Origin of the sequence: Vibrio sp. MED222, assembly GCF_000153005.1 — a bacterium.
Taxonomy (GTDB): domain Bacteria; phylum Pseudomonadota; class Gammaproteobacteria; order Enterobacterales; family Vibrionaceae; genus Vibrio; species Vibrio tasmaniensis_A.
Genome location: NZ_CH902607.1, coordinates 469997 through 525524, shown reverse-complemented (window position 1 = coordinate 525524; position 55528 = coordinate 469997). Strand labels below are relative to the sequence as shown.

The following is a 55528-nucleotide window of genomic DNA, read 5'->3' as shown; positions in this document are numbered from 1 at the left end:
TGGTTTTACCACAGTCACGTCCTACTTAATGAGATAGCGATTTAAAGAGATAAGAAGTTAACAAGAGGGTCTAACGCCGATCTTGTTCATCGATTCTTTAACTCATGCTTAAAGCAAATCTTATTCCAAAATAACGGGTATTCAGGAAAACATGAAGCATTTGATTAAAATAGCGCAAAATATGGGAGTTCACCGAGTGGAGTTGTCTGAAATAACCAGTATCGACTAACGTTAAGTGACAACTTGATGACGAACATTGTAGATGCGCTATTGAAGTTAACCTGTATTGGCGTGTTTATTGCTTTATAGCGCTTATAGGATTGAGCTAAGTACAAAATGTCCTAAGCACATTCAGGCCAAAGAAAATCAATTGGGTGAAGTATGTCTGAGATAAAAGAATTCAAAGAACAATACGAAAAAACAGAAGCAGCTTGGCCAATAGGTGTCCAAAGAATAGAGAAAGAGATCAAAACAGGTATCTGGGTAACCACTCAATGGGAATTGAAGGGGTTTGAATTGTCACCAGAAGATGACGCCCCAGACGTTTGTTTACTTCAATTACATAAAGATGAACGTACAGACTATCGATTCAACCTAAGCTCTCAGCAACCTAAGCTTTTCTTAGTAATGGATAATGTCGATTCTGATGTTAAGCCCGTCATTCAGTTACTTACTGCCTCACAAACCGTTGCAGGGCAATACATGGACGGTGACAACCAAGTACTTTCCTACGACATTCCTTTGCCCGTACAGGCTTGGATGGAAGCATTCATCGGTCGTCATGGCGAGTTATTAGAAACAAGACGTAAGAAACGCAAAGGCGCGGGAAGATCAAATGGCAACTAACTTCTTTAGCCGTTGGTCTCAACGAAAGCTTGATGAATCCACTGACGAACCTTTGGAAGTAGAGCAAACATTGGAAGTACCAGCACTCACTCCCTCTGATTCTTCAGCTTCTGAGATTTCGCCTGCTGATCTTTCGTCTGAAATGGAAGCAGCAGCGCCTCAGTCTTTAGAGAGTGAAACTATAGAAATCAATGAAGAAGTTCATGTTGCTGACGTTCAAGATCCCGCACCAGAAGCCACTGAAGATTTGTCTGTTGCCCAATTATTGGTATCAGAAGCCTCTGAAAGCGTAAAAAAAGCCGCATTGCGTAAACTATTCCTCTCAGAAGAGTTCAACGTTCGTGATGGTTTAGATGATTACGACGACGATTACAGCAATTTGAAGTCTCTGTCTGAAGGAGTTGCAGAAACTCTTCGCGATTGGGTAAAAGACAAGACAGAAGAAGACACAGTAAACGAACCTGAACAAGTCGCTGATAATGAAGAAGAAACTTTGATTGATGAGGTTGATGACTCTATTAATGAAGCTGAAGAGACCGAGTCAGAACTCAGTGAAAGTGACGAAATTGCGGGTGAAGAAAAAGGACTGTATAAAAACACAGTGACTAATAATAAAGCTACAATGTCAGACGAAGCTGACCTGACAGAGATGGGACAAAATATACCACACAAATAATAGGTACATTTTGACTAAACACTCAATGAACCGCTTGCGACAAAATGTCCCAAGCGGTTTTTTTATACGTACAATAAACGCCACAAAGCATTAAAGCACTGATATATAAGAATTATTAAATTGGCATGGCATTTGCTAAATAACGTTCATTATCAACTTTTTTGTAGATAGACGAGTTCAGGGTCTAACGAATGGCACACTAGCTAAAGAGTTAGTTGTTAACGGATTACTCAGCAAGTTCTCTATCGCTTACTACAATGAAGGTTGAACAGATTATCCATGTCCATAGATGGAACTGAGCAATGCTTAAACAATTATTAGAACAAGCAACTTCAAATAACGCTAAAGCAAGACTGTATGCATTTGAAAATACAGTAGAGTTAACAAATCTGATTCCACCTACTGTTAGCTACGAAAGCGGCGGTAATACACTTGTTATTGGTCCAACTGCGATCATTGAAAGTGCTGCGGCGCAATTACCTCAATTAACGAGCTTAACCTTGTTGTCAACAGACGGCGAAAAGGGCACAAACCCAGAACTGTACTTCGCGAATTCGGTTCAAGTATCGGGTTTCCTCGGCACGTTTGAAGTCGTGATTGAGAGTAAAGGCACATCAAGCAACCTAGCGAAAGTCGCCATTAATCACGATTGTTTCGATGTTGTTCTAGACCTATGTCTGAACAGCTGCATGACAGAAGAAGTACCTGTTCCTGGTTATTACCCAGTAGGGCGAGGCTATCCAAAACTGGCGGAAGCACTGGAAGAGATTCCAACGCTAATGGGTACTTTTGATAAGCCTAAGTTTTTCCGTCTAGACACTGACCTTTGTGCACACAGTTCTCGTGGCGTAAAAGGCTGTGAGCGTTGTGTTGATGCTTGTCCTGCTGGCGCACTATCAAGTGAAGGCTCAGATAAGACAGGTCACAAGATCGAGATTAACCCTTACCTATGTCAGGGCGTTGGGACTTGTGCAACAAGCTGTCCTACAGAAGCGATTACCTATGCGCTTCCAAATCCTGACGATACGCAAAAGTTCATTGAACGTACGCTAGCCAATTATGAACATGCGGGCGGTCTGGATCCAATCGTACTTATCTGTAGCTCACGTCATGAAACTTACAACGTGATGGCTCTTAAAGCGCTACCAGATAACGTGATTCCAATCGTTGTTGAAGAATTGCCTTCTATTGGTATTGATACTTGGTTTGCAGCGTTAGTGAATGGCGCAACTCAGGTTCTGTTTGCTGCTTCTCGCTTTATGCCAGAAACCATCATTCGTGTCCTAAATAACGAAGTAGGGATCGCTCAAGAGTTACTAGACCAAATCGGTGTTCCAAAAGAAACCATCGATATCCTGTATTTAGAATCTCTACGTGAAGGGCCTCCAACACTGTGTGTTGATTCGTTCGATCTTGCACTTGGCGATCTTCAAGGCAATAAACGTCAACGCCTATTCACAGCACTTGATGCGATGTCTTCATCTCGTATTCCTGTTGAAAACATTGTAGAGCTCCCTTCGAATGCGCCATACGGCACGGTTTCTTGTGAAAGCAAAGATTGTACTTTGTGTATGAGCTGTGTGGCTGTGTGTCCAACACGTGCGCTGCATACCGATGGTGCCTCTCCATCACTTAAGTTTGTAGAGCAAGACTGTATTCAATGTGGTCTGTGTGAAAAGGCATGTCCTGAGAATGTTCTTACTCTGACTCCTCGTATGAATTGGGTGAAAGAAGAACGTCAGAAGGCTGTTGTGATTCATGAAGAGAAAGCAGCGGAATGTTTACGTTGCCATAAGCCATTCGCTCCACAGTCTATGATTGACATGTTACAGAACAAGTTACGCGGTCACTCTCATTTTTCAGATGAAACTGCGATTAATCGTATTGCGATGTGTGAAGACTGTCGTGTGGTGGACATGTTCGATTCAATGGCTCAAGACCCATTGAAACAATTGAAATACTAGGAGTTGGCCTTGGATACTAATTTGGATCAGGCACAAGAGCCTGAGCTCGTAAAAGAATTAAAGCAAGAACAGACACTAAGAACTGAAATCTATCTGGTTCTTTCTGCATTGTTTCGTAGCGCACCTTCTGAAGAGGTGATCAACTTTCTCAAGACGCTAGACATTGAAGCGTCTGAGAGTGCGATGCAAAAGGCTTGGATTGCGATTCAACAAGCCGCAACCGAATCAAACCGCGAAGCACTAGAAGATGAATATCAGAATCTTTTCATTGGCATTGGCCGCGGAGAGATTGTTCCATTTGGCTCTTGGCATAGAACTGGCGCCATGATGGAAAAACCCTTAGCAGAGATTCGTCATGACCTAGAGCTTTTAGGCATTGAACGTGATGATCAAGTGAAAGAACCAGAAGATCATATTGCTGCATTGTGTGAAGTAATGGCGATGCTAACCAATGAAGAAGACGCGCTTCAACAAGCCGTTTTCAATAAGCATCTTGGTCCTTGGTTTAACTCTTTTACGCGTCAGCTTGAAAGTGCAGAAAGTGCGAACTTCTACAAATCAGCAGCACAGCTGTGTGAAGCATTCCTAACGTTAGAGCAAGTGCGTTTTAGCGTTAATACAAAAAGCAGTAAACATAAATTAAAGATTGATGTGAAAAACGTCACTGATTACGAGTAATCGAGCAGTACGCGATTATATCGATAGAGGGGCATTAAGCCTCCAAAAAGATCTACCGCAAGGTAAGGAAGCAATGATGAAAGATAATAAAGAAATAAACACAAGCCGTAGGGACTTACTCAAAGGCTTAACGACTGCAGCCGTTGCTGGTGCCGTTGTCGCTGGTACAACGAAAGTGGCAACTGCTTCAGAAACGGTTGAAATGCCGAAAGAAGACATGAAGAAGACGGGCTATCGTGAAACGCAACACATTCGCGATTACTACGACACACTTTAGGAGATAACGGATGAAACTTGTCAAACGCTCCGATAGTGTGAGCAAAGAAACCAATCAACTGGGTGTGTCTCGACGTGCCTTCATGAAAAACACCTCATTAGCAGCTGGTGGCGCGGTAGTAGGCGCAAGTCTATTCGCTCCAGGCATGATGAAAAAGGCGCAAGCTAAATCAGTCGACCCAGAAGCGAAAACAGAAGTGAAACGCACTATCTGTTCTCACTGTTCTGTGGGTTGTGGTATCTACGCTGAAGTTCAAAATGGCGTATGGACAGGTCAAGAACCTGCATTCGATCACCCATTTAATGCTGGTGGACACTGCGCGAAAGGTGCAGCACTGCGTGAGCACGGCCACGGTGAACGTCGTCTTAAGTACCCAATGAAATTGGAAGGCGGTAAGTGGAAGAAGCTTTCTTGGGAACAAGCGATTGAAGAGATCGGTAACAAGGCGCTAGAACTTCGTAAAGAGTCTGGCCCTGATTCGGTTTACTTCCTAGGTAGTGCAAAACACAGTAACGAGCAAGCTTATGCATTCCGTAAGATGGCGTCTTTGTGGGGAACAAACAACGTTGACCACCAAGCACGTATTTGTCACTCAACCACAGTAGCCGGTGTTGCGAACACTTGGGGTTACGGTGCAATGACAAACTCGTTCAATGACATGCACAACTGTAAATCAATGCTGTTCATTGGTTCAAACCCTGCAGAAGCTCACCCAGTAGCAATGCAGCACATCCTAATCGCGAAAGAGAAGAACAACTGTAAGATCGTTGTTGCGGACCCTCGTCGTACGCGTACGGCTGCGAAATCTGATCACTATGTTTCTCTACGCCCGGGATCAGACGTTGCGTTTATCTGGGGTGTGCTATGGCATGTCTTTGCTAATAAATGGGAAGACAAAGAATTCATCCGCCAACGTGTATTTGGCATGGACGAGATCCGTGAAGAAGTCGCGAAGTGGAGCCCAGCAGAAGTTGAACGCGTGACAGGCGTAAGCGAAGAAGACGTTTACCACACAGCAAAACTGCTTTCTGAGAACCGTCCAGGTTGTATTGTTTGGTGTATGGGTGGTACTCAACACACGACGGGTAACAACAATACACGAGCTTACTGTGTACTTGAGCTCGCACTAGGTAACATCGGTAAATCAGGCGGCGGTGCAAACATCTTCCGTGGTCACGATAATGTACAAGGCGCAACTGACCTTGGCGTACTGTCTGACACACTTCCAGGTTACTACGGCTTGTCTGAAGGTTCTTGGCGCCACTGGTCTAAAGTTTGGGACATCGACTTTGACTGGGTGAAAGGACGTTTCGACGACAACGCATACGGCGGTCAAAAACCAATGAACAGTGCAGGTATTCCTGTATCTCGTTGGGTTGATGGCGTACTTGAAGACAAAGACAAGATCCGTCAGCGCGAAAACATCCGCGCGATGTTCTACTGGGGTCACGCGGTGAACTCTCAGACTCGTGGTCCAGAGATGAAGAAGGCGATGCAGAAGCTGGATATGATGGTTATCGTTGACCCATATCCAACAGTTGCAGCAGTAATGAACGATCGCACAGATGGCGTTTACTTGCTTCCAGCAACCACTCAATTTGAAACCTACGGCAGTGTAACGGCATCAAACCGTTCTCTACAGTGGCGCGACAAGGTTGTTGATCCTCTGTTCGAATCTAAGCCTGATCACGAAATCATGTACCTTCTTTCTAAGAAGCTTGGTTTCTCTGATCAACTATTCAAAAACATCCGTGTTGAGAACAACCAACCATTGATTGAAGACATCACTCGTGAATTCAACAAAGGTATGTGGACGATCGGCTATACAGGTCAAAGCCCAGAACGTTTGAAAGAACACCAACAAAACTGGCACACGTTCCACAAAACAACGCTTGCTGCAGAAGGCGGCCCAGCGAATGGCGAGACTTACGGTCTTCCTTGGCCATGCTGGGGCAACCCAGAGATGAAACACCCAGGTACGCATATCCTTTACGATACGTCTAAACCGGTTGCTGAGGGCGGCGGTAACTTCCGTACTCGTTTCGGCGTCGAATTTGAAGGTCAAAGTCTATTGGCTGAAGACAGCTACTCAAAAGGCAGCGAAATCAAAGACGGTTACCCAGAATTCAGTGACAAACTGCTGAAACAACTGGGTTGGTGGGACGATCTAACCGCAGAAGAGAAAGCTTCAGCGGAAGGTAAGAACTGGAAGACTGACGTTTCTGGTGGTATCCAGCGTGTGGCTATCAAACACGGTTGTATCCCGTTTGGTAATGCGAAAGCGCGTGCGATTGTTTGGACATTCCCAGACCGCGTACCACTGCACCGTGAACCACTTTACACGCCACGTCGTGATCTTGTTGCAGACTACCCAACATGGGATGACAAGGAAGCAATCTTCCGTGTTCCTACGTTGTACAAATCAATTCAAGACCAAGACAAGTCTGCTGAATACCCAATCATTCTGACTTCTGGTCGTCTGGTTGAGTACGAAGGTGGTGGTGAAGAAACCCGTTCTAACCCTTGGCTAGCGGAACTACAACAAGAGATGTTTGTTGAAGTGAACCCGAAAGACGCAAACGACATTGGCTTTAAAGATGGTGATGATGTTTGGGTTGAAGGTGCTGAGAAAGGCCGCATCAAGGTGAAAGCGATGGTTACTCGTCGTGTTAAACCGGGTTTAGCGTTCTTGCCGTTCCACTTCGGTGGTAAGTTTGAAGGTGAAGACTTACGTTCTAAATACCCAGAAGGCTCTGATCCTTACGTTATTGGCGAAGCTGCCAATACAGCAACCACATATGGTTACGACCCTGTCACGTTGATGCAGGAAACGAAAGTAACCCTTTGTAATATTCGTAAAGCGTAAGGAGTCTTAAAATGGCTAGAATGAAATTTCTTTGTGACACCAAACGTTGTATCGAATGTAACGGTTGTGTCACTGCATGTAAGAATGAAAATGATGATGCTCTGGAATGGGGTATTCAACGTCGCCGCGTTGTCACATTGAACGATGGCGAACCGGGTGAAAACTCTATCTCAGTCGCATGTATGCACTGTACTGATGCCCCTTGTATGGCAGTTTGCCCAGCAGACTGTTTTGAACATACAGAAGACGGCATCGTACTTCACAATAAAGATCTGTGTATCGGTTGTGGTTACTGCTTGTTTGCTTGTCCGTTTGGCGCACCTCAATTTCCTAAACAGGAAGCCTTTGGTGAGCGCGGTAAAATGGACAAATGTACCTTCTGTGCTGGCGGTCCAGAAACAGAGCCAGGTTCTGTGGAAGAACGTCAGAAGTACGGTGCGAACCGTATTGCTGAAGGCAAGCTACCAATGTGTGCTTCTTTATGTTCAACCAAAGCACTGCTAGCGGGTGATGCAGAGAAAGTCTCTGATGTATTCCGTCAGCGTGTTGTTGAGCGTGGTGCGAAGGGTGCAGGCTGGACAGACGGCAATGACCTTTCTTACGATGCGATGAAGAGCTAGTTAGGAGAGACATATGCTTACAATGTTTAAGCGTCTCTTTCTTGTTGTGCTGCCAATGTTGGCAGCACTAACAATGCTGTCTCCTTTGAGTCATGCATCTGAGACAAACTCATCACAAACTCAATCGAGCTCTGCTGAAAGAGAAATCACACAACTTGCTGGCGCTGATTTTTGGCGACAAGTAAGAAACGGTGAAGAAGGTTACACCACATCTCAATCGGCTGAGCACGGTATGTTAATCAGTACGCCCGGGCAAACGTGGTACATATTGAAAGAGAAGTGGATGTCGCCAGCCGGTGCCGTCGCTATCTTTGGCAGTATTGCTTTCGTTACTTTAATGTACGTTGTGATTGGCCCATTAATGCTGAGTGCACCAAGAACGGGCCGTAAGATCAAACGTTGGTCGCGACTGGACCGCGCACTGCACTGGAGCATGGCGTTTACTTTCTTAACGCTCGCGTTCAGTGGTTTGATGTTGGTTTACGGCAAGCACTTTTTGAAGCCGTATATTCCAACTGACCTTTGGGGCTTTATCGTTCTATTGGCGAAGCAATACCACAACTACATCGGCCCGATTTTCTATGTGCTATTGATGGCTGTTCTTATCAAGTGGTGGCGCAAGTCGATCTTCAAAATGGTCGATATTCAGTGGTTCATCAAACTAGGCGGCATGGTAGGGAAACACAAAGGTTCTCATCCATCGGCAGAGTTTTCGAACGCGGGTGAAAAAGCGCTATTTTGGCTGCTTATCATTATGGGTAGTGTCGCAGCGATCAGTGGCTTGGTGTTAGATTTCCCAATCTTTGGCCAAACACGACGTGATATGGAGCTTTCGAACTTAGTTCACATGCTTGCTGCTCTGATCCTTATCTGTGGTTTTGTGTTCCACATCTATATTGGCTTGTTCGGTATGGAAGGCGCACTAGAAGGTATGGTAACAGGCGAAGTCGATGAAACCTGGGCTAAAGAACACCATGACCTTTGGTACAAAGAAGTGATGGAACAAGAGAAAAACGGCGTTGAACAAAGCGCTAACGTAGCAACAGAGAAAATGGAAGGGGTGAATAAGAATGAACAAACCTCATAAGGGTATTTGGGTTGCTTACATCCTAAGCTGCTTTACACCATTTACTTGTCTTCTCTCTGGTGTGATTGCCATTATCTACGCGGGCTATCGTTTAGATAAAGGCGAAGACGGCGAAGTAGTGGATACCCATTACTACGGCTTGATTCGCTCGTTCTTCTTGAACCTGACGTTTTTTGTTGTGCTTATCGTTACGGTAGCGACCTCTAACGGCGTGTTGATCGGTGTGAACGATTACTGGTATCAAAACCATATTATCGATGACATCGCTTACTACATTCCATATGTGGGCATGGTATTTGGTGGTGTGGCGATTGTGGTGTGGTTTATTCGTATGTATCAAGGCATGCAGCGTTTAAGTCAAAACCTACCGCAAAACCCGACAACAGGTCCAAACCTTTAAGCGTTTATATGTAAGCCGTTCGGGTTAACAAACTCGATAATAGCTCCTTTGCGATGAGTTAACTGTAATCAGCGAAAGACCTTAAAAGCCCTGTGATTCATTTCACTGGGCTTTTTGTCGTTTGGGCGCTAGGTAACTGATCTAATGCCTTATATTGACCGCATCAATATGGTGCAATTCCCACAATTGGTGCAATCAGTTATCGAATGTTTTCTCTCTCTGAGAACCAATAAAGTGCACCTAAGAAATTAACCACAAAGAATCAATAACTTAAAACCAAACTCTGTTGCACGTTTTTTGCGTAACCAAGTTGGAACGCATCTTGCGTTTACTGTTGAGTCTTTAATTAATTACGACATCAATTCGCACGGTTCTAGTGCAATTGAGACAAAGCTAAGGGAGAGAGCTTTAATGAGTCAAACGGTTAACCAAGTTCATAGCGCAGTACAGAGCTTGACGCAGAGTTCGGATACTCTGTTTTTATTATTAGGCGCCATCATGGTCTTCTTAATGCACGCAGGCTTTGCATTTTTGGAAGTAGGTACAGTTAGAAAGAAGAACCAAGTTAATGCGTTGGTTAAGATCCTCTCGGACTTTGGAGTCTCCGCCATTGCTTACTTCTTTATCGGTTATTGGGTCGCTTACGGCGCGCACTTTTTTGCCGACGCAGAAACGCTATCGCAAGGGAATGGATACGAGCTAGTTAAGTTTTTCTTCCTAATGACCTTTGCCGCAGCAATCCCTGCGATTGTATCCGGTGGTATTGCAGAACGTGCACGTTTCTATCCAATACTCATCGCAACACTGTTCACCGTAGGCTTTGTTTATCCATTCTTTGAAGGCATCATCTGGAACGGTAATTTTGGTTTCCAAGATTGGCTTGAGGCGCAATTCGGTTATGGCTTCCATGACTTCGCGGGCTCTGTTGTTGTTCATGGTGTTGGCGGCTGGATTGCATTGGTCGCGGTTTACTTCCTTGGCATGCGCAAAGGCCGTGTCCGCGCCGGCAAACACACTAACTTCGCACCATCAAACATCCCATTCTTAGCACTAGGTTCTTGGATCTTATCTGTGGGTTGGTTTGGCTTTAACGTGATGTCAGCTCAAGCTATCAATGGTATCAGCGGTCTCGTGGCAATGAACTCACTCATGGCAATGGTTGGCGGTATTCTTGCGGCTCTGATTGCAGGTAAAAATGACCCAGGCTTCATCCACAATGGTCCTTTAGCTGGTCTCGTCGCTATTTGCGCAGGCTCAGATTTAATGCACCCACTCGGCGCACTGGTAACAGGCGGCGTAGCTGGCGCATTGTTCGTTTACTTGTTTACTTACATGCAAAACAAAACACAGATAGATGATGTGCTAGGTGTGTGGCCTCTGCACGGTGTATGTGGTGCATGGGGTGGCATTACAGCGGGTATCTTCGGTCAGCAAGCATTCTGGGGGCTAGGGGGCGTAAGCTTTACTGCTCAGATGGTAGGTACACTAGCGGGCATTACGGTAGCTTTAATCGGTGCATTGGTTGTCTACGGTGTGTTGAGCAAAGTAACTGGCCTAAGGTTAAGTGAAGAAGATGAGTTTAATGGCGCGGATCTTTCTATCCATAAGATCTCATCAATCAACGAAGACTGATCACGGTTCAATAGATAAACATCAAGCGGCTTCGGCCGCTTTTTTTGTGCCTATTTCATTTCTGAATAGCAGAGATCAAGCGAGTTATGTCACAAATAGCCAATGAATTCAGTTGGCTAAGACTATGGTCTAATCCCTAAAACTATTGTTGGAATTTGAACAGTGCTAAGCTGTTACCAAGTGACATATTGAAAAGGACGTTATATGCATTTCCCATATCGAAATATCGTAATTCTTACTGGCGCCGGTATCTCTGCGGAGTCGGGGATACAAACATTCCGAGCACAAGACGGATTATGGGAAAACCATAAAATCGAGGATGTTGCGACACCTGAAGGTTTTGCAAAAGATCCTGACCTTGTACAAGCGTTTTACAACAAGCGTCGTCATGGATTACAGAGTGAAAGTATCTTTCCAAATTCAGCCCACAAGGCGCTAGGAGAGCTTGAAGATAAGCTCGATGGCAAAGTAACCATCATCACTCAAAACATCGACAATCTGCACGAGAGAGGCGGTAGCAACAACATTATCCACATGCACGGTGAGCTTCTTAAGGCACGTTGTAGTGAGTCAAACCAAGTTCTAGAGCACAAAGACGACATTCATACTGGTGAATTGTGCCATTGTTGCCAGATACCAGCTCAAATGCGCCCTCATATTGTGTGGTTTGGCGAAATGCCATTGAGGATGGGCGACATTTATTCAGCGTTAGAAGAAGCTGATTTGTTCATCTCTATCGGGACATCAGGCGTGGTTTATCCTGCTGCAGGGTTTGTGCATGATGCGAAAATGCATGGAGCACATACGATCGAGATAAACCTCGAACCCAGTGCGGTAGAGAGTGAATTTGAAGAGAAACGTTACGGTAAGGCGAGTATCGAGGTACCTAAGCTAGTCGGTGAGCTACTGCTGTCAGAGAAGGGGTCTCTAACGGCCTGACCATTGTGCCAATAAATTGATTGACCCGCTTAAGGTTGGAACTTGAGAGCTCGTTATCAGCAACATTTATCATTTATCATTTATCAGTGGCAAACTGACATTTATTCAGATGAGGCTCTAGTCATCAGTTTGCCTTGTTGTCTCTATATTCAGGTAATTTGTTTCTAGATTAGGACAAGACGTGCACCAAGAGTTTTGAACAGGTCGTTGAGCTTTTTTCATTTCGTACATCGCCTTATCGGATTCAACCAATGCCTGTTTAAAATTATCTCGGTTGGTCACTTCGATACCGTAAGAAAAACTGATGTTCTCACCATGCAGTAAGTTATTGACTTGGCTGACAAACTCACCACCACGACCGAGTTGAGCCGTTGCAACAAACTCATCACCACCCACTCTAAACACCATTTCATCTTCCAAAGCAGTTTGCCTCAGAGCCTGAGAGAAACGAACAATCATTAAATCTCCAACTTTGTGGCCTTTAAGGTCATTTGTCTCTTTTAGTCCATCTAAGTCGAAGTAAATGAGCTCAAACTCTGCAAGTTTGATCGCGTCAAACTTCTTGCGATTATACAAACCAGTAAGCTCGTCGCGTTTACCTTGGTCTTTGATCTTGCCAGTTAATTCAGTAATACCGTAAGCAATCAATAAAAATGCTATTTGTAGCAACCCGTCTTCCAAGAAGGTATCTATTAGTTCATTTTGGTCAGCCCACTCATCAAGATGTTTAAGCTCGGTTGATACGTCATAAAACAGGTTAAAAATGAGTAATAGAGCGCCGTAGCGAAGAGCTTTGTGGGGACGAATGGCGTGACGCGCAACATAATAGATGTACATAGTGATCACGAGGGTATTTGTTTCGAAAAACAAATCATAATTTGAATCAATATGAATAAATGAACTCAGGCCAAGCATCAACAGTGACGCTAACAGCATAAAAGTCACAACTAACAGGATAGGGTTTGCTTGCATATGTAATCGCACTTCGTATTGTTTGCTTAATCCTATATAAATTTTGAATAAAAATAAAGCGGCTTACGCCGCTTTATTTAACTTACTAGCAACAATTAAACTTTTGCTAACAAATTAGTTGTCTACTTTAAGTTTTTGAAAGTACTCGTCATAAATAACGCTCGCTTCGCCAACTTCGTCTTGCCAAACACCATTATCCATCACTGATTGTGGCGGGAAAACGTTCTTATCTTCAGAAAATTCTTTCGGAAGAAGAGGGTAAGCTGTTTTAACTGGTGTTGGGTAACCGATCTCTAGAGCAATTTTCGCTGCGTTTTCAGGGCGAAGAAGGAAGTCGATCATCTTATGTGCCGCTTCAGTGTTCTTAGCACCTGCTGGAATCGCTAGGCTATCCATCCAGAAGATAGCGCCTTTCTCTGGCCAGATGATGTCAATCGTTGCGCCTTCTTGGCGTGCCATGTAAGCAGAGCCATTCCAAAGCATACCAAGAGACACTTCACCCGCTAGGTAAGGGTTTGCTGGGAAATCTGAGTTAAATACCAATACGTTTGGCATTAGCTTACGAAGTTCTTCGTACGCTTCTTTGATTTCTTCAGGATTAGTCGTGTTTGGAGAGTAACCCAGTTTAGACAGTGCGACATGGAAAACTTCACGAGAGTCATCCATCATCATCAGTTGACCTTCCCACTGTGTATCCCACAGATCGCCCCAGTTTTTAACTGAAGACTTGTCTAGCATATCTGAGTTGATACCAATACCCGTTGCGCCCCAGATGTATGGGATCGAGTAGTTGTTATTTGGGTCAAATGGCTTATCTAAGTAATTTGGATCCAAATCTGCAAAGTGGCTTAGCTTAGTTTTATCAAGCTCTTGAAGCATGCCTTCTTTACGCATCTTAGAAACGAAGTAAGTAGAAGGAACGACCAAGTCGTAACCCGTACCTTGAGTTTTTAACTTAGCGTACATGCTTTCGTTAGACTCATAAGTTGAGTAATAGACTTTAATGCCAGTCTCTTCGGTGAAGTCTTCTAGTACTTCATTTGGAATATATTCAGACCAGTTGTAAAAATACAGTTCTTGGTCAGCTGCGAAAGAGGGTGTAGAAAGTAAAGTAGCAGCACACAATGCGCCGGTATACAGTGTTTTTTTCATTACTGTTCCGTTCATTTGTTTGATTTGGAGCTGGGTAGTGAACCCAAAGTAAATGGATTTCTAAAAATCGCGCTAGATTATAGCAGTGATATAACAAAATAGGCAGCCTAAGCTGCCTATTCATTGATATTCTTATTTTTAACGTGTTGATTACCTAACTCAGGTTGTTAAGTAAACCAGTTACTTATCAGCGTCTGTTGACCGGAGCAATGAGATAACGAACTCCGTTACTGACCCGCTTTAAGCTTCATGAAGTAATCTTCGTACTTCACTGTCTTATCGCCCACCGCGGCTTGCCATTCAACACGGTCAAGATCTTCTTGCGACGGGAACAGAGCTGGGCTGTCTTTGAACTTCTCATTAGACGCTTTAACTGCCGTTAGGTAACCTGTGTCACGAGAGATTTGCTCTGCGATTTCTGGGCGAAGTAGGAAGTCGATCATCTTATGAGCCGCTTCTACGTTGATTGCGCCAGAACTGATAGCAAAGTTATCAACCCAACCAATGCCGCCTTCTTTAGGAAAAACCAGTTTAATCGGTAGCCCTTCATTTTGCGCTGCAGCGGCAGAACCGTTCCAAAGCATGCCAAGGCCGACTTCGCCAGACATGTATGGCGCGCCTGGGTTATCTGAGTTAAACACAAGAACGTTTGGCATCAACTTACGCAGTTCAGCGTAGGCTTCGTCGATTTCTTTCTCGTTAGTCGTGTTACCTGAGTAACCTAACTTACGCAGTGCGATGTGGAACACTTCACGCGTGTCGTCCATCATCATCAGCTGACCTTCGAGCTCAGGCTTCCATAGGTCAGCCCAGCTTTGAAAATCTTCTGGATCGTACATGTCTGTGTTTACAGCAAGGCCCGTAATAGCAACAACATGTGGAATCGAGTAGTCGTTGTTCGGATCATATGGCTTATCTAGGTAGTTCGTATCTAGATTCGCAAAATTGTTTAGCTTGGTTTTGTCAATTTTTTGAAGCATGCCTTCGTCGCGCATTTTAGACACGAAGTAGGTCGATGGAACTACAAGGTCGTAACCTTTATTGTGCGTTTTTAATTTTGCGTACAAAGTTTCATTAGACTCGTAAGTTGAGTAAATCACTTTGATGCCAGTTTCATCAGTGAACTGTTCTAAGATCTCACTGTTGATGTAAGGTCCCCAGTTCATGAATACCAATTCTTTGTTATCTTTTGCAAATGATGGTGCAGATAACATTGAAAGCGCACATGCACTACCAGCTAATAGAGTAGCCCATTTTTTCATTGACGTTAGCTCCAAACTAAACGTTGCCCGAAGGCAGTAGATAGAAAAACAGAATGGCAATTTACCATTCTGTTTATGAATAACACTTTTGTTAAACTTGAAGTATTTTAACTTCTTATCAAGTCAGTCTCAGTAAAGAGTAGGAGACTTACTTGATTTTCTCTCTCGCTAACAACTGGGAAATAATCACCAGTACTAACGACACCACTAACATCACTGTTGCTAGGGCGTTGACCTCTGGAGATATACCGACTTTAACCATCGAGTAAATCTTCAGTGGCAATATTTCATAGGTTGGGCCTGTTACGAAAGAGCTGATGATCACATCGTCCAAAGACAGAGTGAAGCTCAATAACCAACCCGCAGCAACCGCTGGCTTAGCAAGAGGAAGGATGATCTGTTTTAGAATCGTCCACTCACTTGCACCTAAGTCTTTTGCGGCTTCTAGCATCTTCACATCAAAGCCATTCAAGCGACTGTAAACCGTAACAACAACGAACGGCAGACAGAAAGTAATGTGCGCCGCAAGTAAGGTAAAGAACCCAAGTTGTACACCCATAACTAAGAATAGCGCAAGAAGCGAAATCGCCATTACGATATCTGGAGACATCATCACGATGAACAACATGCCATTGACTATGCCTTTACCTTTAAATTGGTAACGGAATAGGGCTACTGCTGTCAGGCTGCCAACAATCGTTGCAGCAGTTGCCGAGAACACCGCGACGTTGATCGAGTGCCACGCAGCCTGCATTAGGCTATCGTTGTTAATCAGCGCGTCATACCACTTAGTGGTAAAGCCACCCCATTTCATGCCGAATTTATTGGCATTAAATGAGTTTGCAATCAATACGATAATAGGTAGGTATAGAAAAGCGTATACCAGCGCCATAAAGCTGAACTTAACTGTGCGACCCATTAGTCTAGCTCCACTTTCTTATTCAATAACTTGCCTGCACGGTAGTAGGCATAAAGCATCACGGCCATAGCGGTAGTCAGTGCAATACTGGTTGCGGCGCCAAACGGCCAATCACGGGCATTAAGCACTTGGCTCTTAATGACGTTACCGATCAACAGGTTCTTAGCACCGCCCAACAAGTCTGAAATGTAGAACATTCCAAGCGCAGGGAGCAATACAAGTAAACAACCACCGATAATGCCTGGCATCGTTAGGGGTAAAACAACCTTCAATAGCGTTTGAAGTTTGTTCGCACCTAAGTCTTTAGCCGCTTCTAAATAAGTATCGTCTAGCTTTTCAATCGCTGAGTACAACGGCAAAATCATGAAAGGCAATAGGATATACACTAACCCGATCATTACTGCCGTTTCTGAATACATAATACGAAGTGGTTTATCAATAATGTCTAACGCCAACAAGCCTTTGTTCAACACACCTTGAGTACCCAGAACCACTTTTAATCCGTAAGTACGAATCAAAGAGTTGGTCCAGAATGGCACAATCACTAAGAACAACATGATTGGGCGCCATTTCGTAGGCATTTTTGCCACGATATAGGCAAATGGGTAGCCAATAATTAAACAAAGTAGGGTTGCGACAATCGCCATATAGAAAGAGTGCATCAGCACTTTAAAATACAGCGGGTCAGCCAAACGCAGGTAGTTATCGAGAGTGAATGTCATCTCGATCAAGTTCGCTTCATCACGAGTTAGAAAGCTAGTGCCGATGATCATGATGTTTGGAATCATCACGAACAGCACTAACCAACCTGTGATTAAAGCGACAATCGCGTTTTGTAAATTATACTTCTTGCTCATCTTCTAACACCACTTCCCAGCTCTCAACCCAAGTTACTGCAACTTTTTGGCCCAGTGAGTGATCAACATCAGGGTCATCTTCGTTGAAGAATTCGCTAACCATGACACGCATACCCGACTCAAGTTCTACGACTGAATCTAATGTCATGCCTTTATAGGTTCGCTCGACAATGTGACCAACAATACCGCGTTGCTCAGATTCTTTGATTTCTTCGATACGAAGATCTTCAGGGCGAAGCAATACTTGCAGTTTTTGACCCGGTGTTACGTCTTTATCGTGATAGATAATGGACTCTTCACCTTCGATTGTCGCAACAATGCGCTTTTCATCTTGACGAGATTTAGCTGTCGCTTCGAATACGTTAATTTCACCAATGAAACGCGCTACGAATAGGTTCTTAGGCTCTTCGTAGATCTCTCTTGGTGTTCCGTCTTGTTCAATCACGCCATCACGCATAACAATAATGCGGTCGGACATAGAGAGTGCTTCTTCTTGGTCATGCGTTACAAAAATGAACGTGATACCAAGTTGGCGTTGCAGTTGTTTCAGCTCGATTTGCATCTGTTTACGTAGTTTGTAATCAAGAGCAGATAGAGATTCATCCAACAAGAGAACTTTAGGCTTATTAACGACAGCACGAGCGATTGCGATACGTTGCTGTTGGCCGCCAGATAGCTGGTGTGGCTTTCGTTGTGCCATTTGCTCTAAGCGCACCATTTTCAAAGCATCCATTACACGAGGTTCAATCTCGCTGCTTGGAACTTTCTGCATGCGTAAGCCAAATGCCACATTATCGAAAACGGTCATATGCGGGAATAGGGCATAGCTTTGGAAAACAGTGTTTACATGCCTTTGTTCAGCAGGAACTTGGGTTACGTTCTGTCCAGCTAATAGTATTTCACCACTATCCGCCGTTTCAAAACCCGCAATCATTCTTAGCACGGTTGTTTTACCACAACCTGATGGGCCTAAAATCGTGAGAAACTCACCATGATTTACGTTTAAATCCAGATTGCCGATGACTTCCTTACCATCGAAACTTTTACTGATGCCAGTTAGCTGTACTACTGGCTTCCCTACTGATTTTTTAGCGTTCAACGTCTGTTTTTCTCCACCTTGGTTCTATTTGAGACCTGTTGCTATACACCTCTAAGGCGCGCATCATAATCACCCAAAACGTGAATTCAAAGCATTTTTTATCTTTCGAAGACAAAAAAATTCGCAGGTAAAAGTAAACATCCTTTACCATACTGTTATTTGTTGGGTTCACACCCTAACAAGTGTCTAATTATTAACCATTAAGACGTAAAAGCAAGCCTTGTTACAGATTCATATTTTAGTTTGCATCCGACATATGGGTATAATGAAGGTAATTTTTTATCAATAAGTTAGGTGCCTTCGTTTAGTTGGCGCACCTAGGTATCAATATGAACAACGACATCGAAAAAGATTTTAATTTGGGCGGTAGTATCGACCGTGCACTTTCCGGCGATTATGAGCTCAAAGCAACGGCTGTATTCCAAGAGGCTTGGAAACATACGATAAGTCACTTTCTTTCGTTTTCCCCTGCGATTGTTGCGCTGATGTTCGTACAATTGGCTATCTTTTATATCGCACTAAAACTGCAACTTGGTGACCCAGCAGTGATCTTAGATGCGGTAATCGACCCTGAGGCCTTTACCCCCCAGATCGTTGAATCGATTTTCATTGCGAATTTTAGCTATGAAGTCGTCAGTGCACCTATCTATGCCGGCATCTGTTTAATGGCAATGAGCCATGCTGCAGGTCTTCAAACTAAAGTGCGCCACATAGGCAAAGGTTTACAGTTTACGATCCCCGTTATTCTAGTGACTTTGTTCAGCCTAATGCTTCAAGGCATCGCTGGTATGATTCTGCCATTTCTGTCTATCTACTTCTCACTTGCGTTCAGCAACTCAATTCTGCTGATTTGTGATAAAAAAGTGCCACCGATGCAATCGCTGTTACTTTCTCTAAGAGCAGTAAATAAGAAGATCTTCGTAGTCGCGTCTATATACCTAATGGTTATGCTGATGTTCATCGTTGCTGCGATGATGTACGGCATTGGCTTGATCTTCGTTCTTCCATTCTTCTTCCACGTGAAAGGTATCGTTTACCGTGAAATGTTTGGCATCAAGCTGAAGATAATTGCATCAGACCGCCCAATGAGCGATGACGATAGCGATGGCGGTAACAATAACGGCAACAACAGTAGCCATGGTAACAAGAACAAAAACCCGCAGGTCTTCGATGCGTAATAACGACAAAGGCAGCGCGAGTAAATCTCTTGCGCTCAAGGTAACAACACTAGCAATCGTGGGTTCTATCTCACTGATTGGCCCATACCTTTACCAAGAAGAAGAACGCCGACGTACGACAGAACAGAGCTCTACTTCAGCAGACCAATTTGATGACTTGACTGTTGCTTCAAGCGCACCAAATTTTGCGGCTATTAAGGGTGTAAACGAGAAAAAAGACGCGTTTTTCTCGTTCCTACGACCAAGCATCAAGATTGAAAACAAACGTATCACCAAAGAACGTGCGTTTTTAACTAAGCTCTCTGAATCTGGTTTAAGTAATATTGATTCTGAAGACATTTCTTATGCGAAAAGGTTAGGGAAGTTGTACAGCTTACCGGTACCTAGCACAGGTATAGAACAGACATGGTTGGCGGAATTGCTTAACCGAGTCAACGTACTGCCAGAGGCGCTGGTACTGACACAGGCTGCTAATGAATCAGCTTGGGGGACATCACGTTTCGCCACCAAAGCAAACAACTATTTCGGACATTGGTGTTACAGCAAAGGTTGTGGCCTTGTTCCGCTACAACGTAACGAAGGCAGCTCGCATGAAGTAGCAACATTTTCTTCAAGCCAAGAATCCGTACACCGTTACTTCATGAACCTTAATCGTAACCGTGCCTATGCAGATTTAAGAGCCATTCGTGCGCAACTGGCAGCGAATGGTAATGATCTGTTAACCAAAGAAACGGCGACCGAATTGACCAATGGCTTGTTAAAATATTCTGAGCGAGGTTCAGACTATGTGACTGATTTACAAGCTATGATCCGTCACAACAAGGTATACTGGGAAAAGTAACTCATTTGGATATCCGTTTGATTGACTTCTTTAGTCAATTTGACACCAAGCAATATCGCAAAAGAGCAGCTCATTGGCTGCTCTTTCTATTTATAAACGCTCAACTTCAACAAGATTATAATAATGAAAAAGACAGCACTCGCTTTATTAGCCATTTTAAGTTTTGGGGTTTCTCTTCCAGCTTCGGCGCAAGAATACATGTTCACGTATTCTAAACTCTATACTCAGCTGAAAAACAACACCAAAGAAGGGCACGATGATGTCAAAGTTGCGGTGTTCTTTGTTGACCAACAAGCACAGAAAACCTGTCACATCAGCAAAGCTTGGATGGAGAAAGAAGAGCACTACGAAGAGCTAAAAGTGTCTCCTGCGAATGAGCTGCTTCTACCTGTAGATCAAAACCTGCGCTCAGCAAATCCTCTTATCTTTGTACAAACCCAAGAACAAGAGTGCGCGTATTCGCTCGTTGTCATGACACAGGAACCTTTAGCTGAAACTGTTGAAGTTGCACAGCTAGAAAGCCTGTTACCGCAGATGCAAGCGATGCTAGAAGACGTCAGCGGCATGTTCTCTAGCTGGTTCACACCTGATATCCAAGGGTTAACGTTGGAGTTCAATGACAAGCTTGAAGGCAACATTGCTCTATCTAACGGTAAACAGATCCCAATTAAAGAAGGGCGTGCTAAATTCACCTTAGAAGAGCTGAATGGAAGTGACAGCATCACTTTACCAGAGCCAACGGTTCGCGTATTACCGTACATTCCCGCGCAATAAGTCTAGCTAGAAGCACTCCCTACGCTTTGAGGAAGTAGTTCTTAAGCAGCCTGATCTTTTAGAGAAGGCTGCTTTTCTTTGTCTACTATGCAAACCTCGAATTTGTTAAGACGCGTTTATCTAACCGTTTAGAGAGCTTAAAGCACAAAAGAAGCGGAATCTTTCCAATACTCAGCTTGTTAATCCTGCCGTTACTATTTCAACATCAAATAAAAATCCGTATAATCCACGCCCTAAAACAGTCCCACTAGCAATCTACAGTCGGTAATACGACGGTGTGAGAGTCGCAATGAACCAAAACGAAAATAAAAAAGAAACACTTGAATTCAACAAGCTTCAGAAACGCCTGAGACGAAATGTTGGAAATGCCATCGTTGACTACAACATGATCGAAGAGAATGACGTAGTAATGGCATGCATTAGTGGCGGTAAAGATTCATTTGCGATGCTAGATATTTTGCTACGTTTACGTGAAGCTGCACCTATCAAATTCGATGTTGTTGCCGTAAACCTAGACCAAAAACAACCTGGCTTTCCTGAGCACATTCTTCCTGAATACTTCGAAACTCTGAACATTCCTTACTACATCGTAGATAAAGATACGTACTCCGTAGTTAAAGAGAAAGTGCCAGAGGGTAAAACAACTTGTGGTCTATGTTCTCGTCTTCGTCGTGGTACTTTGTACTCGTTTGCAGAGAAAATTGGGGCGACTAAGATTGCTCTTGGCCACCACCTAGACGATATTGTTGAGACGATGTTCCTGAACATGTTCCACGGTGCACGCTTGAAAGCAATGCCGCCAAAATTGCGTTCTGATGATGGCCGTAACGTTGTTATTCGTCCACTGACTTATTGTCGTGAAACGGACTTAATCCAATACGCAGAGCACCTAGATTTCCCAATCATTCCTTGTAACCTGTGTGGCTCTCAAGAGAACCTACAGCGCCAGAACATTAAAGCAATGTTGATTGATTGGGATAAGAAAACGCCAGGTCGTGTTGAGAAGATCTTCAAGTCAATTCAGAACGTAAGTCCAAGCCAACTGGCTGACCGAGAACTGTTTGATTTCGTAAACCTTCCACTAGACCGTAGTGAAGATCGCAAGGCCTACGAATTCGAAGAAGCTGAAATTTCCTCATCAAATATCGATGAGTCAATGTTCATCGACGTGACTAACGTATAATAAGAATAATCGTTGTAGAGCAATAGATGCGCCTACAACAGACAGACAAACAAAAACGCCTCAAGCAATGCTTGAGGCGTTTTTTTATGATTTTAAATCAGCTATAAGGCATTAACCTATAGACAAATTGGGATCAAGTGGACTGACGTAACCCGACGGTTTAAGAGCAAGTACGTCACAGTTAATCTTGTCGATGACATGTTCCGCAGTATTACCAATAAAGACGGCAGACAATCCAGTACGGCCGGTGGTACCAAGAATCACCATAGCAGCGTTGTTTTCAGACGCGACACAAGGAATAACATCTTCTGGCAAGCCTTGCTCAACAACAGTTTGCTCTTCACTCATACCGTGCTTCTGGCGCAACGCTTTCATCGCTGTTAAGTGATGGCCACGAACCGCGTCAGTATAAGAGGTTGGGTCAAACTCTGGCAGCTCGATTGTGATATTAGCAGGTGTCACCGGGTAGGCGTTTACCAATAGCGGCTCAGCATCTAAACGACCTGTGATTTCAAGTAACCTGTCGACCATCGTATCATTGAGCTCTAAGTGAGCTTCGGTTTCAGAGCCAACATGGACTGAAGCGTAAATCTTCGCGTGTTCTGGCCAGAAATCATTTTTAACCAATAGCACTGGGCTAGGGCATTTTCTCAATAAGTGCCAGTCGGTAGGAGTAAAGATGACAGATTCTAAGGTATCGTGCTTACGCGTACCTTTGATTAGGATGTCATGCTCGCCACTGTAAACCTCTGCAATGATCGCTTCATACGGGCGGTTATGCCAAACCACTTGCACGTTAAATTCAATAGAATCATCAAGGTAAGGAGCCGCCACTTTATTCATCCAAATTTCACGTTGATGAATTACGCCTTTACGCATTGCGTCTCTTTCATCGACAGAGAGCATAGATGTCATGTCATACGAGAAATCGTAGATCGATAAAAAGAAAGTGATGTGGCTTGTTGATGTGCTTTTCTTGGCAAGTTGGATAGCACGAACTAGAGCAGGTTGCTCATCGTGATTAATGTCTGCGACAACTAAAATTTTGTTATAGATACTCATAACTAAGCCTACTTTTCAGACCGAACATATAAATAATGTAGCGTAGTTATGGAGAGAATAAGAGAAATATAAGAGGTTTTAAGAGAGAAACATGATGTAGCTCATTATTGAACTACATCATTGATATCTAGACTATTCTTTTGAAACGCCAGCAAGTTCCATCAACGCATCGTGATCTTCGATAGTGATATATTTGCCTTTAACGCTCAAGATGTCTGCTTTTTGGAAGCGACCTAAAAGACGGCTAATTGTTTCAACAGTCAAACCAAGGTAGTTACCAATATCGCCACGAGTCATCGTTAGGCGGAACTCACGTGGGCTGAAGCCACGTTGAGAGAAACGAGTAGAAAGGTTGTAAAGGAATGCAGCAAGACGCTCTTCCGCGTTCTTCTTAGAAAGAAGCAGAATCATTTCTTGGTCACCTTTAATCTCATTACTCATCAGACGCATAATTTGCTGACGCAATTTAGGCATTTTGCCTGATAGGTCGTCTAGAATTTCGTATGGAATTTCACAGACCATAGAAGTTTCTAACGCTTGTGCGAAACTAGGGTGCATGTCACCAGTAATCGCATCGAAGCCAACAAGATCGCCCGCTAGGTGGAATGCAGTAATCTGCTCATCACCTTGCTCGGTAATCGTGTAGCTCTTGATCGTTCCAGAGCGAATAGCGTATAGAGATTTAAGCTCGTCACCGGCTTTAAATAACTCTTGGCCTTTTTGAATAGGCTTTTTTCTCTCAATGATCTGATCAAGTTGATCGAGTTCAGATTCATTCAAAGTAAACGGAATACAGAGCTGGCTAATACTACAATCCTGGCAATGGATCGCACAGCCACCAGACTGAACACGTTTCGTCACAGGCTTTTCAGAAATCATAACAATCTTTCACTATTTGATATACGTCAATATTTTAGCATTCCTTAATCCTAAAGGGTAGTAAAAAAACCGGATTAAAGACGCCGCTATACGGTATAAATAATAAGCTGTAGCGCCATATAACCGGTATAGAAGCCGTAAATGAGGATTAAAATTGCACCAAACTGACGAAATAAGTCAGCTTGTTGCAGTTTTTTGAGGAAATTTGCCCCCATTCCAACCGTGAGCATCGCAGGGAGGGTTCCTAAACCGAAAGCAAGCATGATACCCGCTCCGTTATACCAACTTCCTGATACGGCCGCCCATGTAAGCATAGAATAAACAAGGCCACATGGTAACCACCCCCAAATGAAACCAAATGGTAGAGCGTGACTAGGATGCTTCAATGGTAGAAATGATTTACCGACAGGAGAGATATAGCGCCATAGTTTTTGTCCGACTTTTTCAAAAAACAACAAGCCGAACCACCATTTGCCAATATACAAACCTAAGACGATCATAAAGCCAGCAGCAAATAATCGCAGCCAACCTAGCAGAGCGTTAAAATCGCTTAGCTGACCTATAGAAGAAATTGCACCGCCAATCACACCGCCAATCACGGCATAGCTTAGCAAGCGTCCTAGGTTATAAAGCAGGGGAATGACAGGGGAAGGTTTACTGTTTCCAATTGAAAGAAGCGACGCAATGCCACCACACATTCCCATGCAGTGACCTGCGCCGATCAACCCAACAACAAAGGCTCCGATCCAATCAGGCGTCATCGTTCTTTTTGTCTAAGTTAGTTTGGCTTTCTACGTTAGCTTTCTCGTTCTTAACAGGTTTACTATCAGAATGGTGAAGAGCATTAGTGTCTTCATCAAACAGAATGTTGTGGCCTTGACGCTCAAGGTCTTCAAACTGCTCACTCTTAACTGCCCACAGAAATATACCGACAGCGATGCACACAAGTACGATCGCAATTGGAATAAGTATGTATAAACTTTCCATTATTTACCTTGCTCTTTTAAAAGCCTTAACGAGTTAGACACAACAATAATAGAGCTAGCAGACATGCCAACAACGGCAATGTATGGAGCAACCAAACCAGCAACAGCCAATGGAAGAATAACTAAGTTATACCCCAACGACCACGCTAAGTTTTCACGGATTATCTTACGCGTTTTAAGCGCTAATGTTCGTGATTTAAGTAATCTATCGAGTTTGTCACCCAATAACACCATATCCGCTGAGGCTTTCGCCACGTCGGTACCGCCGCCCATTGCGACAGAAAGGTGAGCACCCGCCAGAATAGGCGCATCGTTAATACCGTCACCAACCATCATGGTGATGTCACTAGCGTCTCTAGAGTTTAAATAAGCCAGTTTATCTTCCGGCTTCGCGTTAGCAACAATGTCAGTAATGCCGATCTCTTCAGCAACAGGTTTCGCGTTAATCAAAGAATCGCCAGTCAGCAGCGTGGTTTTGATTCCCGCTTCTTTGAATTGCTTAATGAACTCAATACTTTCTTTACGAATCGGGTCTTCATAAGTGAATGTTGCGGTATGTCGACCAGACATCGACAAGTAAATACCATTGCTTTCCGATGTTTGTGCATCACCAAGAATGAATTCACTGCTGCCGATAGCGACTTCTTGTCCATTCCACTCACCAGTGATACCAGAGCCAATTACGTTATTGACAGACTCTACTTCGATATCATCAGAAAGATGAGTCTTGAACGCTTTCGCGATAGGGTGGTTAGCATGTTGCTCTAGGCTCGCCGCTACTTTCAAACAGGTGTCTTTATCAAGTTCTGCGAAGGTTTCAACTTGGCTGATACGAATATCACCCTCGGTCAACGTGCCTGTTTTATCTATGATCAAGTGATTCACTTTGCACAAAGTTTCAAACACATGGCCTTTGCGCAGCAAGATACCGAAATTACCCATACGAGAAGTTGAGCAGGTGATGGCTGTCGGTGTTGCAAGCGATAGAGCACAAGGACATGTCGCAACAAGTACCGAGAGCATAATCCAGAAAGCATCTTCTGGACGTGTTTGGTGCCAGTAAAACCAAGTGCCGAACGAGATAACCAGAATCACAGCAACAAAGTATCGAGCAACCACATCGGCAATCTCTGCGATGCGAGGCTTAGACAGTTGCGCTTCATCCTGAAGGCGAACGATATTGGAAATCACGGAATCCGCTTTAGACGTCATCACTTCCAATTCAAACGATTCATCACCATTCAATGTACCAGCAAAGACGGTATCGTCTTCGTTCTTAACCACATGAATTGACTCACCAGTCAGCATGGATTCATCAATGTGAATTCTGCCAGATAATACTTTGCCATCCGCAGGAATATGCTCACCAGGAAGAACGCGAATCTGGTCGCCGACTTTCAATGTTTTAACTGGAACTTGTTCACCGTCTAATGTTGTCGCCATAGCTGGAACTAGCTTAAGCAGGTTACCACTAGCTGCTGCCGCTTTACGACGCGCGCGCATCTCAAGGAAACGCCCCAGTAATAGGAAGAAGGTGAACATCGAGATAGATTCAAAGAACACTTCGCCTTGCTCTGTCACCGTTGCCACTAAACTCGCAACATAGGCAAACAATAGAGCGATCGACACAGGAACATCCATGCCCAAGGTTCGGCCTTTAATACTACGCCAAGCGTTAATATAGAACGGTAATGCTGAGTAGAGCAGTACAGGCGTTGCGAAGATCAAACTCACCCAACGAAAGTAGCTTTTGAATTCCGGCTCAAGGCTGCCAAAAACTTCGAGATAAAGCGCCACCGCTAGCATCATAACTTGCATAGTCGCTAAACCCGCGACACCAAGACGATAAAGGTAGTTTTTCATCGAACGATGATAAGCGGCTTCTTGTTGGTCAGCCTCGAATGGTGCAGCTTTGTAGCCCAACCTATGAATCGCGGATAGCAACTCGCTTAGTTTAGCCTGAGTGTTGTCCCAACTAAGCAAAGCGCGGTTGGTCGTGGTATTAACACGAATACTCACAACGCCAAGCTTTGAAGAAACTTGCTTCTCAATAAGCCAAGCACAAGCCGCACAAGAGACACCATCTAGTGACAATGTCACCTCAGAGACGTTTTCGGAGTTACGGACGAACTCCAATTGAACATCTTCATTGTCATAGTGACTGAGAGCCAGAAGTTGCTCTGGCACCAGATCGGCTTTTTCAGCCGGAGCAGTACGGTATTGGTAATAAGAGACCAAACCGCTATCTATGATTGTCTGGGCTACGGTTTCGCAACCCGGACAACACATAGGACGAACCGATCCTAAAATTTCTACTTTAAAATCCGTTTCCGCTGGTACATCTTCACCGCAGTGATAACAGGATTCACACATAAGCTTTAATTCGTTAGTTGAGTAGGAGTATCAATAGGGAAGTTCATGCGACCTTGCACTAACCATTCAGAATCATGCGGAGAAAGCTCAATAAACCATGGTCCTTGCATTTCGTGATCCAAAGTCATGGTGTAGTTGCCTTTCGCATCCGCTGTCAGTAGTTGAGTAAAATCGCGGTCAGGCAGTGTTCTGTGAACAAACATTGCGTTAATCGCAGGGAAGTGATCGAGTTTACCTTTCTCAAGAGTAATGATAACTGAGTTACCTTTCTCGTTAACTGAAGCTGAAAGGCCGAGTTCCTTTGCAATATTTACTTTTGAAATGTCGACATTAATGCCTTTTCCTTTTTTATAGTAATCCTCAGTCACTAGGTCTACAGAGTTCTGTGTGAACACAATAACCGTCATGATGGTCCAAATAACTACTGTCGCTGGCAACGCGATTAAGAACCACGGCCAAAACTGTTTATACCAAGGCTTTACCATAAAAAAGATCTCAAAAAAGAATAAAAAGAAGGGGTTATAAAATAAAGGAAAGACAGCCTCTTAGAAAGAGGCTGTTATTGAAATGTTACTTATTATCCGAGTTGCTTAAGCTCCACACGTATGATGAAATCAGTTGTACTTTATCCTCGCCTAGAATGTCTTTCCAAGCAGGCATCACGCCAGAGCGTCCGTACATTACTGTTTCCGTCACAGCTGCGCGAGAGTCGCCAAACAACCAGTCGCGGTCAGTCAGGTCAGGTGCACCTACAGCAGGGTTACCCTTACCATCTGTACCGTGACATGCAGCACATACAACAAAGCGTGCTTTACCAGCTTCAGCTTCACGAGCATTCACACTACGTCCAGAAAGGCTAAGCGTGTAGCTAACCACTTCTTTAACGCCTTGCTCGCCAAGTGCATCTTTCCAGCCTGGCATTTGGCCAACACGACCATGCATGATTGTTGTCACGATAGCTTGTGGTTCACCACCATATAGCCATGCGTCATCAGTTAGGTTAGGAAAACCTTTTTGACCACGAGCATCAGAGCCGTGACACTGAGAACAGTTTTGCAAGAATAAACGTTGGCCCACTTTAATTGCGTCAGCATCTGATGCAATGTCAGGGACAGAACGTAAACCATTTTCGTCGTGAGCTAGCTTTTTGAATGCTTCACCAAAATAGGTGTTGGCGTCATCAAGCTCTTTCGCGTACTCGTCTAACTGCTTGTTCGCTTGAGCCGCAGCAATCGAAGAGCGAGACTCTTCAATACTACGAACTTCTTGGTTTGAACTTGTCCAACCTAGTAGACCTTTAAAATTGCCAAGGCCAGGGTAAAGAGCAAGGTAAACCGCTGCAAACACAATCGTACTGATGAAAAGGTATGTCCACCATTTTGGTAGTGGGTTATTAAGCTCACGAATACCATCGTATTCATGGCCCATATCATGACCTTCTTCTACGCCAGTTCGATCTTTAAAACACCAACGAAGCAAGACAGCACAACCAATTAGGGTACCAATCGTAATCGCACTAACCCAGATACTCCAGAATGTACTCATTACTTTGTCACTCCTTGATTTTTAGAACTTGTTGCCGGCTCGTCGTCTGCAAACACTAGGTTCGCATCTTCGTCGAAACGTGATTTACGATTCTTGCCGTATGCCCACCAAACGATGCCGATGAAGCAAGCAAAAACAGTAACAGTCCAAACACTTTGAAATGTAATAATGTCCATAATTATTCCTTATTTCATTGCGTGGCCAAGCGATTGAAGGTAAGCGATGATTGCATCCATCTCTGTTTTTCCTTCAACATCTTGTTTAGCGTTAGCAATTTGTTCGTCTGTGTAAGGAACACCAAATTGATTACGGAAGAGTTCAAGCTTCTGTTGAGTCAATTTGCCATCAAGTACATTCTCAGCAAGCCATGGGAAACCAGGCATGTTTGATTCAGGAACAAGTTCACGAGGGTCGATAAGGTGAACACGGTGCCACTCATCAGAGTAACGATCACCAACACGCGCTAGATCTGGACCAGTACGCTTAGAACCCCATAGGAATGGGTGTTCCCAAACGCTTTCGCCCGCTACAGAGTAGTGACCGTAACGTTCAGTTTCAGAGCGGAAAGGACGAATCATTTGGCTGTGACATACGTTACAACCTTCGCGGATATAAATATCACGACCTTCCATTTCCAGAGCAGAGTAAACGCGTAGGTTTTCTACAGGTTCAGTCGTCTGCTTTTGGAAAATAAGAGGGGTAATTTCTACTAAAGCACCAAAACTGATAGCAATAACGATCAAGATCGCCAGTAGGCCAACGTTCTTCTCTACCAACTCATGGCGATTATTTGAATTTGAGCTCATTCTAAATCTCCTTAAGCCGGTTGAGGGATAGCTTTAAGGCTATCTTTAGGTGCAGAAACAGTTTTGTACGTGTTGTATGCCATTAGGAACATACCAGATAGGAAGATAAAACCACCTAAGAAGCGTACAAAGTAGAACGGGTAAGATGCTTCTACAGATTCAACGAAGCTGTAAGTTAATGTACCGTCAGAGTTAACTGCACGCCACATCAGACCTTGCATCACACCAGAAATCCACATTGCAACAATGTAGAAAACCGTACCAATCGTTGCTAACCAGAAGTGAACATTGATTAGAGATACAGAGTACATACGCTCTTGACCAAATAGTTTAGGAACTAAGTGGTAAACCGAACCGATAGAAACCATCGCAACCCAACCTAGCGCACCAGAGTGAACGTGACCGATAGTCCAGTCCGTGTAGTGAGATAGTGCGTTAACCGTTTTGATTGCCATCATAGGGCCTTCGAAAGTCGACATGCCGTAGAATGATAGAGAAACGATTAGGAAACGTAGGATAGGGTCGTAGCGTAGCTTATGCCACGCACCAGATAGAGTCATAATACCGTTGATCATGCCACCCCAAGATGGAGCAAACAGAACCAAAGACATAACCATACCTAGAGACTGAGTCCAGTCTGGAAGTGCTGTGTAGTGTAGGTGGTGAGGACCAGCCCAAATATACAGAGACACAAGAGCCCAGAAGTGAACAATCGACAAACGGTAAGAGTAAACAGGGCGACCAGCTTGTTTAGGAACGAAGTAATACATCATACCTAGGAAACCAGCTGTCAATAGGAAGCCTACCGCATTGTGTCCGTACCACCATTGCACCATTGCATCGATCGCTCCGGAATAAATCGAGTACGATTTAAACGCAGATACAGGAACAGCCAGGCTGTTAACGATGTGCAACACGGCAACCGTGATGATGAAGGCTCCGAAGAACCAGTTAGCTACATAAATGTGCGATGTCTTACGCTTAATCATGGTTCCGAAGAACACGACCGCATAAGCTACCCACACAAGAGTAATAGCAATATCGATTGGCCATTCAAGTTCTGCGTATTCTTTACCAGAGGTTAAACCTAACGGTAAAGTAATTGCAGCGGACAGGATAATCGCTTGCCAACCCCAAAAGGTAAAGGCTACGAGAGGGCCACCAAAGAGACGCGTCTGACAGGTACGTTGCACAACATAATATGATGTTGCAAACAGCGCACTTGTACCGAACGCAAAAATAACCGCATTAGTATGCAGGGGACGTAAACGACTGTACGTCAGCCACGGCGTATCAAAGTTTAGCTGTGGCCAAACTAATTGAGCGGCAATCAAAACACCAACGCCCATACCGACAATACCCCACAAAATTGTAACGAGGGTAAATTGACGGACGACCGTATAGTTGTAGTTTTGTTCAAGCTGCTTTTCTTGGCTCATTTGCATGCTTCCAATTTCTTATTTACTACACTTTACTTCCAACACGACTCACGTCGTAATGCCACCCAAATTAGAAAAGGAAATTCAGCCTATTCAGAGCTTTATTTCCACTTGCTGATTTTAAAAAAAAGTGGCATTTTCAACGCGACACTATACTTGAATTAACAAATCAATGACAGAGTAGTAACCTTACGCTTGGTCTGGAATTGGATTTTTATTTAAAAACTTTGAACTTTGTAACAAGGAGTAAAGATTATAATGGCGGCACAAAAGCTAACAAAAGGCAGGCTTGTTCAAATTATCGTCATGTTGGTTATTTTAATAGCTGCATTTACTTGGAGAACAGTGACATACGACAATGACGAAACAGTAAACTGTATAATTTCTAAACCTTGCCAAATTACTATTGATAAACATAATGTTTTAATTTCGGGTGATAACCTAGGGTATTCGATCGAAACATCTAAAACTGGTAAATTTATCATTAACTATAATGAGAGTGGAACTCTAGAAGAAAAAGGGGCATCAATTTGGCTGTTACGAACGAACGCTCAGAACTCCTCAATAACGGTTACATTTCCACAACAGATAGCCACACTTTCTGTAAACCTTTCTAAGGAATAACACAGTAACAAGTTAGTCTCACCTCAATTCTTTTGATAGAAATATGTACTAAGTCAGTGAAATAGATTGTATAAAAGTGTTATAAAGAGAGCATTAATAAAATCTTCCGAGATCTATGAAATTTCTATCAAAAGTCTCTTATTCCCTAGACGATAAAATCGCAGTAGATGAGCTGCTCAGTGGGGTGGCAAACCCTGACGATATTGCCTGTCTTATCTGCTACTGCACCGAAGAGTACTCCACACTTGCTGTGCAGAGATATTTGGTAGATGCGCTCCCGAATACACCAATACATGGCTGCACCACTTGTCACGGTATTATGACCGAAACAGGGTTCCATTCAGGCCCTGTGATTGGGATACTCATCATCTATGATTCCGGGATCAATGCCTACGGTACCGGCATCAGTCACTTTGGCGATTCCATAGACCGTAGTACATTCAGCGCCATCGATAAAGCATTAAAGAACGCCAACCGAGAAGGTGAAATACCCGATCTTATCTTGCTCCATTCCACCCCAGGAAATGAAGAGAAGGTGATGGCGGCCATCGATAACAAATTTGGCACAGAGGTGCCGATTATTGGTGGAAGCGCAGCAGACAATCAAGTGTCTGGAAATTGGAGTATCTTTACCGAAGAAGCTCTTGCTATTAATGGCGTCTCTTTAACGGTGTTTTTTGCGTCACAATCCATCTATTCATCTTTTAGCGCCGGTCATACACCCACTCAGTATTCAGGCACCGTCACCAAAGTAAGAAATCGAATATTGTTAGAGATCGACCATAGGCCTGCGACCACCGTTTATAATGAATGGACTAATTTTCATTTAGGTGGCAGTGATGATGGGTATATTTTTGAAAAGTCGACAGTTTATCCATTAGGTCGAAAGGTCGGTTCTTCTTACGACTACCCATATTTCAAGTTGTCGCATTCGATCAGAGAAACTGAGTGTAACGGTATCGAGTTGTTCACTGATATCAATGAAGGTGACACCATCTATTTGATGCAAGGCTCTAAGCAACAACTTATCAGCCGTGCCGCTAACATCATTCATTCGTCTTACTATAATGATATGGATCTTGAAGAAAAATTAGGGGCGATCAACATATTCTGTGCAGGACCAATGCTGCACCTAAAACAAGATATGGATGAGGTTTGTGACCAAATCAATCACGCACTTGGTGGGCTTCCATACATATGTCCATTTACGTTTGGTGAGCAAGGCAGACTCTCTGGTGGTGAGAATGCGCACGGAAATTTGATGGTATCGTCTGCAACGTTTTATAGGCTGAAAAAGTAATGGATACTGAAGACCAGGAAGCGCTGCAAGAAGCTCGTATTGAACTCCAAAAACTAAAGGTCCGTGAACGTAAATTAGCTGAAGAGAATAGGGTGATCCTATCGACTATCTCTGCGATCAGTAAGGCGAGTAACATATCTGAAATATTTTCTAGTCTCGAATTCGCACTCAAAAAATACATAAAGTTTGATGATTTTATTGTGGTATCAAGAGTAGGGAATGAAGGTAGTTTCAAAACCCTGTTAACCAATAACAAAGTATTCGAACAAATGAATTGGACAGATTGTGGCAAGCTATCGCGAGTCATTAATGGAGAATGTGCCATTCTTTTTGAACCCAAATCTCTGGGTGAATTCAGCACTTTGCATCCCATTATCCTAGACCAAATTAACTCCGTACTGATTACTGGTATTGATAGCGGGCTTACACAATCCGTTATCATCTTTATCCATTCCAATACCAAACACTTTAGTATTGAAACCAAAGCCACTCTAAACCGATTTCGACCGCTGATTGAGCGTGCTGTTTTCGATATTGAAAACAAAGAAAAACTTGAAGCGACAGTCCGAGAACGTACAGCAGAACTCGTAGCAGCAAGAAAAGACGCAGAAAGAGCCAACAAAGCCAAATCTGAATTCTTAGCAATGATGAGTCATGAGTTAAGAACGCCGCTAAACGCCACCATAGGCTTAATCGACACGCTAAAGTCCACACCGCTGAATGATGAACAACAGTCTATATTGTTAAATATGAGTACATCATCTGAACTCCTATTGGCGATCATCAGTGATGTATTGGACTTTTCAAAGATTGAATCTGGATGCTTCTCGTTGGCTCCTCAATGGAGCAATGCAAGAGACACTGTAACTTTTGTTTTATCTGAACAAAAGAAGATAGCAGACGATAAAGGGTTGTCGTTAACCCTAACTAGCGACATTCCAGAAGGTGAACTACATTACATCGACCCAAGTCGCTTAGCACAGATCCTTTTTAATCTCATTGGTAACGCAATAAAGTTCACTGAACACGGGCATGTACATGTTTCTATTACATACCAGCACAGTTCATTCCGTATTAGCGTAGAAGACACCGGAATTGGCATCAGCTCACAGCAACTTTCGTCATTATTCAGTCCGTTCGTGCAAGCCGATAGCACAATCACACGTAGATTTGGTGGCACCGGCTTAGGTTTAGCAATAACAAAACGACTAGTAGAACTGATGCGCGGGCGTATATCGGTCGAGAGTGAGCCAGGAAAAGGCTCGAAATTTGAAGTGCGGTTACCAGTTCTAACGAGAGTTACGAACAATCAAGATCATGCTGCAGAAGATAAATACTCGCAAGTTCCCAGAACCCGTTATTCAGTGTTAGTTGTTGAAGACAACCCAACCAATCAGATGGTGATTCAATTGATCCTTGCGCGGCAAGGCCACGAAGTTTTCATCGCAAGCAACGGTGAAGAAGCCATTGGCTTTGTAGAAAGAGGTAATGACCCGATAGACATTATCTTGATGGATGTGTCGATGCCAGTTATGGACGGAATAACCACAACCAAATATATGAGAGACGCAAACATCAAAACACCAATCGTCGCGCTAACGGCACACACATCAGTAGAAGATAAATTTTCTTGTTTAGATGTCGGTATGAATGATTTCATTACCAAACCTGTAAGAACCAAAGAGATCATTGAAGCAATTGATAGGTTAATGCTTGAAGTCTAATAAACGTATTCTTAATCGAAGATTAGGAAATATGTTTATTAGGTATTTTATGGTAAATAGACTTACTGTTAAATAGAACGTCAGTTTGGTAGTCAAACAATAGGCAGGGCATCACACATAGATACCTGCCTTATAAACACCAAACCCAATTTAACATAATATACATAATACGCAGTGGGATAGGCAAAAAATAAAGGCATCTTTCTTAACTAAATCAATTAGATACCCTTACTTTTTGCCTATCAAATTATGCTGTTTTTTTATCTTCAGTTAGTCTCTCGATTGCTTCAATTACACGGTCATTTTTAGATCGTTCAGCAAGTATAGACAGTAGTGTTAAATCTACATCCAATCCCAACATTTCTGCCACTTCACAGGCTATATCATCACTCATAACACCGCCTTTTCTCCAGTTCTGAACTGATGTGTGGCTGATATCAAGCAATTTTGCAACTTGTCGGTCGCTAGACAGTTTGTACTTTAGGATTAGACGTTTCAAAAGTTCTAATGTTGTAATCATTTTCCACCTCCTGACTGGAGTATAGCGCATGCCAACGCTGGACAATACGGTTGCCATCAAAGTGCAAATGCTCTTTAATCTACCTCGTCAAGTCGGGAGACTTTGCGAACACCTTTTTAGCCCCCTTAGTAGATTGCAAGCTCTTTGGGGGCTGTCTGAAAAGCTGTGTTCACACTCAAGTATTGACCAGACTTATTAAAAAAGGATCAACACCATGTCAAATCAAAGTAAAACCCCTGTCGATATAATCAAAGACCGTATGGAAGCGTTACAGAAACACGCCGATGAATACCAATCAAACCCGTCTTTGAGCCAGCATACAAAAGAAGCATCTGCTAATTACTACCGTGGTGCTTTAAATGAGCTTTACCGCCTTACAAAAGTGCTAGAGGCGAAATAACCCACCATGAGCATGTACGACTTAACCAAAAAACAACGTAAAGACCGCCCCTTAGCGGCTCTTAATCGTTCTGTTTTGGATAAGATTGTTAAGTGTCCATCTAGCTCAATAGCATTCCTTACTTCAAACGGCCGTGGCGTTCGTAAGAGCTTTGCACGTGATATTGCGATCGTAATGAAAGCCCTAGTAAACGAAATGTGCCTAAGCTCGAATAAGATTGGCGTTGCCACAAAGGACGGCTTTGCTTTGCGTTCTTGGGGCTACATTGCTGATATCTGCGATTTCCCTATCTGGCGTGTTAAACAGTGCGTTAAGTTCGCGTTTAACAAAGGTTGGATCACATCCAAACAGCCTAGAGAAACCTATACAGGCAAAGACAACCTACAAAAATGGCGCGGCCTAGCGTCTATCAAGCGTGTAACAGACGCTTATTTTCACGATATCGGTATCTTTGAGCAATACAAAGAAGCCAAGACAGCATCTAAACGTTGGCTTAAAACCTTTGCTAATCGCATTGGTCGTCCTGTGAAATACATTCAGACCCCTATTACACTGCTACGCAGACGCCGCAAAGAAGCGGCAGAAGCTAAAAACCCCGTCCCAATACCACAATAGAGCTAACTCTTCTCTATGCGCCTTAACTGGCGTTATTTGCGATCCATCTACATCATCAACGCTCAATATTGGCTCATTCTTGCCGTTCTAACCAGTTATTTTACTCTAACTTATCCACAAGTAGGTTGCTTTTTAACCGCTTGAGGTTGGTATTCTCTCGATCTCGTTTGGCCTGTGCAAAAGTCGCGTATATATGGATCTAAACTACTCCTAGTTCTTACTATTAGTTCTTACTCCTTTTATTTAGCCCTCATAGTCTTCGACTAGAACCATGATATTAAGGATAGTAATGGTATTAATGCTTTTACCCCCTCGAAACTCGGGGATAAGTTGATGAAGCGGCCTTTCTTAGTCGCAAGCGACTTGCGGCCTTGTGTGCCTGTGGACGATACACAACAAAGGAATGGTGATTCTACGGATGGGGATTAGTTGGACGTGATTCTAAGAGCCTATCGCTACGCGATGATTCTGGCAGGAAGAAAAGGCGAGATTTTAGGGCGGGTAAAACAACGGCCACTCTTGGTGGCCGCTATACGTTTGTCTTGTTACTTATCACAATCGACATGGAGAGAGAGCAAACAAGTGCTTTCAATGTATTTTGCTATTTCTTTTCGTTTAGCGTCATTGTTCCAATCGTCATTTTTATAGAGTTGAACCAAACTAGACACGATCCCTTCTAATGGTTCAGGAACGCGAACGACTTTACTTTTTATACCTGCCTTTCGCCCTGCTCCTTTTCTTTTACCACCATGGCCAAGCTTATTTGGTACTAGGTTATCAAAGATGGTTATTTGTTCTTCGGGCTTAATCTTCTTGCTGCATTCTTCAATGACAGATAACGGTGTCGCCCAACCAGAGATAAATTCAAGGTCTGGATACTTCGCTATATAGCTTTCAGCAAGCTTGATTGCTTCGCTAGGCAACAAAGTATAATCACCAAGTTTGAACAATTCGCTTTGAAAGTCATTCAATTGATTTTTGTCTGTGCCTGTCATGGCCGCTTTGCAATTCACTGTCATTTTTGAATACCGTTACACAATTCATGATTTTGATTAGTGTAACGACAATCAAAGTCCGATACAAGATATATAAAACAAGTACCTTATATATATAAAATATGTATAATAAACCTCGTTCGTAAAACCTCCGGCTTGTTTCTTTTAACGTCAGTTAAGGCAACGAGCTATGGAACCATCCAAAAATACACACCTTACTTCTCCAAAAGCTAACTTTATAGTAATCGCCCTTTTTGGGTTTTTGCTTTCTGGCAATGCTTTTAGTTGCACCAATCCAGCCGACGAGCTTGAACCCATATTAGAACGTGATTTTTTAATAATCGAATCTGAGTTCAACCGGAGAGTCAAAGAGTCGGCCAACAGAACCAACCGCAATCTGGCCGCTTTGGAAGCAAAGTTATTAGATGACACACGTATCGACATGGAACGCTTCATTCCTAAGGTGAGTCTATGAATCTTCGCGCTAATTTCACAAAGATAATCACCGGTATTAAGGAATCGCGCCGCGCTCTCGAGGACGCGTCCCCAGATTGGCCGAAAGTCTCCCCCCTTAAATTGGTCGGTGCCGTAAAGGAATACGCGATCACAAACTTCGAAGCTGCCCGCGATATCTTCGACAGCAAAGTCGCCGCGCTCGAGAACCTACAGCAACAAGTCGATGAGCTACGCGAACAGCTCAAGAAGATTCAAGGAGAAGAACAATGATTCTAGGTTATGTGAAATGCACCGCCCCTAATTGTGATGAAGCGATGGAAGTCAGTCAGTGCAGCGGTAAACGTTCGGCTTATCTAAAGGGACGTTGTCACGTTTGTAAGTGTACCGAGCAGCGCAGCAATGCCAATACTCAAGACTATCTAAAACAGCACAAGCCTTTGGAAGAGTTGAACCCTGTAGCCGAAGTGCAACAGGAAGACTCATCAACGCAACTCGAACCGCAATTAGTGCAACCAGAAGTGCCAAACGAAACCCCAAAGGACGAGACAGAGTCAAAAGGCGTGTCTAGTTTGGTCTGTGCTGGCATTGGCGCGTTTATTGGCTTAACCCTTGGCAAAGCCGTTACTGTATTGAAAGTTATTTAAGGACACCCTATCCCATGAGCAAGCAAGACAAGCAAGAATTAGAACAGCCTATCCTCGAGAACGAAGAACTTGAGACGCATACGGAACAAGACAAAGCCGAGTTCTTAGACGAACTTGAAGCCGACTTCGATCCACAAATCGCGATCGACAAAGCAGACGAGAAAGTCGAAGCGGTGAACGCGCAAAAACTTGCGCTGCAGGCAGCAGAAGAAACCGTTCTTGTCGGTGCGGGCATGGCTGACTTCGCGGTTAAGGAAATGCTGGACGAACGTCTGGAGATTGGAGAAGACAACGCCCACGCTTTGGCTAAGGCTGCCGCGCCCGTCATCTTAAAATACAACGTATCTCCCCCACCTTGGGCGGTGAAATACAAGGAAGAGATTTCCTTGGGTGTGGTTGCGCTTAGTATCGGTGCCTCACTGTTCGCGCAGTATCGCGGCCTCAAGAAAGCCGATAGACAAGCGGCCATTGAAGCGGTTAAGGAAGCACAGGAAGAAAAAGAGCAGCATACCGCCCATTAAGCTGTTAAGTGATGCAAATCACACTTAATGCATATCTAAGCCGCTTGATGTTAGGCATCTAAGGCACATAAGACAGTAACACTAAGGCCGCCCACTTTCGGGCGGTCTTTTTATTAGGGTTAGATATGGAACCAATCAACAATAACAACAAACTCGATAACCACCACGCCTACATTGTCGGCATGTCGGGTTCGGGTAAATCGTCCTTAGCCAAAAAGCTCTTGATTGCTGCGACTGACCAAGTCGCTATCTATGATCCAAAGCGTGAGTATGACGGGCTTATCGTTGGCCGGAAAATTCGCGTTTATAGCAACTTACGCACCTTTGCGAGTGCTCTCATGGCCGGACGAGAAACCAAGCAAGGTTTTAAGATTGCTTATCGCCCCTCTGAGCCTTGTGCTAAAGACTTCGACCTGTTTTGCCGTGTTGTATGGGGCTGCGGAAATGGCAAGCACAAGAAGCCGCTCAAGGTCATCTGTGAGGAGGTCGCGGAGAACTCAACAAGTGCAGGCAAAGCAACGGGCTATCATGGCAAGCTGCTTCGCCTTGGTCGCTCGTACAACATTCACACCGTCAACCTATTCCAACGTGGCCAAGAAGTACCAAAGACCATCGTCGATAACTGTGAATATGGGTACATCATGCTAACCAAGACACCCAAGAGCCGCCGATACCTAGAAGACTTGACCGGAATATGTGCCGATGAACAGTCAAAATTAGTCAAATTTGACTACTTCAAGCAATACGGTGTGGTCGTGGAAAAAGGCCGAATCCGTTGGTAAGTGTGAAATAAATCACACTTAATGCATATCTAAGGCATATGACCATTAGGCATCGAAGGCACATAACGCAGTACCAATAAGACCTCTTTGGCAAGCGATGACGTTTACGCGTACAGACTCCGTTTACGAACTTCCTTCCATATGGACGCCCACTTTCTGGGCGGTTTTTTTCTTATTGGAGTAAATCAAAACATGAAATTAAATCCGAAAAACATCGGCATTATTGCGGGTATCGCGGCACTGGTTGCTGCTGGTGTGGTTTGGGCGTCAAACAACGTTGACGCTGTTGAAGACACAATCGGCTAAGGGGTAGCTACATGAATTCAATTATGAAGCTTAATTCGTTTACTGGTGGTGTTTGGGGTGAAAAGGCAATCTTGACCATTCCAACGGGTCCAACGTACGAAGAAATCTTTCTTGAAACGAACCTGACGCCAGCGCAAATCAAGCGCGTGTCTATCACGTTAAACGCTGAAGAAATCATTGTACTTGATGGCGAGCTAATGAAAGCACTTGAAGCTTACAAAGGCATGCCAGCTGCAAGCGGTTTCTACCATATCCCTCTTGCGGATATTACAGCGAAAACGAAAAACGGCATGCGTTACACATCGCTAGTAACAGAGCAAGGCGACAACATCACACTTGAAGTTGAGATTGTTGATAAACCTGCTTCTGACTCTCCAGATGTGCAACTCAAAGGTCATGCGACTGTCTCCCCAGGACAACCCGCACGAATCGTTGTACCAATGATCCAAAAACAGACCATGCAAGCCAGTTCTACTGAGAACGAATTTCTTGATCTGAAAAGTGGCCCATTGATTCACATTCGCCGTCTGCACTTTTTGAACAACGAAGTGAACGGTCTAGAAATCCATAAAGACTACGTGAAGCTCTACGACTCAACACGCTCTGTTGAAACGATGCGCGCGAAACGTAACAAGCGTTTCTGGCAGACAGGAATGTTCCATTTCGATCCAATCATGCGCGGCTATTACCTCGATGAATTGTTCAATACGCACCATGCCAATGAACTGAAGTTCACGGTTAAGACGGCCTCAGCGGTTGGTTCAATTCCAATCATTGTCGAATCAATCAAAGTCGTACGTCCAGACCTTATTGTTGAGTAAGGAGGGCTTATGTCTCTTTGGGATGATTTAGGTAATTTTGGAGCAGGCTTGCTAGATACAGTCGGAGAAGGCGCGGACGCTCTTGTCAAGAACGCCACAACCGAAAAGCAGCAAACTGTGAACGCCGGAACATCGGCACAAGTCACCAAGAAAGCAGACGACCACGGGAACAAAGTCACCCCCGCTAAACCACAACAAGAAGACGATAAAACGCTTCTTTATGTGGGCGGCGGTGTGGCTGCGGTGTTCACTCTGGGCTTGCTGATTGTATTGGCGAAAAGCTAAGGGAGTACGTTTATGCCTTTAGTTTGGGTAGCCCTAGCCGCTGGCGGCGTGGGCTTTGGCGGGGGTTTCTTTGCAGGTTCGGCAGCATCGAAAGCCCTAAAATTGGCCGCCCTTGGGGGCGGCGGTTATATCGCTTACAAAGTGATTAAGGGGAGCAAATGATTCCTGCATTAGGTGCGGCGGCTGGCGGTTTATCAGCGGGCGGCTCTATGCCAATTAGCGCAGGTGGTGGCTCTGCGGGTCCCAGTGAAGCAAACGGGACTAACTCAATTGGTGGTATCCGTAACGCGGCGATTAACTTTGGTGGCGGAGCGATGCAAAACATCACCAATAACCTACCAATCATTGCAATCGTTATTGTTGCGGGTATCTGGGCGGTGAAGCGATGAAGTTAATTTTATTAAGACCTAATCGCCCTGACCTACCCGCTTTATTTAAGCTGATCAAGCGAGCGTTTAACGGCGTGACAGACGCAAAGGTGGAATTTGAATTTTGCCGTGAAGCGGTGGAAAACAAACGCGCGAGTTTTTACCACCTGTTCGACCGTGAGCAAGGCGTATCACTGCGTTTTGTCGGTTATGTAACAAGTGAAAACGACTACTTGATTTTAGCGATGACGGGCAAAGGCTTGTTAAAAGGTGCGCCGACAATCATCGACGCGGTGAAGTCTCAAGGCTATCGCTCAATCAAGTATCACACGGTTCGCTTAGGTATGTGTCGTGTTTTACGACAGTTCGGCTTTGTCATGACTCATCAATCAGATCATGACTCTGTGATGACGCTTAATTTGGAGGGCGTGTAATGGGCGGCGGCGGCAGTAGTAGCAGTGCAAACACAACCAATACCACCAACACTAACGGCACCAGTGCGGTTAGTGGAGATAACTTGGGCGTCATCATCTCTGGTGTGAATGGCAACATCGGTAATATTACATCGACCGACCACGGCGCAATGAAAGCGGCCGGAGATATCGCTAAATCAGCCCTATCGGGTAACGCTGACGCGATGCGCCGAGCGGCTGAATTAGGCTCTGATGCACTTCGTAGTAATGAACGAGTTTCGAGTGATGCGCTTCGAAGTAATGAGCGAGTGTCAGAAAATGCCATTCGCTTTGGTGAAAAAGCTCTAGGGTTTGGCTCTGATGCTCTTCGAAGTAATGAACGAGCAACAGAAAAAGCACTAGGCTTTGGTGAGAAGTCACTCGATGCCGTGTCAAAGACCAACTCTGAAGCAATCCAAGCAATGAAAGCCTTATCAGCTCAAAGCAGCGAAAACGCTAGAACAGCCATGAAGATGGCAGAAACGGCGAAAACGCACGAGCAAACAGGCACAGCCCCACAAATGACTAAGGTCATTCTAGGGGTTTCGGCTGCGCTAGTTCTTGGCTTTGGTGCCCTTGCATGGAGTCGAAGCTCATGAAATTAAATCCAGACACTCAAACTCCCATTTCTGTGGGTGGTAAAGGTAAATACTTGATCGTGCGCACGACCAGTGCACCTGTATTTATTAGTGCCGATAACCTCAAACCGCAACGACTTGAATCGGGTGACCGAATCAATGTCACTGAGTTCGATAAGATGTTCTTAGAACACCGTCAGTCACAGACAGTGACCATTGACTATCAAATTTCAGACGCAGAGATAAGACCAGCCTCTACAAGCGGTATTGAAGTTCAGCGCATTGTTGAACCTATTCAATTTATCGCAACGGTCAGTGTTAAAGACGGCCTGAAAGTCGAACCACTTTCACCAAACACATTGACCACGTCGCCAGATATCGAAATAGCCCCGAATACCAAGAAGAAAATCGGTAATAGCGGCTTTAAAAAGGTATCTGTTCAAGTCATTAGCGATGACGTTACAACGCTGCGAATTGGGGATTTTAGCGTCGCCTCAAATCGCGGCCTATTGGTGATGGGAAGCAAACAGGCAACTGGTGCCCTATCGTTGGATTTTAGCGGTGAGCTTTATGCGTATAACGCAAGTCAAAGCACAGCTCGCCTTTCGGTTGTGGGAGTTAAGTAATGCACGTAAGCAACCCATTCTTTAATACACAAACCAAGATTGCAGACATCGACCAGTTAACAGACCGTTTACTGGCTTTGAGTAATCAAGATACACAACTGATTAGTGATGTGTTGGATCTGACCAATAAAGACACGTCATTATTAAAATCAATACATCAACAAGCGACTCAAATCACAGCATTAAAAAATGATGTGAGCAAGGCGCAATATACTGCGATTGCCAGTAGCGAAAACCTACTGATTAACCCTCGCGGTAAAATCAACCAAGCCAACGAAAGTGACGGCGTGCTGACAGCGGGTCAATACTTTTGTGATGGTTGGAAAGCTGGCGCAGGTGGCGCGGAAGTTTACCGAGACGCGGACGGCTTCCGCTTGGTAAGTGGCTCAATCGTACAACTTGTTCCAAATATTATTGATGTGGGGCGCACGCTTCGCAGCAATATGGATATAGTCAGCGGTACACCTCAAATCAGAATCAACGGCGGTACAGATACCGCGACAGCGGACAGTCAACAATACATCAAGTTTGAAGTATCGGGAGACGGCTCTAAGTTCACTTGCTTAATTTTAGCTCAGTCATCAAGCTTGCCGATTTATCAACAATCGGTGGATGAATTAACTCCTTGTAAACCATTTCTTCAGGTATACGGCGGTGATGGAAATTCGTACCCGCTTATCCTTGGCTCTTACGGCCCTGCCAATTCATACGGTTCAATGACGTATGAGGTTGAGATGTTCAGTAAACCTGCACTGGTAATCCATAGTGAAACAAGTCCAAGCGGCAGTAAACACATTGGGAGAAAGTCACTCACAGTACAGGTTTCTATTAACAGTGGGATGGCACTATCAAATTTCACACTAGATGCGAGGCCGTAACATGAAATTCACAGACCAAGACAAAAACGCTGTTATCTGCAATCACCCAACCAACGGCCAAGAATGGACAGTCCCTCGCGGCCACCGTTTCTGGACTGAGTTTGGCATTGACCAAGCTGAGAAGCGCGGCGAGATTGCAGACGCTGACCCACAACCACAGCAGGCGCAGTAATGCGCCCGCTTTTCCTTTTACTCGCAATAGGAGCCACTGGAGGGCTTTTATACATGGCGCATCAAAAAACATTACCTCGAGGTGTTCGCAACAATAACCCGCTGAACATTCGTGAAAGCAAAGGTGACACCACTCAGTGGAAAGGTGAAGCCCTACTCGATAGCGATAAAGCATTCGAAGAATTTAAAAACCCAGCGTTTGGTTTTCGTGCCGGTGCTCGTGTCTTGCGTTCTTACGAACGACAAGGCTTTTGCACACTCAGCGAAATGATCAACCGATTCGCACCTGATCATGAAAACGACACTGACCACTACATTAAGTTTGTCAGTCAACAAACAGGTATCACCCCAAATCAACGCGTAAACGTGAATGATAACGACGAGCTGGCCAAGCTACTGCACGCAATGTCACGCCTCGAAGTCGGCAACTACTACACGTTGAAAATGGCACAAAAAGGGGTTGCCATGGCATGACCAAAGACGACTACAAGAAAATTGCTATTACCGTTGTAGGTGGCGTTCTTGCCGCTTACGCAATCAAGTATTTACAAGGACATAAACTACTATGAACCTGAAAGCCTTTCTAAAAGAAAAATTAAGCATCGACCTAGAGCAACCATCAACTAAAAAAGGCCTTGCCTTAGTTAGTGCGGGTGTAGCTCTTGCTATTGGACATCCTGAGCTAATAACCGCAAGCGTAACCCCTGAGGGCGTAGAATATGGCGGCATCGTTGGTACAGCCTTACCAATCGCACTTGGCCTATGGGAAACTATCCGTAAGGAGTGGGGTTAATGGAAATAATTCAAACCTTGGGGCTAGATGGTAATACTATCTTGATCTTGGTTGGACTATTTAAGCTTCACACAAGAATCACCATATTAGAAACAAAAGGCGCACATGCGTAAGTAGGACAATGTGAATAAACGGGCTGCATTAATCCTCCCAATTACCCTGCTCTTTTCTGTCTACGTTTATGCTTCGGCAAAGAAAAAGAGTATTGATAATTATCCACTGCGTAACTTCCCTCGGGGATCTCGAGAGAGAATCCCCCACCTAGACAAACTAGCCAACATCCTCTGACGAAAGGTAGCGAAAGCTGCCTTTCTTTTTGCCATCATTAAACGCACCGGTGTTCCAGGAACAATCGCGCTTTTGATTGCAAAATCAAACCAGGCTGCAGCCCCGAGTAATTAAAAATGCTATCATTATTTTTCTTAGCCGGTTCTGCAGAAAGGAAAAATGATGGCGATAACTATCCGAAACACAGAAGAGCATGAGAAAATGCTATTGGAAGTCAAAGAGCTTACAAACATCAACACCATGTCCAAGGCACTAATCAAAAGCGGATACCTAGCGATTGATTACCATAATAAATATAAGAAATCCGCTGCAGAAAATGAAAAGCTAAGGCGTGAACTCTATCAATTGAAAAATAAGATTAGTAACTACGTTACAGCTCTTGATGATCTCAGGGCGTCTTGAAGTTCACAAATCAATCCATAAATCAAAGCTCGTATTTTGCGGGCTTTATTCTTTTCGTCTATGATACGCACCTCATATATGAAAGAGTAAACGCAATGAAAAACAAAGGCTTAATTTTTGGTTTGGTTACTATCGTCGGTTTAGTTGGTTGTGGCGGTGGCGGAGGTGGTGGCTCAACGGCTGCACAGCCTGTTAAATCGTTCAAAGGGGACGGCTTATACGTTAACCCTGCCGACTTATCCGTCATGCTTGTAGATTCAAAGCGATCTAAAAACAACCTGATAGTGGGTGACTTTGCGAATGACAGCATCTATTTTGTCGATACCGCGACCACTACAGAAACATCGATGACAACGAAAGGAATCAAGCTGGCCAACAGCAGCGCATTCGTGCAAAACAGTACTCAAGTGATGAATGCTAAATTTGATAAAGCGATCGTTACGCTTACGTCTGTGTTCAATGGTACAAACCTCGTCTATTCAATGAATAAGACAGCGGCATCCTTACCTATTGGCCAAATCACAGGAACGCACACGAACCCAAGCGACGGGAGCACATGGACGATTAATTCTGATGGGACATTTGCAGTAAATGGCGTATGTAGCATTACAGGTAAACTTGTGCGTAATGGCGAATACTTCAATGTGGACAACGCGACAGCCGTTTCTTGTTCCCAATCCTCTCTCAATGGGACTTATAACGGAGTTCTATTAACGGTTAAGCATAACGGCAAAGATTACATTGCTGGCCTATTGGGGAATGACACAGGCCTATTGTATGGGAATGCCCCGAAAAGCTGAGGCATTAACTAGTTTTTACAGGGCGGCTAACGCCCTGTTTCTTTAATTTAAATCGTCTCTTTTTTTTTCGTCTGAACTGAATGACATTCGAAGTCATATCAAAGCTCATCTTGATATCTAACTCCATTAGATCATAAGCGGTAAGCTCTCGCCCACCGGGAGTGTAAAGAACATCACCACGAATCTTAAAACCTCGCCACGGCTTAGAGGTTGGCAAATATCCCCTATGCATGACAAGCAGCAATCTGACAACGGACAACGGCCAATTACCATTGCTGATCCAGTTCTTAACCGTTTGGGGAGTTACCCCGAAATAGTCTGCAGCTTCACTGTGGCCGTCGAAATGCCATAACAGCAAGTCGTTTACTTGATTGATATATAAGCCGTTGTTGAATAGCTCATCTTTTATTTTATTTTTCATGTGATCTATGTCTCATTATTATAAATGGGACGAGAATCTTATTTTTGTGCTGGTTTAGTGGCAATCTGCATAAGAGCTTCATATGTACTAATATCTATAATTGTGACCGTCCTAGAATATATCCATCAAATGCATAGTGTTGATTTAACCATTAGTGTAACTAATTGAACATAAAAGCAAATAATACGTAGTGATTGTGTTAGAGCAATTTAGTAGTGTCCGGTTTGAGCCATTTTAAAATGTCCTCCTAAGCTTACCTATATTGGTCTGCTTAGGAGTTATCTGGATGCTTATTACTATGAGTGAAAAAGATATTTATCGATTCAAGGTTCTGACTGACGTACGTGAAAAACGACTACGCCAAGTTGACGCTGCTATCATTTTGAACCTGTCTGCGCGTCATATCCGACGTTTGGTAAACAAACTTGTCTCTCTTGGCGCGCAAAGTCTTACACACGCAGCGCGTGGACGCCCAAGTAATCGACGCTACTCAGAACATTTCAGAATTGAAATACTGAAACTTATCCGTGAGCATTACTCTGACTTCTCACCAACGTTCGCTCTGGAAAAACTGACTGAACTGCACAATCTATCAGTCTCTAAAGAAACACTCCGTCAATGGATGATCGCCGACGGACTGTGGCTTCCACATGCGCAACGAAAACCTCGGATCTATCAGCCTCGTTACCGTCGTGATTGCTTGGGTGAACTTATTCAAATTGACGGCTCCCATCATGACTGGTTTGAAGGCCGCAGCGACAAATGCTGCCTATTGGTGTTCATTGACGATGCGACTGGCCGCTTGATGAACCTCAGATTCAGCGAAACGGAATCCGCGTTTGACTACATGTTGGCGACGCGTGAATACCTCAATGAGCACGGTAAACCCATCGCATTTTACAGCGACAAACACTCCATATTTAGAGTGAATCAGGAGAAACACAAACAAGTTGGCCAAACCCAATACGGGCGCGTGCTGAAAGAGCTGGCGGTTGGCATTCTCTCGATCTCGTTTGGCTTGTGCAAAAGTCGCGTATATATGGATCTAAACTACTCCTAGTTCTTACTACCATTCCCTACTCTATTTACTTGGCCCGCATAGTCTTCGACTAGAACCATGATATTAAGGATAGTAATGGTATTAATGTTTTTTACCCCCTCGAAACTCGGGGATAAGTTAATGAAGTGGCCTTTCTTAGTCGCAAGCGACTTGCGGCCTTGTATACCTGTGGACGAAACACAACGAAAGATTGGTAAGTAAACCGGAGAGAGGTAAGTTGGGCGTGATTCTAAGAGCCTATCGCTACGCGATGATTCTAGCAGTAAAAAAAGCGAGATTTAAAGAATCTAGTTTGTAAAATTGTCTTTTCTTAGGATTGATTAAACAAGGCCACATCAAAAGGTGGCCGGTATTCTTAATACACGATCTACAAAGCTCTTAGATTATGAATTAGATCTGAAGTGCTTTTCCTTAATTCCGTAAGGAAGATCTAAGTAATAGTGACGCCTTAATGCAAATTCATATTCTTTTAATGCCCAAGCACCCAGCTCGCATAAACTCCCATTCCAGTTATTTACTTCTGCGCAAACTTTTAACCCTTTGGTTTCAAGTTCATTAATACGACGACGCGCCTGCATTAGCATGACATTTTTCATACTTTGATACATAGATTTAGGAAGGTCTATGTAGTAAACACCTCCGCTGTAGAGGAAAACCGCTATCCTAGCTTTTTTCATTCTTTGCATACCTATTGGTTCCTTAATATCACAAAGTTCACAATAAGCATCTAAGATGTGCTTTACAGAAAGTTCAAGCTTAATGACGCTATAAGGTTTAATTTCTAAGTCTAGTCTTTCGCATTGTCTTTGGGGACGGTTTTTAATAATGGAGCTCCGACTATACTCGCTTGGATTGTTCTTTTTGACTCCCAAGAAAGAATGCTCAACTAGACGAACATGAGAGATATTCGCTAAAATTGGTTTCGTGTTCAATATGTCTAGTGTGAAATTACCTTCATCACCGGCTTCTATACAACTGGCTTTGCCTTTTATTTTAGGCCTATTTGTATTTATCGCGTATATAATCGCGGAAAAAGCGCCTCCCCCCGAAAACCATGTTCCCAACATACTTAAAACTTCAACTGTAGTTGCTTCCATTAATGATCTCTCATTTAGACTTATCGATATCGCGAATGTATTAAAATAGACATGGAAAAACAAAGACCACATCACGAAAATGCTACCCTTGTTTTATATGATTAATATGCAAACTGAACTTTATTACTTACTACCATTTCTGCATCTACTCTGAATGGATTGATTTGGCGAACTACAATGAAAGCATTTTGCTCTTGGTAATCGATTTTTTCAATTTCGAAGCTGTTAGTCTCTAAAGTACGTGTTGAGTAACCATCGAAAACAGTAATGTATTGCCCCTCTTTTAACTCTGTCTCGAGAGTGAAAGTTACGAGAATTTGCTCTTTGAATGAGAACTCGTTTCTTAGGTCAATTACATTTACTGAGCCGGGCTTACTGTTTTGGTAATCCTCTCCAAGGCGGTATGTCTGGTCACCTACAGTAAACTCTGTAATGACGTTAATAGGTCTTTCATCTTCGTCATTATTATCATTGGAGCTTACAACGGTATTTACACTGTTAGTATTATTGTTGCCAGTTGTACGATGCACATTAATCGGTTGTTGCTTATTGATTACTGTTGCATCTTTAGGTTCTTCAGGCTCTTCACTTGCTTGATACTGACTTAATTGAGACTTTAACTTTTCTATTTCAGAATCTTTTTTGGTAAGTTGGGTGTTGAATGAGAACTCCAACTCTGGAATTCTAGCTCTAAGTGCTCGCCACTCCGCTTCAGGCAGCGGTGTGTCTTCTTCAATACCTATTTTAATCGTTTTTAAGTTTTTCTGACGCTTTTGAGTGTATGAGAAGACGAACTCTGCGGGTATTGGGTAGACAAATAGATAAGCTAATGATGTAAGCACAGGCCCTAAAAATAGCAGCCCAAAAGCCTCCAAAAATGAGCTAAAATGATTATCCATAAAGTTGATTTTATTCATCACAGGGATATTCGAGAACAGTACCCAAATAATCTCCCAATTCCAAATACACCATGACGCTAGAAACGATCCAAATAATGGACTGGTAGCCCTGTCATATAAAGCTACTTTTGTAGAGTTAATTAAGTCTTCTATCATTATTCAATATCCATCATTACCAATGCTTTACTATGTCGGTCATTCTAAGAGCGTAATTATTCGGACTATTGTACTGCCTTTATTCTCTTAAGAACAATCACTTATGACACATAATGATGTTGTTGGAATTATAAATAGCAAAACCTACCATATGCACTCTATTGAATTAAAGAAAGTGCTACACCCATAAGAACCATGTGTAATATCAATCGTTCGTAAACCTCCGGCTTGTTTCTTTTAACGTCAGTTAAGGCAACGAGCTATGGAACCATCCAAATATAGTACCCTATTACGGCCAAACTGATACGTGATGCACGTTTACGTTCTGGCCTACAACAGAAAGACTTCATTTCTCAAAACAAACTTGACACTCAAGCTACCTTTTCGCGTTGGGAAACGGGACAGGCACAAGTGCCCCTTGATGTCCTGCTCAAACTTGGGTTAGTTAGCGAGGCCATTGTCCTATGAGCCTCAAACAAGTTGGCCAAACCCAATACGGGCGCGTGCTGAAAGAGCTGGCGATAGAACTCATTTGTGCCAACAGCTCCTAAGCCAAAGGTCGCGTCGAGCTAGCCAACGTCTGGCTTCCCTACTTCATCGTCGATTTTAACCATCGCTTTGCTAAGCCTGCTCTGTTGATTACGTAAATATAAAGCGATACGGCTAAAATCGAATCATGTTGCTTCTGTATTGATGTTTATATCGATAATAAGTTCATAAAATCAGATGGTTACACAAAACCATTATTAGTTTAAAAGCTCTACATTTGGTAAGGTATTCAAGGAATCAATAACTTATTATATAAAAGGCTTAATATGAAAATCGGTATGGTTGCCCTATCACTATTCACCGCTTTTGGCATGAGTTCATACGCGCTTGCTAATGAAAATGACACAGCAGCTAAAGAGCTTGGTCATTTTTATGCAGGTGTAGATATCGGGTTTTATAATGAAACCGAATTAGAATACCGCGGTAGCAAAATTGAAGATTCTTCTGATCTAGCTGACTTGAGTTATAACTTAGTTGGCGGTTATGAGTTCAATACACACGATGTAGTAAAGCTGGGATTAGAAGCGGAGTACCGAAAAATTGGCAAAGTTAACTTTGCTCAAATGATGGATATTGAAGGCCAAGCCTTCTTCGTGAATGTTAAACCCAAATTCATCGTTAAAGGCGACGTCTTGGATTTGTATGTCTCCCTGTTAGCAGGCGTTGGATCTATTGATACGGAAATCAAAGCCTTTGGGCTCTCAGCTTCTGAATCTGAGGCCGCTTACCAAATCGGTGGAGAATTTGGCGCAATAATTACCGATAACATCGACGTTCATATCGGTTACCGCTCTGCACATATTGAAATAGAGTCCATCGATGTTTCATCCAAAACAGCATACATTGGTGCACGATACCATTTCTAAAGTTCCTTCAATGGCTAGACCAATTTATTGCGGTCAACTAGCCTAACATTGCAAATAGTCCGATCTCTTTGAGGTCGGATTTATCATTATTGGTTCACTTAACTTCCTTTACATTGCCTCCAAATATAGACCTATTCTTCCACCAATATAAAGTTACGTTGCAACTTATTAAAAAAAACCAGCGCTATTGCAAGATAAATCACTCAAACAGGCTGCTATTTCGTGTTTAAATTTTGATCTATCAATCAGTTATATGATTAAACTTGGTGACTAAGCAAGCAAACACTATGCATTCACGCTTACATTATGAATTATAGTGTTAACATCAGACAATGTTGTAAACCAGGTGTTTGATATGTTGCCTAAACTTTATAAGTTCAGATCTCTTCACGATAGAAACATACAATCGATATCCGAGTGTTCGTTGTGGTTTGATTCCGCTAAGACCTTTAATAACCCTTTTGAATCTCATCACCTGTTCAACAAAGAACTTCAGAATGACTTCAAGGTTATGTGCTTCTCTCAATCGAATGACCATCCCATACTTTGGTCTCAGTATGGCGATAACTTTAAAGGTATGTGTATTGAGTATGATCTTAACTGTTATCACGGTGAGGCAGATCTCAATTGCTTTGAAGTTCAGTATACTGACAACCCAAGCATGCTTAGTTCTCCTTCGCTAGTTAAGTCAAAAGCATCGAAATTAGCCGTGAGCGTACTTGGAATCAAACATTCAAACTGGCGTTACGAAAAAGAATATCGCTGGGTACTGCCCAATGAAGAGATTATTGGCAACAAGCTGTATCTGAATAAAGAGTGTATAAGCTCTGTGATTCTCTCAGAACACGCTCCTGCCGATAGAAAACTAAAGGTACTGATGACTTGCCAACACCTCGGCATCCCAGTTAAACACGCTGTCGCTAAACAAGATTCGTGTACATTTGGCACCTTCGGCTAAATAGATATCAGTAAAATGAACGCCCTACGAGACATATTGCCCATACAAAGTGACAGTGCAACAAATTAACATCTTAGTCAGATCACCGTAATTCACTCGTATTCATTGGCATTTTAGACAATCATATTAATATCATTTAGTTATAGTGCATTATCTTGGTCAGTTTGTGATATGAAGTCGGATGTACTTTTCTGGGAAACTGTATTTGAACTGTTTCTTGTTTGGTAAGTGCTGTTTCGCCTGTCTACAAGCTTTACTATCGCCGGATGTTCTCACTCTCTTGATTTTTGTATAACCTTTGGAGTGCTTCATTTCAATCATCAGGTCACAATAACCATCGATTTCAACATTGCTCTTTTTTAGTTCTTTCATGACCGTGGCTTTGATTTTTTTGGCTACGGGATTAACCAATGCATCGTCGGGAAATACGACTGGGGATGAAAAAAACAACAAAAGGATTAGATATCTCATACTGTTCTCCTTTATTGGAACTGAGAACAGTCTGACGATGGTTAAGGCAAGCGAATAACTAACTTAGTATGAAGATTGACAAGATAAGACGTAATTCTTGACCATTACGCCTTCTTTGAGCCTTTAGATTTGAAGCCGTTATGCGGGAATACATTACGGATACGTTGTTGCACGTTCTTAGGTACATCCTTTGTGAACTTGAGGTTATAACCAGAACGCTTTGCGTACACTTTTAATTCACCTTTAAAAGTGTTGTTGTGGCCAATCTCTTGAAGGTTGTGCTTAAAGCTGGGTGGAAGATGACCTTTAACTTGTTCGATCGCCCCATCGTTAAATTTGATTTTCAATACCGGCCTATCAACCGCGACTAACCAAAAAACCAACGCTGCACCGATTAAGATTACATACATCATAATGTCACCACTACTGTTGATGATTATTTATCGTCAGAAAGGAGCTTGCTTAAATCTTCTTTAAGATTGGTTACTGTCTTGCTGGCCTGTTCACTACGAGATGCTTCGCTTACCAAATACTCGATGGCATCTGATAGCGTACAACCTAGCTCGTTCGCACGCTGGGATAGCTTTTCCCATACACGATAATCAAGGTCGATTGATTTTTTCTTGGTGTGAACTTGTTCAGCATTAAAGTGACGCTTTCGCTTAGCTCGGATCGCTTGCTTAAGCTTGTTATCGAGCTCAGGAGACATGTTGTCAGATATCCACTCAAGAACACCTGTTGGTTGGTGTTCAAGCTTCAATAAGGCTTGTACAGCAACGTCAGCTTCACTTGAATCAATATGGCAGGTGATCGACTCGCCTTCTTTCCATTTTTTGACCAGATAGTTCCATTTCCAACCACATTCCAAGTTTTCAAGTTGCTGATATTTCATGTCTAATCTCGAGAGTTAATCCTAGTGACAGCGTAACCCAAAATAGGCTATTTAACAATTGTTGTCTTGAAAGAATAGACCAAGATCATACTTATATTAGCTTAGTGATTAGTAACTACAACATAGAGCTACAAGCGAGATCGGTTTTTCTATATACTCCCTACCTCATTATCATAATCAGAAACTTAAATGACTCTAGTAGATTGGCGACATGTTACGCCTCAGTACGACGAATATAGCGCTCAATTAGAGCAATTCCCTGACATCTCGCCTTTCCCATTTTCAGACATTCAACATAGATTCAACGATGCGCTAACCCGCTTTGTCCGCTTGTCCAACCTTTCGCGTGTTTTACTTGTCAACGCTCCGGACAATTCGATCTATCGTCAAATGATTGTTGAATCTTTAGTTACTGCTCTAGATGATCACACGTTACCAGTAATAAAAACTGAGTCTTTAAATGCTGTCTCTTTGTTTGACCAAGTTCAATCAAAAGACGGCCAAGTCGTTGCGACAAAGCCTGGCTTACTGGCTAGAGCGAACAATGGTTATCTGATTGTTTCAGCCAACTTGATTCTAGCAAACCCAGGAAGCTGGTTACTGCTTAAGTCTGCACTTCTTGGTGAGGCCGTAGAGCCCATCAGTAGCAACCCAGAACACTTAAACCAATCTCCATCTTTACCGCTTACCTACAATATTAAGTTGATTGTGGTTGGAGACCGAGCTCAACTCGGCGATCTTGATTATCTAGACAGTGATATTCAAACTGGTTTCTGCCTATTCAGTGAAATTGAACAAGACATAAAGCTAACAGAAGAGACGTTGACGCAATATCTTGGTTACCTTAAATGGCTCCAACAACGTTATGAATTGCCAAACATCACGCAACAGGCGGTGACAGGCATTCTTACTGCTGGTGCGAGAGAAACTGAAGATCAAAGCTATATACCGTTATGCCCGATTTGGCACAATGCGTTATTGAACGAAGCTTTGATTGAAGCCGACCATGGTGAGATTGATGGTCACCATATTCAGCAAGCACAACAACACAAATACAACCGCGAATCGTACTTACCTGAACGTGCTCTTGATGATATTCGAGATGGCCAAGTTATTATCGAAACCGAGGGTGAACAAGTTGGACAAGTTAATGGTCTGACGGTTATCGATGTACCAGGACACCCTGTATCGTATGGCGAACCAGCCCGAATTTCATGTGTTATCCACTTTGGTGATGGTGATATTGCCGACGTTGAACGCAAAGCGGAACTCGGTGGTAACCTTCACGCCAAAGGCATGATGATCATGCAAGCATTTGTAAGCAGCGCATTAAACCTTGAAGATCCGTTGCCCTATGCTGCTTCTGTTGTGTTTGAGCAATCATACTGCGAAGTTGATGGCGATAGTGCTTCTCTTGCTGAGCTTTGCTCTTTGGTCAGTGCTTTGTCGGAATACCCTATCAATCAACAAATAGCGGTAACCGGTGCTGTCGACCAAT

General features: G+C 43.5%; 66 protein-coding genes and 2 pseudogenes (1 of these 68 only partly in view). 43 read left to right on the top strand and 25 right to left on the bottom strand.

The features are described from left to right. Positions 1 to 12, bottom strand: the start of a protein-coding gene (fdhD, locus tag MED222_RS12605; protein WP_009846735.1) for a formate dehydrogenase accessory sulfurtransferase FdhD. Its footprint begins 810 nt before the window's first position; the window shows 12 of its 822 coding nt (coding positions 1-12); the start codon lies at positions 10 to 12; its stop codon lies off the left edge, out of view. 369 nt (positions 13 to 381) lie between these two features. Between fdhD and MED222_RS12610 the strand changes: the two genes are divergently transcribed. From MED222_RS12610 to cobB, 11 genes are all read left to right on the top strand, one after another. Continuing rightward, positions 382 to 846, top strand: coding sequence for a DUF3305 domain-containing protein (locus tag MED222_RS12610; RefSeq protein WP_009846734.1), 465 nt, complete (start codon positions 382 to 384; stop codon positions 844 to 846). Then, the gene (locus MED222_RS12615) at positions 836 to 1522 is read left to right on the top strand and encodes a DUF3306 domain-containing protein (protein ID WP_009846733.1); all 687 of its coding nucleotides are present in this window, start codon (positions 836 to 838) and stop codon (positions 1520 to 1522) included. Before MED222_RS12610 ends, MED222_RS12615 begins: the two co-directional genes overlap by 11 nt. Positions 1523 to 1824: 302 nt before the next feature. Continuing rightward, positions 1825 to 3486 carry a 4Fe-4S dicluster domain-containing protein gene (locus MED222_RS12620; RefSeq protein ID WP_009846732.1) on the top strand — a complete coding sequence of 554 codons (1662 nt, stop codon included), beginning with the start codon at positions 1825 to 1827 and terminating at the stop codon, positions 3484 to 3486. Positions 3487 to 3495: 9 nt separating this feature from the next. Continuing rightward, a complete protein-coding gene (locus tag MED222_RS12625) occupies positions 3496 to 4164 on the top strand; it encodes a TorD/DmsD family molecular chaperone (RefSeq protein ID WP_009846731.1) in 669 nt (222 codons plus the stop codon). A gap of 76 nt (positions 4165 to 4240) precedes the next feature. After that, positions 4241 to 4441, top strand: coding sequence for a twin-arginine translocation signal domain-containing protein (locus MED222_RS12630; protein ID WP_004733728.1), 201 nt, complete (start codon positions 4241 to 4243; stop codon positions 4439 to 4441). A gap of 10 nt (positions 4442 to 4451) precedes the next feature. Then, entirely contained in the window at positions 4452 to 7307 is a 2856-nt protein-coding gene (locus MED222_RS12635) for a formate dehydrogenase subunit alpha (RefSeq protein WP_009846730.1), read from the top strand. Positions 7308 to 7318: 11 nt separating this feature from the next. Further along, on the top strand, positions 7319 to 7927 hold the full coding sequence (gene fdh3B, locus MED222_RS12640; RefSeq protein ID WP_004733723.1) for a formate dehydrogenase FDH3 subunit beta: 609 nt from the start codon (positions 7319 to 7321) through the stop codon (positions 7925 to 7927). Between the two features lie 13 nt (positions 7928 to 7940). Continuing rightward, complete coding sequence (locus MED222_RS12645; RefSeq protein WP_009846729.1) at positions 7941 to 9014, top strand: formate dehydrogenase subunit gamma; 1074 nt, start codon at positions 7941 to 7943, stop codon at positions 9012 to 9014. Next, positions 8998 to 9414: a hypothetical protein gene (locus MED222_RS12650; RefSeq protein ID WP_009846728.1), complete on the top strand. Its 417-nt coding sequence runs from the start codon at positions 8998 to 9000 to the stop codon at positions 9412 to 9414. Before MED222_RS12645 ends, MED222_RS12650 begins: the two co-directional genes overlap by 17 nt. Before the next feature lie 411 nt (positions 9415 to 9825). Beyond that, a complete protein-coding gene (locus MED222_RS12655) occupies positions 9826 to 11046 on the top strand; it encodes an ammonium transporter (protein WP_009846727.1) in 1221 nt (406 codons plus the stop codon). Between the two features lie 204 nt (positions 11047 to 11250). Then, on the top strand, positions 11251 to 11985 hold the full coding sequence (cobB, locus tag MED222_RS12660) for a Sir2 family NAD+-dependent deacetylase (protein WP_009846726.1): 735 nt from the start codon (positions 11251 to 11253) through the stop codon (positions 11983 to 11985). A 117-nt stretch (positions 11986 to 12102) separates the two neighbouring features. Here the strand turns inward: cobB and MED222_RS12665 are convergent, their stop codons facing one another. The 6 genes from MED222_RS12665 to potA form a co-directional block, all read right to left on the bottom strand. Next, complete coding sequence (locus tag MED222_RS12665) at positions 12103 to 12969, bottom strand: GGDEF domain-containing protein (RefSeq protein ID WP_012603927.1); 867 nt, start codon at positions 12967 to 12969, stop codon at positions 12103 to 12105. Positions 12970 to 13071: 102 nt separating this feature from the next. Continuing rightward, positions 13072 to 14109 carry an extracellular solute-binding protein gene (locus MED222_RS12670; protein WP_009846724.1) on the bottom strand — a complete coding sequence of 346 codons (1038 nt, stop codon included), beginning with the start codon at positions 14107 to 14109 and terminating at the stop codon, positions 13072 to 13074. Positions 14110 to 14336: 227 nt separating this feature from the next. Further along, entirely contained in the window at positions 14337 to 15371 is a 1035-nt protein-coding gene (locus MED222_RS12675) for an extracellular solute-binding protein (RefSeq protein ID WP_009846723.1), read from the bottom strand. Positions 15372 to 15519: 148 nt separating this feature from the next. Beyond that, entirely contained in the window at positions 15520 to 16290 is a 771-nt protein-coding gene (gene potC / locus MED222_RS12680; protein WP_009846722.1) for a spermidine/putrescine ABC transporter permease PotC, read from the bottom strand. Beyond that, positions 16290 to 17147, bottom strand: a complete 858-nt coding sequence (gene potB, locus MED222_RS12685) for a spermidine/putrescine ABC transporter permease PotB (RefSeq protein ID WP_009846721.1) — start codon at positions 17145 to 17147, stop codon at positions 16290 to 16292. The genes potC and potB overlap by 1 nt, the downstream gene beginning before the upstream one ends. After that, positions 17131 to 18246 carry a spermidine/putrescine ABC transporter ATP-binding protein PotA gene (gene potA, locus MED222_RS12690; RefSeq protein ID WP_009846720.1) on the bottom strand — a complete coding sequence of 372 codons (1116 nt, stop codon included), beginning with the start codon at positions 18244 to 18246 and terminating at the stop codon, positions 17131 to 17133. Before potA ends, potB begins: the two co-directional genes overlap by 17 nt. Positions 18247 to 18575: 329 nt before the next feature. On the opposite strand from potA, the gene MED222_RS12695 reads away from it, so the two are divergent. From MED222_RS12695 to ttcA, 4 genes are all read left to right on the top strand, one after another. Beyond that, complete coding sequence (locus tag MED222_RS12695) at positions 18576 to 19424, top strand: membrane protein (protein WP_009846719.1); 849 nt, start codon at positions 18576 to 18578, stop codon at positions 19422 to 19424. Continuing rightward, a complete protein-coding gene (locus MED222_RS12700; protein WP_009846718.1) occupies positions 19417 to 20265 on the top strand; it encodes a glucosaminidase domain-containing protein in 849 nt (282 codons plus the stop codon). Before MED222_RS12695 ends, MED222_RS12700 begins: the two co-directional genes overlap by 8 nt. A 123-nt stretch (positions 20266 to 20388) precedes the next feature. Beyond that, the gene (locus tag MED222_RS12705) at positions 20389 to 21039 is read left to right on the top strand and encodes a DUF2987 domain-containing protein (protein ID WP_009846717.1); all 651 of its coding nucleotides are present in this window, start codon (positions 20389 to 20391) and stop codon (positions 21037 to 21039) included. Positions 21040 to 21328: 289 nt separating this feature from the next. Then, positions 21329 to 22222, top strand: a complete 894-nt coding sequence (ttcA, locus tag MED222_RS12710; protein ID WP_009846716.1) for a tRNA 2-thiocytidine(32) synthetase TtcA — start codon at positions 21329 to 21331, stop codon at positions 22220 to 22222. A gap of 111 nt (positions 22223 to 22333) precedes the next feature. On the opposite strand, the gene uspE is transcribed toward ttcA, so the two are convergent. From uspE to ccoN, 10 genes are all read right to left on the bottom strand, one after another. After that, the gene (gene uspE, locus MED222_RS12715) at positions 22334 to 23284 is read right to left on the bottom strand and encodes a universal stress protein UspE (protein WP_009846715.1); all 951 of its coding nucleotides are present in this window, start codon (positions 23282 to 23284) and stop codon (positions 22334 to 22336) included. Between the two features lie 132 nt (positions 23285 to 23416). Beyond that, the gene (locus tag MED222_RS12720) at positions 23417 to 24163 is read right to left on the bottom strand and encodes an FNR family transcription factor (protein WP_009846714.1); all 747 of its coding nucleotides are present in this window, start codon (positions 24161 to 24163) and stop codon (positions 23417 to 23419) included. Positions 24164 to 24249: 86 nt separating this feature from the next. Continuing rightward, complete coding sequence (locus tag MED222_RS12725) at positions 24250 to 24924, bottom strand: sulfite exporter TauE/SafE family protein (protein ID WP_009846713.1); 675 nt, start codon at positions 24922 to 24924, stop codon at positions 24250 to 24252. Further along, entirely contained in the window at positions 24914 to 25150 is a 237-nt protein-coding gene (ccoS, locus tag MED222_RS12730) for a cbb3-type cytochrome oxidase assembly protein CcoS (RefSeq protein ID WP_009846712.1), read from the bottom strand. Before ccoS ends, MED222_RS12725 begins: the two co-directional genes overlap by 11 nt. Beyond that, on the bottom strand, positions 25150 to 27522 hold the full coding sequence (locus MED222_RS12735) for a heavy metal translocating P-type ATPase (RefSeq protein ID WP_009846711.1): 2373 nt from the start codon (positions 27520 to 27522) through the stop codon (positions 25150 to 25152). Before MED222_RS12735 ends, ccoS begins: the two co-directional genes overlap by 1 nt. A 5-nt stretch (positions 27523 to 27527) precedes the next feature. Then, positions 27528 to 28007: a FixH family protein gene (locus MED222_RS12740; protein ID WP_009846710.1), complete on the bottom strand. Its 480-nt coding sequence runs from the start codon at positions 28005 to 28007 to the stop codon at positions 27528 to 27530. Positions 28008 to 28092: 85 nt separating this feature from the next. Next, on the bottom strand, positions 28093 to 29067 hold the full coding sequence (ccoP, locus tag MED222_RS12745; RefSeq protein WP_009846709.1) for a cytochrome-c oxidase, cbb3-type subunit III: 975 nt from the start codon (positions 29065 to 29067) through the stop codon (positions 28093 to 28095). Beyond that, positions 29067 to 29243, bottom strand: a complete 177-nt coding sequence (locus MED222_RS12750) for a CcoQ/FixQ family Cbb3-type cytochrome c oxidase assembly chaperone (RefSeq protein ID WP_009846708.1) — start codon at positions 29241 to 29243, stop codon at positions 29067 to 29069. Before MED222_RS12750 ends, ccoP begins: the two co-directional genes overlap by 1 nt. A gap of 9 nt (positions 29244 to 29252) precedes the next feature. Further along, a complete protein-coding gene (gene ccoO, locus MED222_RS12755; protein ID WP_004742292.1) occupies positions 29253 to 29873 on the bottom strand; it encodes a cytochrome-c oxidase, cbb3-type subunit II in 621 nt (206 codons plus the stop codon). Between the two features lie 11 nt (positions 29874 to 29884). Then, a complete protein-coding gene (gene ccoN / locus MED222_RS12760) occupies positions 29885 to 31318 on the bottom strand; it encodes a cytochrome-c oxidase, cbb3-type subunit I (protein ID WP_009846707.1) in 1434 nt (477 codons plus the stop codon). A gap of 252 nt (positions 31319 to 31570) precedes the next feature. On the opposite strand from ccoN, the gene MED222_RS12765 reads away from it, so the two are divergent. The 3 genes from MED222_RS12765 to MED222_RS12775 all read left to right on the top strand — a co-directional run bounded on the left by MED222_RS12765 (position 31571) and on the right by MED222_RS12775 (position 34960). Further along, positions 31571 to 31936, top strand: coding sequence for a hypothetical protein (locus MED222_RS12765; RefSeq protein ID WP_009846706.1), 366 nt, complete (start codon positions 31571 to 31573; stop codon positions 31934 to 31936). Between the two features lie 115 nt (positions 31937 to 32051). Next, positions 32052 to 33236 carry an FIST signal transduction protein gene (locus MED222_RS12770; protein WP_009846705.1) on the top strand — a complete coding sequence of 395 codons (1185 nt, stop codon included), beginning with the start codon at positions 32052 to 32054 and terminating at the stop codon, positions 33234 to 33236. Then, the gene (locus MED222_RS12775; protein WP_009846704.1) at positions 33236 to 34960 is read left to right on the top strand and encodes an ATP-binding protein; all 1725 of its coding nucleotides are present in this window, start codon (positions 33236 to 33238) and stop codon (positions 34958 to 34960) included. Before MED222_RS12770 ends, MED222_RS12775 begins: the two co-directional genes overlap by 1 nt. A gap of 247 nt (positions 34961 to 35207) precedes the next feature. Here the strand turns inward: MED222_RS12775 and MED222_RS12780 are convergent, their stop codons facing one another. Further along, complete coding sequence (locus MED222_RS12780; RefSeq protein WP_009846703.1) at positions 35208 to 35480, bottom strand: helix-turn-helix domain-containing protein; 273 nt, start codon at positions 35478 to 35480, stop codon at positions 35208 to 35210. 214 nt (positions 35481 to 35694) lie between these two features. Between MED222_RS12780 and MED222_RS12785 the strand changes: the two genes are divergently transcribed. After that, positions 35695 to 35880, top strand: coding sequence for a hypothetical protein (locus tag MED222_RS12785; protein ID WP_009846702.1), 186 nt, complete (start codon positions 35695 to 35697; stop codon positions 35878 to 35880). 6 nt (positions 35881 to 35886) lie between these two features. Continuing rightward, positions 35887 to 36495, top strand: a complete 609-nt coding sequence (locus MED222_RS12790; protein ID WP_009846701.1) for a hypothetical protein — start codon at positions 35887 to 35889, stop codon at positions 36493 to 36495. A 545-nt stretch (positions 36496 to 37040) separates the two neighbouring features. On the opposite strand, the gene MED222_RS12795 is transcribed toward MED222_RS12790, so the two are convergent. Next, positions 37041 to 37514 carry a hypothetical protein gene (locus MED222_RS12795; RefSeq protein ID WP_009846700.1) on the bottom strand — a complete coding sequence of 158 codons (474 nt, stop codon included), beginning with the start codon at positions 37512 to 37514 and terminating at the stop codon, positions 37041 to 37043. A gap of 166 nt (positions 37515 to 37680) precedes the next feature. On the opposite strand from MED222_RS12795, the gene MED222_RS12800 reads away from it, so the two are divergent. From MED222_RS12800 to MED222_RS12875, 18 genes are all read left to right on the top strand, one after another. Then, the gene (locus MED222_RS12800; RefSeq protein WP_009846699.1) at positions 37681 to 37965 is read left to right on the top strand and encodes a hypothetical protein; all 285 of its coding nucleotides are present in this window, start codon (positions 37681 to 37683) and stop codon (positions 37963 to 37965) included. After that, entirely contained in the window at positions 37962 to 38216 is a 255-nt protein-coding gene (locus tag MED222_RS12805; protein ID WP_009846698.1) for a hypothetical protein, read from the top strand. Before MED222_RS12800 ends, MED222_RS12805 begins: the two co-directional genes overlap by 4 nt. After that, entirely contained in the window at positions 38213 to 38590 is a 378-nt protein-coding gene (locus MED222_RS12810) for a hypothetical protein (protein ID WP_009846697.1), read from the top strand. The genes MED222_RS12805 and MED222_RS12810 overlap by 4 nt, the downstream gene beginning before the upstream one ends. Before the next feature lie 14 nt (positions 38591 to 38604). Then, complete coding sequence (locus tag MED222_RS12815) at positions 38605 to 39111, top strand: hypothetical protein (RefSeq protein WP_009846696.1); 507 nt, start codon at positions 38605 to 38607, stop codon at positions 39109 to 39111. Between the two features lie 125 nt (positions 39112 to 39236). Beyond that, positions 39237 to 39893 (top strand): type IV secretory system conjugative DNA transfer family protein, encoded by a 657-nt coding sequence (locus tag MED222_RS12820; protein ID WP_009846695.1) that lies wholly within the window; start codon positions 39237 to 39239, stop codon positions 39891 to 39893. Between the two features lie 317 nt (positions 39894 to 40210). Further along, the gene (locus MED222_RS12825; RefSeq protein ID WP_009846693.1) at positions 40211 to 41020 is read left to right on the top strand and encodes a major capsid protein P2; all 810 of its coding nucleotides are present in this window, start codon (positions 40211 to 40213) and stop codon (positions 41018 to 41020) included. A 9-nt stretch (positions 41021 to 41029) separates the two neighbouring features. Continuing rightward, positions 41030 to 41305, top strand: coding sequence for a hypothetical protein (locus MED222_RS12830; protein WP_009846692.1), 276 nt, complete (start codon positions 41030 to 41032; stop codon positions 41303 to 41305). 12 nt (positions 41306 to 41317) lie between these two features. After that, positions 41318 to 41467 carry a hypothetical protein gene (locus tag MED222_RS22480; protein ID WP_009846691.1) on the top strand — a complete coding sequence of 50 codons (150 nt, stop codon included), beginning with the start codon at positions 41318 to 41320 and terminating at the stop codon, positions 41465 to 41467. Then, positions 41464 to 41694 (top strand): hypothetical protein, encoded by a 231-nt coding sequence (locus MED222_RS12835; protein WP_009846690.1) that lies wholly within the window; start codon positions 41464 to 41466, stop codon positions 41692 to 41694. The genes MED222_RS22480 and MED222_RS12835 overlap by 4 nt, the downstream gene beginning before the upstream one ends. Beyond that, a complete protein-coding gene (locus tag MED222_RS12840; protein ID WP_009846689.1) occupies positions 41691 to 42107 on the top strand; it encodes a hypothetical protein in 417 nt (138 codons plus the stop codon). The genes MED222_RS12835 and MED222_RS12840 overlap by 4 nt, the downstream gene beginning before the upstream one ends. After that, complete coding sequence (locus tag MED222_RS12845) at positions 42107 to 42724, top strand: hypothetical protein (RefSeq protein ID WP_009846688.1); 618 nt, start codon at positions 42107 to 42109, stop codon at positions 42722 to 42724. The genes MED222_RS12840 and MED222_RS12845 overlap by 1 nt, the downstream gene beginning before the upstream one ends. Then, positions 42721 to 43329, top strand: coding sequence for a hypothetical protein (locus tag MED222_RS12850; RefSeq protein ID WP_009846687.1), 609 nt, complete (start codon positions 42721 to 42723; stop codon positions 43327 to 43329). Before MED222_RS12845 ends, MED222_RS12850 begins: the two co-directional genes overlap by 4 nt. Further along, positions 43329 to 44207, top strand: a complete 879-nt coding sequence (locus tag MED222_RS12855; RefSeq protein ID WP_009846686.1) for a hypothetical protein — start codon at positions 43329 to 43331, stop codon at positions 44205 to 44207. The genes MED222_RS12850 and MED222_RS12855 overlap by 1 nt, the downstream gene beginning before the upstream one ends. 1 nt (position 44208) lies before the next feature. Then, the gene (locus MED222_RS22475; RefSeq protein ID WP_009846685.1) at positions 44209 to 44379 is read left to right on the top strand and encodes a hypothetical protein; all 171 of its coding nucleotides are present in this window, start codon (positions 44209 to 44211) and stop codon (positions 44377 to 44379) included. A 53-nt stretch (positions 44380 to 44432) separates the two neighbouring features. Then, the gene (locus tag MED222_RS12860) at positions 44433 to 44852 is read left to right on the top strand and encodes a hypothetical protein (RefSeq protein ID WP_009846684.1); all 420 of its coding nucleotides are present in this window, start codon (positions 44433 to 44435) and stop codon (positions 44850 to 44852) included. A gap of 91 nt (positions 44853 to 44943) precedes the next feature. Then, positions 44944 to 45171 carry a hypothetical protein gene (locus MED222_RS12865; RefSeq protein WP_009846682.1) on the top strand — a complete coding sequence of 76 codons (228 nt, stop codon included), beginning with the start codon at positions 44944 to 44946 and terminating at the stop codon, positions 45169 to 45171. A gap of 450 nt (positions 45172 to 45621) precedes the next feature. Continuing rightward, entirely contained in the window at positions 45622 to 45861 is a 240-nt protein-coding gene (locus MED222_RS12870; RefSeq protein WP_009846680.1) for a hypothetical protein, read from the top strand. Between the two features lie 95 nt (positions 45862 to 45956). Next, positions 45957 to 46661, top strand: a complete 705-nt coding sequence (locus tag MED222_RS12875; protein ID WP_009846679.1) for a hypothetical protein — start codon at positions 45957 to 45959, stop codon at positions 46659 to 46661. A 4-nt stretch (positions 46662 to 46665) separates the two neighbouring features. Here the strand turns inward: MED222_RS12875 and MED222_RS12880 are convergent, their stop codons facing one another. After that, the gene (locus MED222_RS12880; protein ID WP_009846678.1) at positions 46666 to 47082 is read right to left on the bottom strand and encodes a DUF3653 domain-containing protein; all 417 of its coding nucleotides are present in this window, start codon (positions 47080 to 47082) and stop codon (positions 46666 to 46668) included. 298 nt (positions 47083 to 47380) lie between these two features. Here MED222_RS12880 and MED222_RS12885 point away from each other — a divergent pair. After that, a pseudogene (locus MED222_RS12885) lies at positions 47381 to 48118 on the top strand (ISNCY family transposase); the annotation flags it as partial. Between the two features lie 407 nt (positions 48119 to 48525). Here MED222_RS12885 and MED222_RS12890 read toward each other — a convergent pair. Next, positions 48526 to 49239, bottom strand: a complete 714-nt coding sequence (locus MED222_RS12890; protein ID WP_009846676.1) for a hypothetical protein — start codon at positions 49237 to 49239, stop codon at positions 48526 to 48528. A 101-nt stretch (positions 49240 to 49340) separates the two neighbouring features. Next, the gene (locus MED222_RS12895; RefSeq protein WP_009846675.1) at positions 49341 to 50294 is read right to left on the bottom strand and encodes a hypothetical protein; all 954 of its coding nucleotides are present in this window, start codon (positions 50292 to 50294) and stop codon (positions 49341 to 49343) included. 488 nt (positions 50295 to 50782) lie between these two features. On the opposite strand from MED222_RS12895, the pseudogene MED222_RS21895 reads away from it, so the two are divergent. The 3 genes and pseudogenes from MED222_RS21895 to MED222_RS12905 all read left to right on the top strand — a co-directional run. Further along, positions 50783 to 50926, top strand: a pseudogene (locus MED222_RS21895) (ISNCY family transposase); the annotation flags it as partial. 183 nt (positions 50927 to 51109) lie between these two features. Then, positions 51110 to 51709 carry a porin family protein gene (locus tag MED222_RS12900; protein ID WP_009846674.1) on the top strand — a complete coding sequence of 200 codons (600 nt, stop codon included), beginning with the start codon at positions 51110 to 51112 and terminating at the stop codon, positions 51707 to 51709. A gap of 355 nt (positions 51710 to 52064) precedes the next feature. Then, complete coding sequence (locus MED222_RS12905) at positions 52065 to 52667, top strand: DUF2971 domain-containing protein (protein ID WP_029225506.1); 603 nt, start codon at positions 52065 to 52067, stop codon at positions 52665 to 52667. 159 nt (positions 52668 to 52826) lie between these two features. Here the strand turns inward: MED222_RS12905 and MED222_RS12910 are convergent, their stop codons facing one another. From MED222_RS12910 to matP, 3 genes are all read right to left on the bottom strand, one after another. After that, the gene (locus tag MED222_RS12910; protein ID WP_009846672.1) at positions 52827 to 53138 is read right to left on the bottom strand and encodes a hypothetical protein; all 312 of its coding nucleotides are present in this window, start codon (positions 53136 to 53138) and stop codon (positions 52827 to 52829) included. Positions 53139 to 53242: 104 nt separating this feature from the next. Beyond that, on the bottom strand, positions 53243 to 53551 hold the full coding sequence (locus tag MED222_RS12915) for a DUF3634 family protein (RefSeq protein WP_012603889.1): 309 nt from the start codon (positions 53549 to 53551) through the stop codon (positions 53243 to 53245). Positions 53552 to 53574: 23 nt separating this feature from the next. Then, entirely contained in the window at positions 53575 to 54030 is a 456-nt protein-coding gene (gene matP, locus MED222_RS12920) for a macrodomain Ter protein MatP (protein ID WP_009846670.1), read from the bottom strand. Positions 54031 to 54219: 189 nt separating this feature from the next. Between matP and MED222_RS12925 the strand changes: the two genes are divergently transcribed. Further along, on the top strand, positions 54220 to 55528 hold a 1309-nt coding region (locus tag MED222_RS12925; protein ID WP_009846669.1), incomplete at its 3' end, for an AAA family ATPase.

Excerpts from the sequence above, each read along its gene's own strand:
- MED222_RS12840 (WP_009846689.1), top strand. The coding sequence starts at position 41,691 with ATGAAGTTAATTTTATTAAGACCTAATCGCCCTGACCTACCCGCTTTA.
- MED222_RS12790 (WP_009846701.1), top strand. The coding sequence starts at position 35,887 with ATGAGCATGTACGACTTAACCAAAAAACAACGTAAAGACCGCCCCTTA.
- MED222_RS12740 (WP_009846710.1), bottom strand. The coding sequence starts at position 28,007 with ATGGTAAAGCCTTGGTATAAACAGTTTTGGCCGTGGTTCTTAATCGCG.
- MED222_RS12915 (WP_012603889.1), bottom strand. The coding sequence starts at position 53,551 with ATGATGTATGTAATCTTAATCGGTGCAGCGTTGGTTTTTTGGTTAGTC.
- MED222_RS12830 (WP_009846692.1), top strand. The coding sequence starts at position 41,030 with ATGTCTCTTTGGGATGATTTAGGTAATTTTGGAGCAGGCTTGCTAGAT.
- MED222_RS12910 (WP_009846672.1), bottom strand. The coding sequence starts at position 53,138 with ATGAGATATCTAATCCTTTTGTTGTTTTTTTCATCCCCAGTCGTATTT.
- MED222_RS12635 (WP_009846730.1), top strand. The coding sequence starts at position 4,452 with ATGAAACTTGTCAAACGCTCCGATAGTGTGAGCAAAGAAACCAATCAA.
- MED222_RS12705 (WP_009846717.1), top strand. The coding sequence starts at position 20,389 with ATGAAAAAGACAGCACTCGCTTTATTAGCCATTTTAAGTTTTGGGGTT.
- potB (WP_009846721.1), bottom strand. The coding sequence starts at position 17,147 with ATGAGCAAGAAGTATAATTTACAAAACGCGATTGTCGCTTTAATCACA.
- uspE (WP_009846715.1), bottom strand. The coding sequence starts at position 23,284 with ATGAGTATCTATAACAAAATTTTAGTTGTCGCAGACATTAATCACGAT.
- MED222_RS12800 (WP_009846699.1), top strand. The coding sequence starts at position 37,681 with ATGGAACCATCCAAAAATACACACCTTACTTCTCCAAAAGCTAACTTT.
- MED222_RS22475 (WP_009846685.1), top strand. The coding sequence starts at position 44,209 with ATGAAATTCACAGACCAAGACAAAAACGCTGTTATCTGCAATCACCCA.
- ccoP (WP_009846709.1), bottom strand. The coding sequence starts at position 29,067 with ATGAGTACATTCTGGAGTATCTGGGTTAGTGCGATTACGATTGGTACC.
- MED222_RS12765 (WP_009846706.1), top strand. The coding sequence starts at position 31,571 with ATGGCGGCACAAAAGCTAACAAAAGGCAGGCTTGTTCAAATTATCGTC.
- MED222_RS12795 (WP_009846700.1), bottom strand. The coding sequence starts at position 37,514 with ATGACAGTGAATTGCAAAGCGGCCATGACAGGCACAGACAAAAATCAA.
- MED222_RS12700 (WP_009846718.1), top strand. The coding sequence starts at position 19,417 with ATGCGTAATAACGACAAAGGCAGCGCGAGTAAATCTCTTGCGCTCAAG.
- MED222_RS12805 (WP_009846698.1), top strand. The coding sequence starts at position 37,962 with ATGAATCTTCGCGCTAATTTCACAAAGATAATCACCGGTATTAAGGAA.
- MED222_RS12735 (WP_009846711.1), bottom strand. The coding sequence starts at position 27,522 with ATGTGTGAATCCTGTTATCACTGCGGTGAAGATGTACCAGCGGAAACG.
- MED222_RS12835 (WP_009846690.1), top strand. The coding sequence starts at position 41,464 with ATGATTCCTGCATTAGGTGCGGCGGCTGGCGGTTTATCAGCGGGCGGC.
- MED222_RS12645 (WP_009846729.1), top strand. The coding sequence starts at position 7,941 with ATGCTTACAATGTTTAAGCGTCTCTTTCTTGTTGTGCTGCCAATGTTG.
- MED222_RS12850 (WP_009846687.1), top strand. The coding sequence starts at position 42,721 with ATGAAATTAAATCCAGACACTCAAACTCCCATTTCTGTGGGTGGTAAA.
- MED222_RS12870 (WP_009846680.1), top strand. The coding sequence starts at position 45,622 with ATGGCGATAACTATCCGAAACACAGAAGAGCATGAGAAAATGCTATTG.
- MED222_RS22480 (WP_009846691.1), top strand. The coding sequence starts at position 41,318 with ATGCCTTTAGTTTGGGTAGCCCTAGCCGCTGGCGGCGTGGGCTTTGGC.
- MED222_RS12670 (WP_009846724.1), bottom strand. The coding sequence starts at position 14,109 with ATGAAAAAAACACTGTATACCGGCGCATTGTGTGCTGCTACTTTACTT.
- MED222_RS12655 (WP_009846727.1), top strand. The coding sequence starts at position 9,826 with ATGAGTCAAACGGTTAACCAAGTTCATAGCGCAGTACAGAGCTTGACG.
- MED222_RS12615 (WP_009846733.1), top strand. The coding sequence starts at position 836 with ATGGCAACTAACTTCTTTAGCCGTTGGTCTCAACGAAAGCTTGATGAA.
- ccoN (WP_009846707.1), bottom strand. The coding sequence starts at position 31,318 with ATGCAAATGAGCCAAGAAAAGCAGCTTGAACAAAACTACAACTATACG.
- MED222_RS12825 (WP_009846693.1), top strand. The coding sequence starts at position 40,211 with ATGAATTCAATTATGAAGCTTAATTCGTTTACTGGTGGTGTTTGGGGT.
- MED222_RS12900 (WP_009846674.1), top strand. The coding sequence starts at position 51,110 with ATGAAAATCGGTATGGTTGCCCTATCACTATTCACCGCTTTTGGCATG.
- MED222_RS12630 (WP_004733728.1), top strand. The coding sequence starts at position 4,241 with ATGAAAGATAATAAAGAAATAAACACAAGCCGTAGGGACTTACTCAAA.
- MED222_RS12720 (WP_009846714.1), bottom strand. The coding sequence starts at position 24,163 with ATGATTTCTGAAAAGCCTGTGACGAAACGTGTTCAGTCTGGTGGCTGT.
- matP (WP_009846670.1), bottom strand. The coding sequence starts at position 54,030 with ATGAAATATCAGCAACTTGAAAACTTGGAATGTGGTTGGAAATGGAAC.
- MED222_RS12810 (WP_009846697.1), top strand. The coding sequence starts at position 38,213 with ATGATTCTAGGTTATGTGAAATGCACCGCCCCTAATTGTGATGAAGCG.
- MED222_RS12610 (WP_009846734.1), top strand. The coding sequence starts at position 382 with ATGTCTGAGATAAAAGAATTCAAAGAACAATACGAAAAAACAGAAGCA.
- MED222_RS12780 (WP_009846703.1), bottom strand. The coding sequence starts at position 35,480 with ATGATTACAACATTAGAACTTTTGAAACGTCTAATCCTAAAGTACAAA.
- MED222_RS12620 (WP_009846732.1), top strand. The coding sequence starts at position 1,825 with ATGCTTAAACAATTATTAGAACAAGCAACTTCAAATAACGCTAAAGCA.
- potC (WP_009846722.1), bottom strand. The coding sequence starts at position 16,290 with ATGGGTCGCACAGTTAAGTTCAGCTTTATGGCGCTGGTATACGCTTTT.
- MED222_RS12845 (WP_009846688.1), top strand. The coding sequence starts at position 42,107 with ATGGGCGGCGGCGGCAGTAGTAGCAGTGCAAACACAACCAATACCACC.
- MED222_RS12890 (WP_009846676.1), bottom strand. The coding sequence starts at position 49,239 with ATGGAAGCAACTACAGTTGAAGTTTTAAGTATGTTGGGAACATGGTTT.
- cobB (WP_009846726.1), top strand. The coding sequence starts at position 11,251 with ATGCATTTCCCATATCGAAATATCGTAATTCTTACTGGCGCCGGTATC.
- ccoS (WP_009846712.1), bottom strand. The coding sequence starts at position 25,150 with ATGGAAAGTTTATACATACTTATTCCAATTGCGATCGTACTTGTGTGC.
- MED222_RS12860 (WP_009846684.1), top strand. The coding sequence starts at position 44,433 with ATGGCGCATCAAAAAACATTACCTCGAGGTGTTCGCAACAATAACCCG.
- MED222_RS12895 (WP_009846675.1), bottom strand. The coding sequence starts at position 50,294 with ATGATAGAAGACTTAATTAACTCTACAAAAGTAGCTTTATATGACAGG.
- MED222_RS12770 (WP_009846705.1), top strand. The coding sequence starts at position 32,052 with ATGAAATTTCTATCAAAAGTCTCTTATTCCCTAGACGATAAAATCGCA.
- MED222_RS12695 (WP_009846719.1), top strand. The coding sequence starts at position 18,576 with ATGAACAACGACATCGAAAAAGATTTTAATTTGGGCGGTAGTATCGAC.
- fdh3B (WP_004733723.1), top strand. The coding sequence starts at position 7,319 with ATGGCTAGAATGAAATTTCTTTGTGACACCAAACGTTGTATCGAATGT.
- MED222_RS12905 (WP_029225506.1), top strand. The coding sequence starts at position 52,065 with ATGTTGCCTAAACTTTATAAGTTCAGATCTCTTCACGATAGAAACATA.
- MED222_RS12675 (WP_009846723.1), bottom strand. The coding sequence starts at position 15,371 with ATGAAAAAATGGGCTACTCTATTAGCTGGTAGTGCATGTGCGCTTTCA.
- MED222_RS12775 (WP_009846704.1), top strand. The coding sequence starts at position 33,236 with ATGGATACTGAAGACCAGGAAGCGCTGCAAGAAGCTCGTATTGAACTC.
- ccoO (WP_004742292.1), bottom strand. The coding sequence starts at position 29,873 with ATGAGCTCAAATTCAAATAATCGCCATGAGTTGGTAGAGAAGAACGTT.
- MED222_RS12785 (WP_009846702.1), top strand. The coding sequence starts at position 35,695 with ATGTCAAATCAAAGTAAAACCCCTGTCGATATAATCAAAGACCGTATG.
- MED222_RS12875 (WP_009846679.1), top strand. The coding sequence starts at position 45,957 with ATGAAAAACAAAGGCTTAATTTTTGGTTTGGTTACTATCGTCGGTTTA.
- MED222_RS12855 (WP_009846686.1), top strand. The coding sequence starts at position 43,329 with ATGCACGTAAGCAACCCATTCTTTAATACACAAACCAAGATTGCAGAC.
- MED222_RS12650 (WP_009846728.1), top strand. The coding sequence starts at position 8,998 with ATGAACAAACCTCATAAGGGTATTTGGGTTGCTTACATCCTAAGCTGC.
- MED222_RS12820 (WP_009846695.1), top strand. The coding sequence starts at position 39,237 with ATGGAACCAATCAACAATAACAACAAACTCGATAACCACCACGCCTAC.
- ttcA (WP_009846716.1), top strand. The coding sequence starts at position 21,329 with ATGAACCAAAACGAAAATAAAAAAGAAACACTTGAATTCAACAAGCTT.
- MED222_RS12750 (WP_009846708.1), bottom strand. The coding sequence starts at position 29,243 with ATGGACATTATTACATTTCAAAGTGTTTGGACTGTTACTGTTTTTGCT.
- MED222_RS12880 (WP_009846678.1), bottom strand. The coding sequence starts at position 47,082 with ATGAAAAATAAAATAAAAGATGAGCTATTCAACAACGGCTTATATATC.
- MED222_RS12815 (WP_009846696.1), top strand. The coding sequence starts at position 38,605 with ATGAGCAAGCAAGACAAGCAAGAATTAGAACAGCCTATCCTCGAGAAC.
- MED222_RS12865 (WP_009846682.1), top strand. The coding sequence starts at position 44,944 with ATGAACCTGAAAGCCTTTCTAAAAGAAAAATTAAGCATCGACCTAGAG.
- MED222_RS12725 (WP_009846713.1), bottom strand. The coding sequence starts at position 24,924 with ATGACGCCTGATTGGATCGGAGCCTTTGTTGTTGGGTTGATCGGCGCA.